The following is a 57671-nucleotide window of genomic DNA, read 5'->3' as shown; positions in this document are numbered from 1 at the left end:
ATGCGACCTTCTCGCTTGACGAAGGCGGCATCTCCGAGCCGGTTGAAACCGCCCTTGGCTGGCACATCATCCGTGTTCCGTCGATCACCCCGGGCAGCACCCAAAGCCTTGATGAAGTCCGCGACATCATTGTTGACGGCCTCAAACAGTTCAAAGCCGAAGACGCCATCTATGATCTGGCGGCCACCTTTGACGAAGAACTCGGTGCCGGCACCCCGATCGAAGACGCCGCACGCGATGTTGGCGCAAAGACCTACAAGCTTGACGGTGTTGTCCGTGGCGAAGGCCTTGCAGGTCAGAACGTTGACGGCGCAGACGAAATCAACGCCAAAATCTTCGAGCTCGAAAACGGCGAGGAAAGCTTCCTTGAAGAAACCGCTTCGGGCACGCGTTATGTCGTTCGTGTTGAAAACGTAACCCCGTCGGCCCTGCGTCCGTTTGACGAAGTCCGCGACGAAGTTGTTGCCGCATGGACCGCCGAAGAACGCCAACGCCTGATGATGGAAAAGGCCGAAGAACTGGCTGGCAACATCAATACGTCCGGTGCTGATCTCGCAACCCTCGCCTCCGAAGATGGCGCAGACGTTCGTGAAACCGGCCTGACCCGCCGTACCGGCCGTGGTCTTGCAGATGACGTCAACCCGGCGGTTGCCGCTGCCCTCTTCACCCTTGAAGACGGCAAGGCCAAAGCCGTCCAGACCGGCGAAGACGTCATGATCGTCAAGCTTGATGAAATTCAGGCCGCCGACATCAACACCGCCGATGCCGCACCGGTAAATGACGAGCTCAAGGAAGCCCTTAACGAAGACATCCTTGCGCAGTATCTCAACTACCTGAACGAGGAAATCTCGGTCAGCGTCAATAACAGCGTGATCAACGAGCTTTATCAGCCGACCGCTGCAAACTGATACGCATCCAGGGGCGACCGGAAAATCCGGTCGCCCTTTTTCTATCTCACAGACGCCATCGCCAAACCGACCAAGCCCAACCATCGGACAGATCATGGAAATCAAACCGGATTTCACCAGTTTCAAGCAAAACTACGACAATGGCATTTCACAGGTTCTCTGGACCTCGTTGACCGCCGATCTTGATACGCCGGTCTCGGCCTTTCTCAAGATCGCCGAAGGCATGCCAAACACCTATTTGCTTGAATCTGTTGAAGGCGGATCGGTCCGCGGACGTTATTCCTTCCTCGGTCTCAAACCCGACCTGATCTGGCGCTGCTTTGGCAACAAGGCCGAACTCAATCGCCGTGTGATGGCCGATGCCGATGCCTTTGTCGCCGAGCCTGACGCCCCGCTTGACAGCCTCAAGAAACTGATCGCCGAAAGCCATATCGAACTGCCTGACAATCTGCCCCCCATGAGTGCCGGTCTGGTCGGCTATATGGGCTATGACACTGTGCGTCTGATGGAAAAGCTGCCTGACAGCAACAAGGACGAGCTTGATGTGCCTGATGGCATTTTCATCCGCCCGACCGTCACGGCAAGTTTTGATACCATCGAAGACACGGTGACCGTCGTAACCCCGGTGCGCCCGGAAAGCGGCATTTCGGCTGATGCGGCCTATGATCTGGCCTGCGCGCGGCTCAATGACGTGGTCCAGCAGTTCCAGCGCAACCTGTTTATCGACCGCCGCTCCAAATCCGTGCCCGATACCCTGCCCGAACCAAAGGTCAGCGTCACCGAGGCCGGATTCCATGACATGGTCGAAAAGGCCAAGGATTATATCCGCGCGGGCGACATCTTTCAGGTGGTCCTGTCGCAGCGCTACACGCTGCCCTATCAGCTCCCGCCCTTTGCCTTTTACCGGGCATTGCGTCGTATCAATCCGTCACCCTTCATGTTCTATCTCGATATCGGCGGATTTCAGGTCGTCGGGGCCAGCCCGGAAATCCTGGTGCGGCTGCGTGATGGCGAAGTCACCATTCGCCCGATTGCCGGAACCCGTCGCCGCGGTAAAACGCCCGACGACGACAAAGTCATGGCGCAAGACCTGCTCGACGATCCTAAGGAACGCTCAGAACATCTGATGCTGCTCGATCTTGGCCGCAATGATGTCGGGCGTGTTTCAAAACCGGGCACCGTGCGCGTCACCGACCGCGAACAGATCGAATACTATTCCCACGTCATGCATATCGTCTCAAACGTCGTCGGCCAGATCGACGAAACCAAATACGACGCCATGGACGCACTCAAGGCCGGCTTCCCCGCCGGAACCGTATCAGGTGCCCCAAAAGTTCGTGCCATGGAAATCATTGATGAACTGGAATCGGTGCGTCGTGGCATCTATGCCGGCTGTATCGGCTATATCTCGGCCGACGGTTCGATGGATACCTGCATTGCGCTCCGCACCGCCGTCATCAAGGACGAGAAAATCCACATTCAGGCCGGTGCCGGTGTCGTCGTCGACAGCAAACCGGAACTTGAACACAAGGAATGCCAGAACAAAGCCGACGCCCTGATGGCAGCCGCCCGCGAAGCCCATCGCTTCGCCTGATCCGGTATCGCACAAACAAAAAGGGCTGCAGTCATCCTGCAGCCCTTTTTTCATGTCCGTCAGCGAAACCTAGCCGGTCACACTTTGCATCGACCGGCGCAGCACATCTGTAATCGGCACAAGCACAAAGCCCTTGGCCTGAATTTCGGGGATCCATTTGTGAAGCGCCCCGATCGTCAGATCGCGCGGATGGCCGATCGCAATCGCAAAGCCCTGTTTGCGGGCGACATTTTCGGTACGGGCCAACATATCGGCGATCTTGGCCGCATCATCGGCATCATCAATAAAGATATCACGCGTAATTGCCGGGACGCCAAAGCTGCTGGCCGTGGAATAACCGACCGAGTCTGCGCTAGTCCGGCTATCAAGGAACATCAGGCCGCGTGACTTCATGACTTCCATGACAACAAGCATACGTTCGGGATCGGCGGTAAACTTGCTGCCCATGTGATTGTTCACACCGACATAGCCATCAAAGCGATCCAGCATCCAGGACATCTCGTTCAGGATGGTCTGGCGGTCATAGCTTGCCAGCAACGCATGCGGCCCCGGATCAACCGATGCAGATGACGGCTCCATCGGCATATGCAACATCACTTCATGACCGGCCTTGCGCGCTGCATTGACCTGCGCCTGCAAATCACGGGCATAGGGCAGATAGGAAATCGTGATCGGCCCCGGCAGATCGACCGTCTTGGCGGTGCGCGGCTGATCAAGGCCGGCATCATCAATCACAATCGCAATCACCGGCTTGTCGCCAGTATCCTGTGTCAGCGCGGCATATTTCTGCCACGGCTGATTTGTCGGGCCAACGGTTGCAACCGGAACATCATTGCCACTATCACCCGGAAGGATCTCCCCGCCCTGGTCCGGTTTGCGTGCGGCCGGTGCCGGCACAAAGTCCGTCAGTCCCTGCCCGCCTTGTCCGGTGGATCGGGTGGTTTCACTGTTTTCACCGACCAGATATCCGGTGCGTCCACGCTCGGAAACATTGGCATTTTCCGAAAGCTTGTAATCCTTGCGAAGCTTCGGGGTCGGTTCCGGCTCGGCCAGGGCATAATTCGGCGCGCTTTGATCCGCTGCGCGGCCAAATTCATCCGACGCACGATCAAGTTCAAGCATGCTGCCAACGGCAATAATGGCCGACAGCGTACCCGCAACAAAGGCCCCGCCCAGCATCAGGCGACCAATGCCACCCGATTTCTTTTTCGGGGCGGTCTTTTTACGAGTGGATTTCTTGGGTGCCGCCTTCTTACGTTTGGCGGTCGGTGCCCGGGTTGCCCGGCGTGCCACGCTGTGGTCTCCAGTATTCGTTTGCTGGGATGCTCGTAGCGGCCAAACACACGGTTCGGCCCCTTCCCATATGGTGATTATATACCGATCAAGTCGGTTTGTGTTTTCACGTTTTTAAAACGCCTCTGGTTAGCACCCGGTTAAAGAACATTAACGACTGAGCACCAACGTGCATTTAGATCGCGAAAAACCCTTGCTCTGCTTCTGCTTGACGTAGCGACAATGGCGTTTATTCTCTGGCAACTTTAATGTGCACAGGCCTTTCCTCCGATGTATCTCCTCATCGACAATTACGACAGTTTCACATTCAATCTGTGGCACTATCTGCGCGAACTCGGCCCCGAGGTCGAAGTGCGGCGCAATGATGAGATTACTGTGGATGCGGCCATGGCGCTCAATCCTGAAGGCATTGTGATTTCACCCGGTCCTTGCGATCCGGAACGCGCCGGTATCTGCCTTGATCTGATCAAGGCCGCCGCGGGCAAGGTCAAGCTGCTTGGCGTCTGTCTTGGTCATCAATCGATCGGTCAGGCCTTTGGCGGCAAGGTGATCCGTGCGCCCGAATGCATGCATGGCAAAACCGATGCGATGAAGCATTCCGGCACCAGCGTTTTTAAAGGCCTTCCCAGCCCGTTTGAGGCCACCCGCTATCACTCGCTGGTGATTGAACGCGAAACTTTGCCCGACAGCCTTGAAATAACGGCCGAAAGCGGAGATGGTCTTATTATGGGCGTGCGTCACAAAACCCATCAAATTCATGGTGTCCAGTTCCACCCCGAAAGCATCGCTTCGGAACATGGCCACGCCCTGCTTAAGAATTTTATCGACTATACCGGTGCGTAATGCGCACCGGACCGCAAACCAAGGAAGACCCGATGTCGACTGATCATGATCTGAAGCCAATTCTGGCCAAAGTCGCGGATGGCGAAAAACTGACCGAAAGCGCGGCCGAGGCGGCCTTTAATGTGCTGATGTCCGGTCAGGCGACACCATCTCAGATGGGGGCTTTCCTGATGGGCTTGCGCATTCGTGGCGAAACCGTTGATGAAATCACCGGTGCCGCCCGTGTCATGCGTGAAAAGGCAACCGGCATCATTGCCCCGGAAAATGCGGTCGATACCTGCGGCACCGGCGGTGATGGCAGCGGCACCTATAACATCTCGACCGGGGCTGCGATTGTTGCGGCCGCCGCGGGTGCCACCGTTGCCAAGCACGGCAACCGTGCGGCTTCGTCCAAATCCGGGTCTGCCGATGTTTTGATGGCGCTTGGTGTTAATCTTGATGCCGATATGAAGCTTCTGGAAAAGGCGCTTCGCGACATCAATCTCTGCTTCATGATGGCAACGCGCCATCATTCGGCGATGCGTCACGTCATGCCGACCCGCGTTGAAATGGGCACGCGCACGATTTTCAACCTGCTCGGTCCTCTGGCCAACCCGGCCAAGACCAAACGTCAGGTTCTGGGTGTCTTTGCCAAACAGTGGGTCGAACCGATTGCCAATGTATTGAACCGTCTGGGATCGGTGCATGCATGGGTTGTTCATGGCCACAGCGGCCTTGATGAAATCTCGACCACCGGCCCGACCTATGTTGCCGAGGTCAAGAACGGCAAGGTCACCACGTTTGAAATCACCCCGGGCGATTTCGGGCTTGAAACCGTAACGCTTGACGACCTCAAGGGTGGTGATGCCGATGTCAATGCCAAGGCGATTACCGACCTTCTGGCCGCCAAGAAAAGCCCGTACCGCGACATCGTCCTGATGAATGCCGGCGCGGCTCTTGTGGTCACCGGCATTGCCAGCGATCTGGCCGACGGCATCAAAAAGGCCGCGGACGCCATTGATAGCGGCAAGGCTGCCGAGACCCTGAAAGGGCTTGTGAAGATCACCAACGAAGGAACCCCGGCGTGAGCGACGTACTAGCCAAAATCTGCAACGACAAACGCGAACATGTCGCGGCCTGCAAGGCGCGCAAGACGCTTGCCACCCTCGAGGCCGAGGCAAAGGCGCAATCAGCCCCGCGTGGTTTTATCAAGGCCCTTGAAACCAGTGTTGCCGATGGCCGTTATGGCCTGATTGCCGAAATCAAGAAGGCATCCCCGTCCAAGGGGCTGATCCGCCCGGACTTCAATCCGCCGGAACTCGCCAAGGCCTATAAGGCTGGCGGGGCAAGCTGCCTGTCGGTTCTGACCGACATCCCCTATTTCCAGGGCGATGACAGCTATCTGGTGGCGGCCCGTGCGGCGGTCGATCTTCCGGCCCTTCGCAAGGACTTCATGGTTGATCCCTATCAGATCACCGAGGCACGTGCGCTTGGTGCGGATTGCATCCTTCTGATCATGGCAGCCCTTGAAGATAGCTTGGCGGCTGAGCTTGAAGATGCCGCACACAGCCTTGGCATGGATGTTTTGATCGAGGTACATAACGCCCCGGAACTCGAACGTGCGCTCAAGCTCAAGTCACGTTTGGTCGGGATCAATAACCGCAACCTCAAGACCATGGAAATCTCGCTCACCACGACCGAGGAACTGGCAAGCATGGTCGGCGATGATCGGTTGCTGGTGGCTGAAAGCGGCCTGTTTACCCCGGACGACCTTGCCCGCATGGCAAAGGTCGGCGCTGAGTGTTTCCTGATCGGCGAAAGCCTGATGCGCCAGGACGACGTCGCAACCGCCACCCGCAACCTGCTCGGCCTTGCGGCCTGATCAATACTGGACAGAACCAATGGCAGACAAGCTTTCCCATATTGATGCCGGTGGCAACGCGGTGATGGTCGATATTTCGGCCAAGGCAGAAACTGCACGCACCGCCATTGCCAAGGCACGGGTTCTGATGTCTTCCGAAACGGCCAAGCTGATTGCGGCGCGCGGCCATAAAAAGGGCGATGTTCTTGGCATCGCCCAGCTTGCCGGGATCATGGGCGCCAAAAAGACCCCCGATCTGATCCCGCTTTGTCACCCCCTGCCCCTGACCTCTGTCACTGTCGATCTCGAACTGGTCGAGGGTGTCGATGCGGTCGATATCACTGCCACCTGCAAGACAACCGGCAAGACCGGTGTCGAGATGGAAGCCCTGACTGCTGCCTCGGTCGCGGCACTCACGGTTTTTGACATGTGCAAGGCGGTTGATAAAAGTATGAGGATTACCGATTTGCGGGTCACCCGAAAAGAAGGTGGCAAATCGGGCACCTTCATCGCGGACTAGCTTCCTGTCCCCACAAACCGCCGACTATTCATATTTTTTGAAGGATCACGGCGATTGTTCGGTTTTTCCGTCAAATCGCACAGAGCTGCTTGACCCGCGAAAAGAACTAAAGTAGAACATCTGTGTATCCTTTTTGTTCTTTTTACAGGTTCGGGAAATAACATGCTGACGCGCAAGCAATATGAGTTGCTGGTCTATATAGACAATTACCTTCGCGATCACGGGATTTCGCCCTCTTTCGATGAAATGAAAGAGGCCCTGAACCTTAAATCCAAATCCGGCATTCACCGCCTGATCACAGGCCTTGAGGAACGCGGCTTTATCCGCCGCCTTGCGCACCGTGCACGCGCGCTTGAGGTCGTCAGACTTCCGGAAAACAGCGATGATGACGCCCCGGAAACGCCAAACAATGTGACCTCGCTTGCCAGTGTGCGAAAGGCCGCGCATCGGCCAACCACGGTGCCAACCGCCTTCTCGGAGGCCGGAGAATCCGTTGGTTTGCCGCTCTATGGCCGGATTGCTGCCGGTACACCGATCGAGGCCCTTCGCGATCAAACGACCATGGTACAGGTCCCGGCCGCCCTGCTTGGTGCCGGTGATCACTATGCCCTTGAAGTATCGGGGGATTCGATGATTGATGCTGGTATTCTTGATGGCGACACCGTCCTGATCCAGCGCTGCGAACAGGCCCATGACGGTACCATCGTGGTGGCACTCGTAGATGACAGCGAAGCCACGCTTAAGCGCCTGAAACGTGGCCGTGGTGAAGTTCTGCTGGAACCGGCCAACGCACGCTATGAAACCCGCGCCCTGTCGCCAGATCGTGTGCGCATTCAGGGCCGTTTGGTCGGGCTGCTGCGTCAGTACTGATTGCTTGCGCGAAGTTATAAACAGAAACGCCCGGTGCACACACCCGGGCGTTTTTGTTTTGTGTGAGATCAGGTTGTTAGCGCCCTGCTCTGCCGCCGATGATGATCCAGGGCCAATTGCCGGTTTCCGCGCGGACGGTGTTGATTTCTGGCTTTTCGCCAGCCTCAGACGGCAGTTTGATCGCAACACCGCCCTGCCACCACAGAACGTCATCATCAATGACAGTGCGCGCGCCAGAGGCCTGGCAGGTGGTTGGTAGATCTGTTTTCAAACTAACAATGATATCAGCGTTGCGGCAGGCATAAAACGGATTGGCAATCCGGCTTGCGACAATGATCCGCGATGGAAGAGTGTTAGCGCTAACACCAAGGGAGCACGGGTCGTTCTGGCAGGCCTGTACGCGGCTTTGTTCGTGTTCGGGGCGGATGCCAAAGCGGCTCATCCAGATGCCTTTCTGAAAGTCATTCAGCCGCGATGAGGTATGCAGGATACCGGCATCGGGATCGTAAACAGCCCAGCTTTCGCGGTCGCCCGATATCAGGATTTCGGGTTCTTTGTGCAGTGCCTGAAAGATGATGGCGGCAACAATCAGCGGAAGGACCGGCACGATCATCACCTTGTCGCGCCAGATAACGATCCAGGCCAATGCAAACAGGCCCAAGGCAACCGCCAGCATATCAAGGCCCGAGACATACCAAAGCCCCCAGTCCTGTGCAGCGACCAGTTCGGCTGTTTCCAACAACACCGTCAAACCGGGCTTCATCGCGGCCAGTGAGAGCCCCGATAACCCAATCGGGATCAACGCCAGCGTCACGACGATCCAGGGCATCACCCAGAATGCCATGACCGGAATGGCGACCAGATTGGCGAGTACGCCCAGCATTGAAATACGGCCAAAATGATAGCCGATGATGGGGGCTGTCACCGCCGTCACGATCAGACTGGTCAGCAGCAACCCGGCAAGATAAAGGCCAGCACGTTCATACCAGGACAGCATCCCCTGCCGATCCAGCCAGCGCCGCCCCGGCCCGTCATAAAACGCAACCAGCGCGCCAACGGCGGCAAAGGAGAGCTGGAAACTGGCCCCAAGTGCGGCATCAGGCCGAAGGATCAATACAATGATCGCGGCAACACCCACAAGGCGCAATGATATCGCACGGCGATCGAGCAGCAAGGCCAGCCAGACCACAAGCAACATGACAAAGGCGCGCTGGGTCGGAATGGTCGCCCCGGATAATCCTAGATAAACCAAGCCTGCCAGCATCGCCGCCATCGCCGCCCATTTCTTGATCGGATAGCGCAAGGCAATTGATGGAATGGCGGCCAACCCGAAGCGGATCAGGAAAAACAACGTCCCGCACAGCAACCCCATATGAAGGCCCGAAATCGCCAGCAAGTGCGCAAGGCCGGATTTGCGAAGATCATCGGCAATATCGGGGGTGACTTCACCGCGTTCGCCAATGATCAGGGCCTTGGCAATGCCGGTTTCGGGGCCGGTCATTTTGTCGCTTATTGTTGCGGACACATACTGACGCGCTGCTTCAATAACATTCCACACATCATTGTTTTTGATATATTTATCGTTTTGAAGAATTTCGAACTGACGGCCAAACACAAAACCGGACGCGCCAATATTGCTGAAATAAAGATTGCGCGCGAAATCCGGATCACCGGGCACAGCGGGCGGGCGCAACGGAAAAAGGCGCGCCTTTGCCCGCACCTGATCGCCAATTGCAAGATCGCTGTCGCCCAGAAAACTGAGCCTGACATTCCAGTCCAAGCGGTCAGCGGAAATCCCGGTAATTTCGGATGGCTGAACTGTTGCACGAATTCGCCCGTTACGCGGCTCCAACCCGATGATGGTACCGGTGACTTCGGTCGCATAAAGCGTTTTTGTCGGGATATTATCCGGGCCAAGTTCGGTATGGATGGCACTTGTCAAAGCCCCGAACGCCAGACTGGCAAGCAATTGAAACGCGAAGGCCAGGGTGGCAAGTCGCCGCGACATCCAGAAACCGCAGCACAGCAGAATCACCGCCAGAGCAATTTGACCAAGCCCGATACGCGCAGGGAGCAAGAAATACCCGGCACAGCCCAACCCAAAGAAGATAACCGAGGACAGAAACCATTTATTTCTTTGGCTTGTTACAACAAAATTAATTTGCGAGAAAACACCCACAAACAATTGTTTTAATTTAACTTTACCTGTCGCCGTACGACGAATGTCCAATAGCCCGCCTGCCGCATAGTTTCTATCTAACATCCGCTGTGGTGCAACAGCGTGTCATTTGTGCTATAGCCTGCACGCCAAAAGTCCTCAGGACAAGCGACAACATCCAAATAACGGATAGATTGAATGACGGTTGTTACCCGTTTTGCCCCGTCTCCGACCGGGTTTCTGCATATCGGCGGAGCACGCACCGCACTTTATAACTGGCTTTATGCCAAACATACCGGTGGCAAGTTCTTGCTCCGGATCGAGGATACCGATCGTGAACGTTCAACGCCCGAGGCCGTAGACGCCATTTTTGACGGCTTGAACTGGCTTGGCCTGACCGCAGACGAAGAGCCGACTTTCCAGTTTGCCCGTCGCGACCGCCATGCAGAAGTCGCCCAACAGCTTCTTGATGCCGGGAAAGCGTATTATTGCTATTGCTCCCCCGAGGAGCTGACGGCCATGCGCGAGAAAGCCCGCGCAGAAGGCCGTCCGATGAAATATGACGGCACCTGGCGTGATCGCGATCCGTCCGAGGCACCGGAAGGTGTCAAACCTGTTGTCCGCGTCAAGGCACCGCAGGAAGGCGATGCCGTGATCAATGATCAAGTGCAGGGCGAAGTTCGCGTCGGAAACGAGCAGCTTGACGATTATGTCATCCTGCGCGGCGACGGAACGCCCACCTACATGCTTTCGGTCGTGGTTGATGACCATGACATGGGTGTTACCAACGTCATTCGTGGTGACGACCACCTGACCAACGCATTCCGTCAGAAAGTCATTTATGATGCCATGGGCTGGGATGTCCCGACCTTTGCGCATATCCCGCTGATCCATGGTCCGGATGGCGCCAAGCTGTCAAAACGCCATGGTGCGCTGGGTGTTGATGCCTATCGCGATGAAATGGGCTTCTTGCCCGAGGCATTGAACAACTATCTTCTGCGTCTTGGCTGGGGCCATGGTGATGATGAGGTCATTTCGACCGAACAGGCGATTGAGTGGTTTGACATCACCGATGTCGGCAAAGGGGCTGCGCGCTTTGATTTTGCAAAGCTGACCAACCTCAATGGCATCTACCTGCGTCAGGCCGATGACAAACGCCTTGCAGACGAGATTTCGCCGCTGATTGCCAAGCAAATTGGCGTCGATGCGCTTGATGCATCGCAAAAAGAAATCTTGATCAACGGCATGGCAGGCCTTAAAGAAAGGGCCAAGACTCTTATCGAGCTCGCCGACTCTTCGGCTTTCTACGTTACCGATGGCATTACGTCCGTTAACGAGAAAGCCCAGTCCCTGATTGATGGTGCACCTGAAGGTCTGTTCAAGGAACTGGCCAACAGTCTTGAAGCGCTTGATAGCTGGACCGAAGAGGACGTTGACGCAAGTGTTCGCGCCATTGCCGATAAGTTTGAGTTAAAGCTTGGCAAAGTTGCGCAGCCCTTGCGGGCGGTGCTTACAGGCTCCAACTCTTCACCAGGCATTTTCGAAGTAATGATTGTGCTTGGCAAAACCCAAACGCTGAAACGCATTCGCCATTTTGATGCATAACAACAGCGAATTAAGAAAAACTAATAACCCGTTTGCGCTTTGTGCGCCGCAGCATTATGCTGCACACAACTTGAAACCGTGTTCGTTCAAACAGGGAAGGAAAAATAGTCATGGCATCTAATCCCAAGACTTCCCACACCGTGACAATGACCGACAATGCCACTGGCAAGTCGTTCGATATGCCGGTGATTGAGGGCAGTGTAGGCCCGTCTGTGATTGACATCCGCAAGCTGTATGCTGAAACCGGATATTTCACCTATGATCCGGGCTTCACTTCGACCGGCTCTTGCCAGTCGGAACTGACCTATATTGATGGCGACGTTGGTATTCTGCGTCACCGCGGTTATGCAATTGATGAACTTGCAGAAAATGCCGACTTCCTCGAAGTCTGCCATCTGCTGCTTTATGGTGAGCTGCCGAATGCCACCGACAAAGCCAAGTTCGAGAATGATATTACCATGCACACCATGGTCCACGAACAGATGCGCAATTTCTATAACGGTTTCCGCCGTGATGCGCATCCGATGGCGATCATGTGTGGCGTTGTTGGCGCATTGTCCGCGTTCTATCATGACAGCACCGACATCAACGATCCGAAGCAGCGGATGATTTCGGCCTATCGCCTGATTGCGAAAATGCCGACCATTGCGGCGATGGCGTATAAATATTCCATCGGTCAGCCGTTCCGTTATCCGAACAACAAGCTCGGTTATGCAGAAAACTTCCTGCAGATGATGTTTGGCAACCCGTGTGAAGACTATGAAGTCAATCCGGTTCTGGCCAAGGCAATGGATCGCATCCTGATCCTGCATGCCGACCACGAACAGAATGCGTCGACCTCGACCGTTCGTCTGGCCGGTTCTTCGGGTGCCAACCCGTTTGCATGTATTGCTGCTGGTATCGCATCCCTTTGGGGTCCGGCACATGGCGGCGCAAACGAAGCCGTTCTGGTCATGCTCAACGAAATCGGCGATGTGAAAAACATCCCGGAATACGTTGCAAAAGCAAAAGACAAGAACGACCCGTTCCGCCTGATGGGCTTTGGTCACCGCGTTTACAAAAACTACGATCCGCGCGCCAAAGTCATGCAGGAAACCTGCCACGAAGTTCTCAAAGAACTCAACATCAGCGACCCGCTGCTTGACGTTGCCCAGGAACTGGAACGTATCGCACGTGAAGACGAGTACTTCATCGAGAAGAAACTCTATCCGAACGTCGACTTCTATTCGGGCATCATCTTCAAGGCGATGGGCATCCCGGTCAGCATGTTCACCGTGCTGTTCGCTGTTGCACGTACCGTTGGCTGGATTTCCCAGTGGAAAGAGATGATCGAAGATCCGTCTCAGAAAATCGGTCGTCCGCGTCAGCTGTTTACCGGTGTTGCAGAACGTCCGTTCGTTCCGGTCGACAAGCGCTAAGCCGCGTCGACATCTACAGATCAAAGAAAAGGCCCGGAATTGTCCGGGCCTTTTTGTATTTGTGAGACAGCTTTAACCTGCCCCACGATATTTTCCGGGCTTACCAGCTGCCGGTGTTTTCCATGCTGGCCCACGGTTCAGCCGGAGCGAGGCTTTCGCCTTTTTGTAGGAACTCGATTGAAATGCCGTCCGGGGAACGAACAAACGCCATGCGGCCATCACGCGGCGGACGGTTGATGATAACACCCGCATCCATCAGTTTCTGGCAAAGCGCATAGATGTCGTCGACTTCATAGGCCAAGTGACCGAAGTTGCGACCGCCCGAATAGCTTTCCGGGTCCCAGTTATAGGTCAGTTCAAGTTCCGGGGCCTTGACGGATTTGGCACTTTCTACATCCGCCGGCGGTGCAAGATAGATCAGGGTGAAACGGCCCTGCTCGCTCTCGATCCGGCGAGTCTCTTTCATGCCAAGAAGGTCGCAATAGAATTTCATCGACTCATCGACATTCTCGACACGTACCATCGTATGCAGGTAGCGCATAACACTGTCTCCGTTTTCAATTAATCAATGCGAAGAAACTAATTGCAATGCGGACTTGATGCCACCCGTAACAGACTATTTTTTGGCGATGATTTTCAAAATCTGCTCGGCAGCCTTTTCGCTGGGCGGTTTGTCACCAAATCCCAGCAAGGTGCAGGCTTTATCAAAGCCGTCGATCTGTGCTGCCCGTTCAGGGCTATCAGCCATCAGGGTATCAAGAACCGGAATGATCTTTTTGGCCTTGCATTTGTCCTGCAGGAACTCGGGGATCAGTTTTTTGCCAAGGACCAAATTAACAATGGTGACGGTATCGATCTTGATCAGGCGTTTGGCAATCCAGCCGGTCACTGCATTGACCTGATAGGCAATGACATGCGGCACACCGGCAATTGCGAGCTCCAGCGAGACGGTACCAGAGGCCGCCAGCGCACAGTCGGCCGCCGAAAACGCGTCATGGCGTTCCTGATCGGTTGCGACAATAATTGGATCGAGTGGCCAGGATTTCATTTCTTCGGTGATGGTATCCACCACCTTGCTGACCGTTGGCACGACGATGCGGGCATCGGGGTATTTCGTGGCAACATCATCAATGACCTTGCGAAATACCGGAAGGAGGCGTTTGACTTCGGAATTACGGCTTCCGGGCAGAACGGCCAGAAGCTTCTGGTCCGGCGTCAGACCATGTTGAGTGCGGAACCGCTCACCATCCCCGTCATGGCGTTCTTCGACCGCTGAGTGGCCGATAAAGGTGGTTGGCAGGCCTTCTTTCTCGAAAGAGGGCGGTTCAAACGGCAAAAGAGCCAGAAGATGATCGAGGAAACCGGCGATTTTCTTTGCCCGGCCTGCGCGCCATGCCCAGACCGAGGGGGCGACATAGTGCACCAACGGGATGCCCTTGCCTTTCAGCTTCTTGCCGACCCGAAAGCTGAAATCCGGGGCATCGATGGTAATCACGACATCGGGTTTCTCAGATTTGGCGAAGTCCGCGGTTTGGGAAATGCGTTTGAGCAGATGTGGAATATGCGGCACGACCTCTGTCAGGCCCATGACCGACATTTCATTCATCGGAAACAGGCTTTTGAGGCCTTCACGCTCCATGCGCGGACCGCCAACACCGATAAAGCGGATATGATCCTGTTTGGCCTTAAGGGCCGCCATCAGGCGTCCACCCAGTTGATCCCCGGATGCCTCGCCAGCCACAAGCATGATTTTCGGGCCAAGCGGCGCGGTTTCATCCGCCATTTTGGCGTTCCTCGTCTGGCAGGGCCAGACCGACGACAAACAGGCCCAGCGCATCAGCGCGCGCAATCACAGCAGCGCGATCAATGATCATGGTCCCACCGGCAAGCAATGCGATGCCACGCAGGCCAGCCTTATGGGCCTCTTCGATGGTTTTCATGCCGATGGCCGGCAGATCAAGGCGTTTGTCCTGTTGCGGCTTGGCGGACTTTACCAGCACCCCGCCAACACCATCACGGCAGTATTTGGCCGAGCGACGGATCATTTCATCGGTGCCTTCAATCGCCTCAAGAGCCAATACCAGCCCCTGTTGCACGACACATCCCTGCCCGACATCGGCTTGCCCCAGTGTTCGGGCGACTGACAGGCCATGGCGAGCATCGGTCATCGCCTGTTCATCGGGATTGACAGCTCCAAGAACGCCTTCCTCGACCGCGAGATCGCCAAGAATTTCATGGGCGCCCAAAAGTCGGAAGCCTTCGCGTTCGAGTTCCTTGCCAACAAGGCGGAGCAATCCGTCATCACCAAGTGCCTTTGTACCGACTTTCATCAGGAGTTTGGCTGCCCGCCAATCCGGGCGGATCGAAGAAAAGCTTGGGCGTGCGACCTTACCTGCCAGAACCACGTCCTGGCAGTTTTCCTTGCGCATGGCATCAAGGATTTTCGATGCTGCACCAAGGCGGGCCGTTACATTCGGGTATTGATCAAGGTCGGTATCATCGGCATAGCCATCAAGCTTGACGATGCAGACATCGCGGCCCATTGAAACAGCCGCAGACGCCAGACGGGCGGGAAGCGCCCCGCCCCCGGCGATAATTCCCAATTTCGGCTGCGGATTATCCTGCGGAGCTGTCATATTTTGGCGTGCATACGGAACGCATGCTTTCCGCTTTGAGGAAATTGATGATTTCCATCACCGGCCCGACGCCCTCAAAATCCTTGGCGACTTCTTCGACACGTTCGGCCAGGGTGCCTTCCTGTGCAAACAGAAGACGATAGGCCTTGCGCAGCGAATGGATGGTTTCACGGTCAAAACCGCGGCGTTTCAGGCCAATGATATTCAGGCCTGAAAGATACGCACGGTTGCCGATGACAGAACCATACGGAATGACGTCGCTTTCAACCCCGGTCATGCCGCCGATCATGGCGTGTTTGCCGATACGGACGAACTGGTGAACCGCCGAAAGGCCCCCGACAATTGCGAAGTCTTCGACCACCACGTGGCCCGCAAGCGTTCCGTTATTGACCAGAATGCAGTGGTTGCCGACATGGCAATCGTGGCCGACATGAGCCCCGGTCATCAGAAGGCAATCATCACCGATGGTGGTTTCCATGCCGCCACCTTCGGTGCCCGGATTAAGGGTTGCACCCTCGCGGATTTTGGTGCGTTTGCCAACGATCAGGCGGCTGTGTTCGCCCTTGAATTTCAGGTCCTGCGGGGCATGACCAACAGAGGCAAAGGGATAAACTTCGCACTGATCGCCAAGGGTGGTGTGACCTGCGACGGCCACGTGGCTGTACAGTTTGACACCATCACCCAAGACAACATTCGGACCGACCACGCTATAGGGTCCGATTTCGACATCCTGACCAATCTGCGCGCCATCTTCGACAACGGCGGTTGGATGTACTTTTGACATTATCAGTTATCCCGGATCATCGCGGCGATGGTTGCCTCGGCAACGACTTGGCCGTCGACCTTGACCTGGCTTTCGAACTTCCAGACCGGGCCGCGGCTTTGTTTTTTGGTCACGTGAATGTGCATGACGTCACCCGGGGTTACCGGCTTGCGGAAACGGGCGTTATCGATGCTCATGAAATAAACCAGCTTGCCTTCGGCATCCGCGCCAAGGGTCTGAACGACCAGGATGGCTGCGGTCTGTGCCATGCTTTCGATGATCAGGACGCCCGGCATGATCGGCTGCTGCGGGAAATGGCCGGTAAATTGCGGCTCGTTCATCGTCACGTTCTTGATGCCGGTGGCACGGACATCGGTTTCGATGTCGATGACCTTGTCAATCAGAAGGAACGGATAGCGATGCGGAATCATTTCCAGAATGCGCTGGATATCGACACTTACCAGTTCGGTCATGTGTGTAGCCCTTATTTCTTTTTTCGTATCAGACGCGACAAGGCGACCGTCTGTTTATGATATTCCATGACCGGAACGGCGGGACTTCCGCCCACAGTTTCCCCCGGCCCCACATTTTTCATGACACCCGACTGGGCTGCGACTTTCGCGCCATCGCCGATTTCGAGGTGTCCTGTAATGCCTGCCTGACCGGCAAGCACGACAAAATTGCCAATCTTGGTCGAGCCGGAGATCCCGACTTGCGAGACAACAACACAGCCCATGCCAAGTTCAACGTTATGGCCGATTTGCACCAGATTGTCGATACGGCAGCCATTGCCGATAACTGTATCCGGCCCTGCCCCGCGATCAATCGTGCTGTTTGACCCGACTTCGACGTCATTGCCAATGACAACCCGGCCCAATTGCGGAACCTTGGCGTGCCCTTGCGGGCCCATGGCAAAGCCAAAGCCGTCCTGCCCGATGCGGGCACCAGGGTAAATCAGGCACAGATTGCCGATCAGGCTGTGGCTGATGGAGGCATTCGCACCCACCTTGCAACCCGCACCGATGACAACCCCGTCACTAATGACAGCATTGGATGCGATAATGGTGCCATCGCCAATTTCGCAATTGGCACCGATGACCGCACCGGCATCTACCTGCACACCCTTGCCAAGCTTGGCAGACGGATCAATGACGGCGCGGTCGGAAATGATGCCGTTGCCGGTTTCGAAGGGATAGAACGCGGTTGCAGCCTTGGCGTAGGCGCGATACGGGTCCTTGGTTACGAACAACACCATACCTTCGGGTGCGCGCTCGACAAATTCGGGGCGCACAAAGCAGGCACCGGCCTTGCTGTTAACAAACGCATCAAGGTATTTGCGATTGTCAAAGAAGCTCAGAATTTCGCCATCTGCGTTTTGCAGTGGCGAGACGTCCTGAAAGACCCGTGTTTCGTCGGGCGCATTGACCGGCGTTGTTTCCGTCAGTGCGGCGATTTCAGCAACACTGAAGGGTCCCTTGCGGCTAAAGAAACGGGCATCCGCCATCAGGAGCCTTCCTTGAATTCAACCGTGATGGTTGGAACCTCGGCATTTGCGCGATCAAAAACTTCCTTGGTCGCATCCATGGTGGTTGCAAACAGAACGGCTTGACCACGATGCAGGACAAGGTTCGCACCGCGTTCCTCAGCAATGCTTCCGATGATTTCATTCAAGGCTTGCGAGAATTTGGACTGGGCTTCAGCCAGGGCTTGATCGAGAACACGGCTGCGGGCCTGGGCAAATTTCTGGAAATCAGCAACTTTTTGCTGAAACTGCTTTTGCTTTTCCTGAAAAACGTCAGCAGCCAGCAGCGTGCGTTGCTGAGCAAGTTGTTTTTCTTCTTCACGCAGTCCCTGTTCGCGGGTTTCGATTTCCTTTTGATAGGCAACCTGTCGATCGCGGATTTGTTTGCGGGCATCCTGCATCGCAGATGCTTCACGCATGATGCCGGCAAAATCGACAATCATGACGGACGCAAAGTTATCCGGGTTCGGTTCTTGCGCCTGCGCAACATTGGCATGCGCAGTGAAACCGATAAGAGCGGAGAGAACCAGAAAATTACGAAGCGATTTGATCATTTTCATTTAGAATCTCGTTCCGAAGTTCAATCGGAACATTTCCTCTTTGTCGTGATCTTCTTTTGTGACGGCCTGAGAGATGTCCACACCAATCGGGCCAAACGGTGATTCCCAACCTACACCGACACCAACAGAGCTTCTTAGAGAGCCTGTATCATATACTTCGCCGGGACGGGCGCCGTCGACGTCCTGCCCAGAGCCGAAATCACTAAACACGCGACCGGTCAAAGCAAACTCGGACGGAAGCCCGAGCGGGAAGTCCAGCTGAACGGTTCCAGTGTAGTACAGTTTGGAACCCAAAGCATCCCCGGTCGCGATGTCACGCGGGCCGACACCGGCAGCTTCGAAACCACGCAGGTTTGACCCACCGACAGAAAAGCGTTGAGAAATACGGGTATCATCGTCGAAGCCGAAAATATACCCTGTGGAGGCACGGGTTGAGAGCACCCACTCATGCTCGCGATCAAGCGGATAGTAATACCCACCCTCAACACGCGACCGCAAATATTGTTCATCACCACCAAGACCGGCCAAATCATTTGACAGACGAGCAAAATAACCCTCTGTCGGCGAAATCGAGCTGTCACGTTCATCATAGGTCAGAGTATGACCAACGGCGGACTCAACAAACTCGGTCTCTTCAGCCAACAGAAGTCGTGAAGCGCTGCTACGATTAATGTTGGAATAGCTGTTTTGCTCCAGAGTATAACGGAAGGAATGCGAAAGTTCCTCGCTGTAGCGGAAGCCAGCACGCAGACGTCCACCTGTCTGCTCTTCGTCATACGAGCTTTCGTCCTGATTATCTTCCTCACGGCGGTAGACATCAAACCCAGCAGCGATTTCGCGATCAAGGAAATACGGCTCGGTGAAGGACAGGTCAATCTGCTGGTCGGTTGAACCAAGCGTGAAGTTCAGGCGCAAATCCTGGCCTTTGCCAAGCAGGTTGCGTTCCCGAATGCCGAGCTGACCAAACGCACCATTATCCGTCCCGTAACCCGCACCAATGGAAAACTCACCGGTCGATTTTTCTTCGACATCGACCTCGATCACGGTCTGATCCGGCGACGCACCCGGCAAGGTTTTTACGTCAACCGATTTGAAGAAGTTGAGGTTTTCGATGCGCTGCTTGGAACGCTGCATCTTGGAACTGCTGAAAGCATCGCCTTCGACCAAGCGGAATTCGCGACGGATCACCTCATCCAACGTCCGGACGTTGCCGACAACGTTGATGCGCTCGACATAGACCTTCGGTCCTTCGGAGATGTTGAAGGTGATGTCAATGGTACCGGTTTCGCGGTTGCGCTGCACATTCGGGCGAATATCAATGAAGGCATAGCCTTGATCCCCGACACTGTCGGTCAAAGCATCAACCGCATCGTCCACGAGGTTGGCGTTATACCATTCACCGCTTTCAATCTCGATCAGCGGCATCAGGGTTTCCGGATCGATCTTGTCGATCTGTGAGACGACATTGATCTCGCCAAACTGATAGCGTTGCCCCTCGCTCACCGTGTAGGTGACAAAGAAGTCCGAGCGATCAGGTGTCAATTCTGCAACCGACGACAAAACCTGAAAATCGGCATAGCCGGCAGAAAGGTAGAAGCGGCGCAGAAGTTCACGGTCAAAAGTCACGCGGTCGGGATCGTAGTTATCGTCGGCCGTCAGGATCTTCCACCACGCACTTTCGGTGGTGCGGATCACGTCAGACAGTTCGCCGTCGTCAAAGGCCTTGTTGCCAACAAAGTTGATTTTGCGGATACCCGTGGCATCCCCCTCATCAATCTCGAACGCCAGATCGACACGGTTCTGGTCAAGCTGGATGACCTTGGGCTCAACCGTTGCGGCGAAACGTCCGCTACGACGATAGAGCTCGAGGATACGCTGAACGTCGGCCTGCACCTTGGTGCGGGTGTAAACAACGCGCGGGCGCAACTGCAATTCAGCACTCAGGGTATCATCATCAAGACGCTGGTTTCCTTCAAACGCAATGCGGTTGATGATCGGGTTTTCAACGACGTTTACCCGCAAAATTCCCTGATTAAAGGAGAAGGACACGTCGGCAAACAGGCCGGTTGAGAAAAGCGCCTTGAGCGAACTGTTGATTTTCTGGATGTCGTAGGAATCGCCAGGTGCAACGGTGAGGTAGGCATTCACCGTCGCAGTTTCGATACGATTATTGCCTTCGACTTCAATGTCGCGAATCAGACCCGATTGGGCATGCACAGCCACAGGAACAATCAATGGCGCCGTTCCGCCAAGCAAGGCCGTAATGACAACGGCCGCTTTTACCTTACGCAGCAAGTTAACCCCCCTGTTGCTGTCATGCATTATCCAGCAAGTCCTTTGAGGAAACTAAAGACACCCAATTGCGTCAAATCGTTCCACGTTGCGAAAATTATTAAGCTGAATACCAAACCCGCGCCGATACGGAAACCATATTCTTGTGCTTTTGCCCCCAATGGCTTACCGCGAATTGCCTCAATCGCGTAGAACACAAGATGACCACCATCCAGGACCGGAACAGGCATCAGGTTGATCAACCCAAGGCTGATGGAAAGATAGCCCATAAAGAACAGGAGCGGTGCGATGCCCCCTTCGGCCACCTGCCCTGACATTTGCGCGATCCGGATCGGCCCGCCCAGTTCAGAGCTATCACGATCTCCACTGATCATTTCACCGAGTGCCGAGAAGGTCTGCGTCGTCAATGAATAGGTGGTCTCGAACGCGCGACCGACCGATTCCACAACCCCGCTGCGGCTCGTCTCAAAGTCACCAGCGGTGATGCCAAGTCGTCCGACGGTCGCGGTCATACCACCCTCTTCGACTTCGACAGCTTCGGGCGTTACGGCAAGATCAACGATTTCGCTGTCGCGTTGGACCGTCACGGAAATCGGTTGCCCGGGATTTGCACGCACAATGTCAGAAAGCTCAGAAAACCATTCAACCGACTGACCGTTGATCGCCGTGATGCGGTCATCAGCCATCAGGCCAGCAACAGATGCCGGGCTGTTTTCAAGAACTTCGCCCACAACCGGCAAGGCACGCTGTTGTCCGACAGCGGCAAACAGGAAGGTAAAGACGATAATGGCGAAGATGAAGTTGGCCAAAGGTCCGGCAAAAACGATGGCCGCGCGCGCGGCAACACCTTTGCGATGGAAGGCGTGTTTTGCTTCTTCGGCGTCAAGGTCATCGCGACCACCGGCACTGGCAGGGTTCATATCGCCAAACATTTTGACGTACCCACCAAGCGGGATCAGGCTGACTTTCCAGCGCGTGCCTTTTTTATCCTGCCAACCGAAAAGTTCGGGGCCAAATCCGATTGAAAAGGCTTCGACCTTCACGCCGTTTTTGATTGCCACCCAGTAGTGACCATATTCGTGAACGAACACGAGTACCGAGAGCACAAAAAGAAAAGCAAGCAAGGTTTCCATCAAGAATTCCCTAAGCCGGCGAAGCCGGCAGTTTCAATCTAAGAAGCCGACACAAGGCACGCCGAAGTTTCCCGGCGCACCATTGCGTCTGTTTCAAATACCTGTTCAAGGCTGGTCAGCGGTTCGCTTCCAAGCCTTGTCATGACCTTTTCGACAGTCGCGGCGATATCAAGGAAGCCGATTCTGTCATTCAGGAACGCTTCGACGGCGACTTCGTTGGCAGCGTTCAGAACAGTAGGCAGCGTGCCACCTTCCTGCAAGGCCTGTCGTGCCAGACGAAGAGCCGGGAAACGATTTGTATCCGGCGCCTCGAAGTTCAAACGCCCGATCGTGGCAAAATCAAGACGCGGTGCGTCCACTTTGATCCGATCCGGCCATGAAAGCGCATAAGCAATTGGCGTCCGCATATCCGGAGACCCCAGCTGTGCGAGCACAGAACCATCAGGATATTCCACCATGCTGTGAACAACTGACTGCGGATGCACAACAATTTCAATCTGTTCCTCGGCCACCGGGAACAGGTGCCAAGCCTCTATCAGCTCAAGGCCTTTGTTCATCATGGTCGCAGAATCGATAGAAATCTTTGCGCCCATTTCCCAGTTCGGGTGTGCCAGGGCCTGCACCCGGGTGACAGATTGCATGTCCTTTAGCGACCATTCCCGGAACGGACCGCCCGACGCGGTTAAAAGGATACGGTCGATGCGCGTTTCTTCGCGATCCTCGAGAACCTGGAAAATCGCGCTATGTTCAGAATCAACCGGGATCAGGGTCGCACCATGCCTGGAAATTTCCGCCGTCATCAAGGCGCCGGCACAGACCAGCGTTTCCTTATTGGCAAGTCCGATGCGCGCACCGCGACGAATGGCCGCCAGCGTCGGTTTCAGGCCAGCTGCCCCAACAATTGCGGCAATGACGATATCAGAGGGACGTTCGGCAGCCTCGATCAGCGCGTCTTCGCCGGCCGCGATTTCAATGCCCTTCCCCGCCAGAGCATCGCGAAGGTCCGCAAAACAGGAAGGATCGCCGATCACGGCGCATTTGGCACCAAGTTCGATAGCGGCCTTGGCCAATGCATCGACATTGCGATGCGCCGTTACAGCTTCGACAACATATTTGTCAGTGTGGGACTTTAAAACATCAACGGTGCTGGCCCCGATGGAACCGGTAACACCAAAGACACTGACGGATTTCTTCAAAGTCATCAAACACCTGTAAAGACAGCAGCCCGAGGATTGGCCGCCTTAACGCAGAGAAAGCCCTGCGAAACAGATAATAGCAAAGGCCACAGGAAACACCGACAACATCCCGTCAGCACGATCAAGCAATCCGCCATGGCCCGGGATCAAGTGACTACTGTCCTTGACCTTGAAACGACGTTTGAGCGCGGATTCACCAAGATCGCCGATTTGGGCAATGATCGCCAAAACCATACTGACAGCGACAATCGCCCAATTGATCGCATCGGAACTGAAATAGGTGACCAATCCGCCGATCAAACCGGCACAGACCATTCCACCAATCAACCCCGCCCACGTTTTCTTCGGGCTGAAGCGTGGTGCGAGTTTTGGTCCGCCGATGGTCTTGCCAAATGCATAACCGCCTGTGTCGGTCGCCCAGACAAGGAAGAACAGCCACATAATGATCAGAAGACCGTCGCCATCCTGAGTGCGCAGCCAAAGCGCTGACAGTGCAGCAACCGAGATGTACAAAACGCCAAACCCGGCAAGCAACCAGTTTGTGCCCGAACGGGCCGCAGCAATAATCACCCCGATGGCAATCGGCATGACGATATATTCTTCCTGGCCAGCAACATACATTATCATCGCAACCGCAAGCGCAACGGCGGTAACAACCGATATGCCGTTATGGTGGTTCGGGGCGCACATGCGCGACCATTCCCACATCATCCCCGCTGAAAACACAAACAGTAATATGTCAAAATAGGGAGATCCGAACCAGACCGCCGCAACAGCCACAGGCGCCATAACCATCGCGGAAAGAACGCGTGGTATCAGGCCGGAATTGGTATCTTTTTGATCTTGTGTCTCAGATGACGGCACCAAAACGCCGCTCCCGCCCGGCAAAATTATCGATAGCTTTTTCAAGGTGGCTGCGATCAAAGTCCGGCCAAAGCACATCTTCAAAGACGAATTCAGTATAGGCCGACTGCCAGAGCAAGAAGTTACTGATCCGCTGTTCGCCGCTGGTTCGGATCAGAAGATCCGGGTCCGGAATACCGGCTGTCGACAAGTTTTGTTCGATCAGGTCTTCGGTAATCTCGTCGGCGGACAGTTCGCCTGCGGCAACCTTGGCGGCAATATCGCGTACAGCCTGCGTGATTTCCGCACGCGCGCCATAGCTCAGTGCGATGGTCAGGTTCAGGCGCGTATTGTCGCGTGTTTGTTCTTCGGCCTTGGCCAGAAGTTCACGGATATCATCAGCAAACCGCGAACGATCACCGATGATGCGAATTTTGATACCATTTTTGTGCAAAGTGGATAATTCGCGCTTCACGAACAGGCGCAGCAGCCCCATCAGATCGCTGACTTCGCTTTCCGGACGCTTCCAGTTCTCGGTCGAGAAGCCATAAAGCGTCAGATACTCGATCCCAAGTTCGCCTGCGGCTTCGATGGTGCGACGGACGGCGTCAACACCGGCACGATGCCCCATCGTCCGCGGTCGGCCACGTCCGCGTGCCCAGCGCCCGTTGCCATCCATGATGATGGCAACATGACGCGGTACACAGGGCGCATCTGAAGGTTGAGTTTGCGAAGAAAGCACAGCCATAATCAGACTTGCATGATTTCCTGTTCTTTGTGGGCGAGTGCTTCGTCGATCTCGCCGATGACCTTGTCGGTCAGCTTCTGGACTTCTTTTTCTTCGTCGTGCATCTCGTCCTTGGAGATGTCACCGTCCTTTTCCCATTTTTTCAGCTGATCCATGCCATCGCGACGGACGTTACGAACCGAAATCTTGGCCTGCTCGGCATATTTGCCGGCAACCTTGGAAAGTTCGGTACGACGTTCTTCGTTAAGTGCCGGGATCGGAACGCGAACAAGCGTGCCATCAGCAGCCGGGTTTAGGCCAAGGCCCGAATCACGGATGGCTTTTTCGACGGCCTTGACCATCGACTTGTCCCAAACCTGAACCGAAAGCATACGGGATTCTGGAACACTGACCGATGCCACCTGATTAAGCGGGGTCGGAACGCCATAGGCTTCAACCATGACCGGTTCCAGAAGGCTCACACTGGCGCGCCCGGTACGCAGACCGGTGAACTCCTTGTGCAATACTTCCACAGCCCCTTCCATACGGCGGGACAGGTCCTTTTTTAGGCCAGCAACGTCAGACACGTTCAGTCTCCATTCGAAATAATCGTAAACGTCCCCTTCGCAGAAACAACGTCTGCGAAGGCACCCGGATTATGCAAAGAAAATACAATAACCGGAATATCATTTTCGCGTGCCAAAGAAATAGCCGATGCGTCCATAACACGCAAATCTTTGGACAGAACTTCCATATAGGTCAGAGAGTCATAGCGTTCTGCCGTCGGGTCGGTTTTAGGATCCGCAGTGTAGACACCGTCAACCTGGGTGCCCTTGAGCAACGCATCACAGCCCATTTCAACCGCGCGCAAGGCAGCAGCAGTATCGGTGGTGAAGAACGGGTTACCGGTGCCCGCAGCAAAGATCACGACACGGCCCTTTTCCATGTGACGGACCGCGCGGCGGCGCACATAAGGCTCACAGACAGAAGACATCGGGATGGCGGATTGTACGCGGGTCTGAACGCCATGACGTTCCAGCGCGTTCTGAACAGCAAGGGCGTTCATGATGGTGGCCAGCATGCCCATATAGTCGGCGGTTGCGCGTTCCATGCCCTGCGAGGCACCTTTGACACCGCGGAAGATGTTCCCGCCGCCGATCACCATGCAGACTTCAGCACCCATGTCATGAACGGCTTTGATTTCGCTGGCAATCCGGTCAACAGTTTCTGGATCGATACCGTATTGCTGTTTACCCAAAAGCCCCTCGCCCGAGAGCTTCAAAAGGACGCGACGAAACTTCAATGGGCCGTTTTCTGCCATGTCGGATTGCCTCTTAAATGCCGATGTAACGCATTGCCCAAACGCGGGAAATGCAGAATTCAGATATAAAAAGACCGGCGAGTAACAGGGCGGATATGCGCTGCCGACCTCGCCGGTCTGGATCATACACGAAATGGTGGCAAACGCACCATTCCGAACAGATGTTTTATTTGTTCAGCTGCTCAGCAACTTCGGCAGCAAAGTCTTTTTCTTCGCGTTCGATGCCTTCACCGAGTTCGAAGCGAACAAAGCCCTTAAGGGTGATCGGCTTGCCAGCTTCTTTGGCAGCGTTCTCAATCACGGTTTTGACTTTGTTTTCACCGTCAATCACGAAGGTCTGCTCAACCAGAACAACCTGCTCGTAATATTTACGGATACGACCTTCGATCATCTTTTCGATGATTTCTGCCGGACGGCCGGATTCTTTGGCCTGTTCGGTCAGAACAGCTTTTTCACGCTCTACCAGTTCCGGATCAAGATCATCGACGGTTGCCGATGCCGGGTTGGTTGCAGCAATGTGCATCGCGATCTGTTTGCCAAGGCCTTCGAGAACGCCAGCGTCTGCTTCGGATTCAAGCGCAACCAGAACACCGATCTTACCCAGATCAGTGGCAACAGCGGAGTGAACGTAGGAAGCAACAACACCTTTGTCGACAGCCAGACCAGCCGAGCGACGCAGCGACATGTTTTCGCCGATGGTGGCGATCATGTGGGTGACCTGCTCTTCGACGTTACGCGAGGTACCCGGGTAAGCAGCAGCTTTGAGGGCATCGATATCGCCGTTAGCAGCAACCGCCTGATTTGCGATTTCGCCAACAAATTTCTGGAAGTCTTCGTTACGCGAAACGAAGTCGGTCTCGGAGTTCAGCTCGACAACTGCACCTTTGGTGCCGTCAACTGCAACAGCAACCAGACCTTCGGCAGCAACACGGCCAGCTTTCTTGGCAGCAGCAGCAAGACCTTTGGTGCGCAGCCAGTCAACAGCTGCTTCAAGGTTACCATCGGTTTCGGACAGCGCTTTTTTGCAATCCATCATGCCAGCGCCGGTGGTTTCGCGAAGCTCTTTAACGAGAGCAGCGGTAATAGCCATTTTTAAAGCCCCTAAGTACGCGATCAGGTTAACACCTAACAAAACGGCGGCATGCTAGCCGCCGTTTCATCAGGTACAAAATGAAACTTATGCGGAAGCTTCTTCTGCAGCTTCGGAAGCAGCAGCTGCCTCGGCCGGAACTTCTTCCGCTTCGCCAAGGTCTGCGCCAGAAGCAGTCATTTCTTCCTGGATGCCGTCCAGAACGGAACCAACGAACAGATCGCAATACAGCTGGATTGCGCGGATCGCATCGTCGTTGCCCGGAACCGGGAACTGAACGTTTGCCGGATCAGAGTTGGAGTCGAGGATCGCAACAACCGGGATGTTCAGGTTTTTGGCATCCTGAATAGCAAGCGATTCTTTGTTGGTGTCGACCACGACGATAATGTCAGGAAGACCACCCATGTCCTTAATACCGCCAAGAGCGCGCTCAAGCTTGTCGCGCGAACGGGTCAGGTTCAGGATTTCTTTTTTGGTCAGACCTTCTGCACCAGCGTTCAGGATTTCGTCCTGTTCTTTGAGGCGCTTGATCGAGTTGGAAACGGTGTTCCAGTTGGTCAGCATGCCGCCGAGCCAGCGATGGTTCACATAGTACTGGCCGCAACGCTTTGCAGCGTCTGCGATGATCGGGGAAGCCTGACGCTTGGTACCGACGAAGAGAACACGACCACCCGAAGCGGTTACGTCACGAACAGCCTGCATCGCGCGATGCAGCATCGGAACGGTTTCCTGCAGGTTCAGGATGTGGATGTCGTTGCGGGCACCAAAGATGTACGGTTTCATCTTCGGGTTCCAACGGCGGGTGTGGTGACCAAAGTGGACACCAGCTTCCATGAGCTGGCGCATGGTAAAGGTTGGCAAAGCCATGATAATTCCTACCTTTTTCCGGTTAATACCTCCGCGGAAGGGAATTCCATACACCATGTATGAAACACCGGATGGACGAGTTGCCATATGACGGCAGTCGCCGCTCTTCCGCGTGCGATGTTCGGGCGGGTTTTAATCCCCTCAGCGAGAGATTGCAACCCCTAAAATGCGCACAAATGTGCGGTTCTCAACAGTTCCGACGGACGATACGCGCCAACCAGATGAAATCATCAGATTTCTTCGGCAAATTCCACACCTGGAATCGCGCCAATTGCACCGATCAACGACGGCCCGACCTTGTAGTTTTCTTCAAGCTCGATCTCGGCCATGCGACCGTCATCACAGACCGTTGACAGGCTGACAAGACCACGACCCCGGCCCGCCTGTTCAAGCAACTGGCGGATTTCCGCGACGGGATCAGGACGGTTCAGACGAATTCGAATGCCTTCGGCTGCACCGGCGACTGCCTGTTCAAGGTCTTCGACGCGCTGGCCCTGAATGCGCAGTTGGCCTTCGCGCATTTCAGCAGAAACGTTTAGCAATACCGGGCGTCCGGCATTGATGATTTCCTTATAAGCCGCCCATGCCTCTGCCCAGAAAGCCACTTCGAAACTGCCGGTCGGGTCCGAGAACATGACAAAGGCGAATTTCGAGCCGTTCTTTTTCGAGATCATTTCACGTGCGTTGATCAGGGTTCCGGCCAGACGGATGGTACCCTTGTTTGATGCACGCATGCGGGCCGGCAATTCCTTGATCGGGGCGATGCCGATGCGCTGGATGCTTTTGCCAAATGTATCAAGCGGATGGGCTGACAAATAGAACCCAATGGCCGAGAACTCCTCGGTCAGTTTTTCCATCGGGACCCAGTCGCGTTCATCAGGCAGACGGATCTGATCCTTGCCAAAGCCACTGCTGTCACCAAACATCGAAATCTGATCGTCGTTGCGCGCATGCATTTCACGCTGTGCAACGGCAATGACCTTATCGACATTTTCAAACATGACCTTGCGGTTGGACGCAAGGCAATCCAGCGCCCCGGCCCGTACAAGGTTTTCAAGCAGGCGTTTATTGACCGCGCGGCTGTCGATGCGCGAGGCGAAATCGGTGATGTCCTTGAACGGTCCGTTGGCTTCGCGTTCGGCCACCAGGCTTTCCATCGCGGCATCGCCGACATTTCGAACCGCGGCCAGCGCATAACGGATCTTACGCACGCCATCGTGGTTTTCAACCGAAAACGCGACTTGGGAATTGTTGACACAAGGCGGCAGGATTTCGATTTCAAGCCGTTCGACTTCCTGTTTGAAAATCGCCAGCTTTTCGGTGTTGTGCATATCAAGCGTCATCAACGCGGCCATAAATTCGACCGGGTAGTTCGCCTTAAGATATGCCGTCTGATAAGCCACCAGCGCATAGGCCGCCGCGTGGGATTTGTTAAAGCCGTAGGATGCGAATTTGGCGACCTGATCAAAGATGTCAGACGCCTGCCCGCGATCAACGCCGTTCTTTTCCGCGCCATCGACAAACAGGCTGCGCTGTTTTTCCATTTCCTCGGCGATTTTCTTACCCATTGCACGGCGCAACAGGTCAGCACCACCAAGCGAATAGCCCGCCATGATCTGGGCAAGTTCCATGACTTGCTCCTGATAGATCATGATGCCATAGGTTTCTTCGAGGATCGGCTGCAACATCGGGTGCATGTAATCAGGTTCCTCCTGACCGTGCTTACGCGCGATGTAATGCGGAATGTTGTCCATCGGACCCGGACGATACAGCGCCACGACAGCGATAATATCTTCGAGCGTATCGGGTTTCAGCCCGCGCAAGACATCCTGCATGCCTTGGGATTCAAGCTGGAACACACCGACGGTTTCGGCTGCTGACAGAAGCTTGAAGGCCGGGCGATCATCAAGGGGAATTGCACTGATATCAAAGTCTTGCGGGACGTCTTTGCGAAGGCGCATCAAATTGACGGCCTCGATAATCACCGTCAGGGTCTTAAGACCCAGGAAGTCAAACTTCACCAGACCGGCATTTTCAACATACTTCATGTTGAACTGGGTGACCGGCATATCCGAACGCGGATCGCGATAGATCGGGACCAGTTCATCAAGGTCACGGTCACCGATCACGACGCCTGCGGCGTGGGTCGATGAGTTACGATAAAGGCCTTCGATCTGCATGGCGATCGACAGCAAGCGATCAATATCCGGGTCTTCGCGCGCGATGCGGCGAAGGTCCGGTTCCATATCAATGGCTTCTTTCAGCGGGATCGGCTTGGCCGGATCGCCCGGGATCATTTTACAGATCTTGTCGACATAGCCATACGGGATCGACAGAACGCGCCCGACGTCACGCACAGCGGCCTTTGCCTGCAACTTACCAAAGGTAATGATCTGTGCGACGCGGTCGTGACCGTACTTTTTCTGAACGTATTCGATCACCTCGCCGCGCCGGTCCTGACAGAAGTCGACGTCAAAGTCAGGCATCGACACACGTTCCGGGTTCAGGAAGCGTTCGAACAGAAGCGAAAACCGCAGCGGATCAAGGTCGGTAATCAAAAGCGCATAAGCCACGAGCGAGCCCGCACCCGACCCACGGCCCGGCCCGACCGGGATTTCATGATCCTTGGCCCACTGGATGAAGTCGGCAACGATCAGGAAGTAACCCGGGAAGCCCATCTGATTGATGATGCCAAGCTCGTAATCAAGGCGTTCCCAATAAGGCTTGGCGATTTCTTCTTTTTCCGCATCCGACATTTCATCGGTGAAGACGTATTTTTCGAGACGGCCTTTAAGGCCTTCTTCGGACATGTGGCGGAGTTCATCGACCTCTGTTCGGCCTTCGCCGCAATCAAATGGCGGCAAGATCGGATCGATCTTTTCCACATGCCATGAGCAACGCTTGGCGATCAAAATCGTATTGTCGCAGGCCTCCGGTATATCGGCGAACAGGTCGCGCATTTCGGTTGCCGACTTGAAACGATGATCCGGGGTCAGTTTCCAGCGATCTTCCTGACCAACAACCGCCCCCTGCCCGACGCAAATAAACACGTCATGGGCTTCGTACATATCGACCGTCGGGAAATAGCAGTTATTGGTCGCGACCAGCGGCACATCATGATCATAGGCCAGCTTGATCAGGCCGGGTTCGACCTGTTCTTCAAGCGGTTCGCCATGGCGCTGCAATTCGATGTAAAGGCGGTTGCCAAAGATGTCCTTGAGCTCGGATAAACAGCTTTCGGCCTTTTCGAGCTGTTCTTCACCCAGCAACCGCGCAAGCGGCCCGGTCGGGCCACCGGTCAGGCAGATGATGTGGTCGGCATATTTGCGGATGTGTTCGTAAAGGGCCTTTGGCTCGCTGCCAGCTTCGGACGTCATGTGTGCGCGCGAAACGATTTTCAGCAGGTTGAAATAGCCTTCCTTGTTCTGAGCAATCAGAACAAGGCGGTCTGGCATCGGTTCGCGGGCGATTTTGCCAACAGCGGGTTTGTCCCCATAACGTTCCACGCCCATCTGCACGCCAAGGATCGGCTGAATGCCCGCACCGCTGAGCGCACCGGCAAAATCAAGTGCGCCGAACATGTTGTCGGTATCGGTCATCGCAACGGCGGGTTGGCCGTCAGCAGCACAGAGTTTGGCAAGCTCCTTGGTCGTGATCGCACCTTCGGCCAGCGAATAGTTGGTGTGTACACGAAGATGGACGAAACCATTTTCCATCGGAGCCAGACCTCTGAAATATAAGAAAAATGCAGGAGTGCCGCGCCCATCACAGGCGCGGCAAAACCAGCTTAAAGAATTTTGATCGCTTAGGGAAGATCAGCCGGATCGAGTTCGATCAAATGACCGTCGCGCAGCGTTACCACCCGATCCATCTGGCGTGCAAGTTCCGGGTTGTGGGTCGCAATCAGCGACGCCAGACCGGTTTCACGCACCAGTGTCATCAACATGCCAAACACCGTTTCGGCGGTTTGCGGATCAAGGTTACCGGTGGGTTCATCGGCAAACAGCACATCAGGCACATTGGCCAGCGCACGGGCAATCGCAACACGCTGTTGCTCACCGCCTGACAGACGCGCGGGGCGATGATCAGCACGTTTTTCAAGGCCAAGACAGCGTAGCAATTCCAGCCCGCGTTCTTCGGCTTCGGCCCGTTTAAGGCCTTTGATCATTTGCGGCATGACGACATTTTCAAGGGCCGAAAATTCCGGCAGCAGATGATGGTACTGATAGACAAAGCCGATGTGGCTGCGGCGCATTTCAGTGCGTGCCAGATCAGACAAATCCGTGCTGCGCTTGCCACCGATGGACACCAGCCCGCCATCGGGCTTTTCCAAAAGACCGGCAATCTGAAGCAGGGTTGATTTACCCGCACCCGACGGCCCGACAAGGGCAACGATTTCGCCCTGATGGATTTCGAGATCAACCGATTTCAGAATTTCAAGCTGATCAGGGCCCTGATTGAAAATACGATCAATCTTTTCAAGGCGCAGTACAACTTTGCGCGCGCGTTGTTCGGCGGTTGTTTTCAACAGATCACTCATAACGCAGGGCCTCTACCGGGTCGAGGCGCGATGCCCGCCATGCCGGATAGACCGTGGCAAGGAAGGACAATGTCAGCGACATGATGCAAACCATAACGACCTCGCCGACATCCATGTCTGCTGGCAGCTGCGACAGGAAGTAAATCTCGGCATTGAAAAGGTCGGTCCCGGTCAGGCTTTGGATAAACTGACGTATATTTTCGATGTTCAGGCAGAACAGAACCCCAATGACCAAGCCCGAAATCGTGCCCAGCACACCAATTGAGGCCCCAGCCAGGAAGAACACCTTCATGATCGATTGGCGGGTCGCGCCCATGGTGCGCAGGATGGCGATATCACGCCCCTTGTCCTTAACCAGCATGACCATGCCCGAAATGATGTTAAAGGCGGCCACAAGGATGATCAGGGTCAGGATCAGGAACATCACATTGCGTTCGACCTGAAGCGCGTTAAAGAACCCGGCATTGGATTGTTGCCAATTGACCAGGCGCAAGGATTGCCCGGACAAGCTTGTCAGCAATTCCTCCATCGTGTCATCAAGTGCGCCGATATCTTCAAGCATCACTTCAAAATGGGTGATTTTTTCCGGAAGTCGGAAATAGACCTGGGCGGCCTCAAGCGGCATGAAGATAAAGCCGCTGTCATATTCATACATGCCAATATCGAACAAACCCGCCACGGTATAGCCCCGCACACGCGGCACGGAACCAAATGCGGTGACATTACCCTTGGGCGAAATCAGGTTGACCGTATCGCCAACGCCGACGCCAAGCTTCATGGCCAATCGCGCGCCCATGATCACGGTGTCTTCGCCCTTGAAGTCATCCAAGGATCCGAAAACGATATTATCGGCGATGGTTTTGCGTTTTTTGACATCTTCGGGGCGCATGCCGCGCACAATGGCACCGGACGCGCGGCCATTTTTCGATGCCATCACCTGCCCTTCGACCACGGGTACGGTCAGAACCACATTGCCGTTTTTGGCAATTTCGTCTTCGATCTTAGTGTAGTCGCCAAGGCCGCCATTGCCCTGTGCATAGACCGAGATATGGCCGTTCAGCCCGAGAATTCGGCCAAGCAGTTCCGCCCGGAAACCATTCATCACCGACATGACGATGATGAGTGTCGCAACACCCAACATGATGCCGAGCAACGAGAAGATGGCGATGACGGAAACAAAGCCTTCCTGCCGACGTGGACGCAGGTAGCGAAAGGCCACCATACGTTCGAACGGACTGAACATGGGCAATCGATCCTTGTGGAAGCGGGTCAGGAAAAAGGTATGAACAAAGAACTTAGCGTTCAAACCGAAAATGGCAACGGGGCAGCACAAGCTGCCCCGTCCGAAAGCATATTTTATCAGGCGCTGAGCTGATTAAGCGCCGCTTCAAAGGTGACTTCGGTTTTCTCACCCGATTTGCGGTTCTTGAGTTCAACAACGCCGTTCTTGAGGCCTTTGGGGCCAATGACGATCTGCCAGGGCAGACCGATCAGATCCATATCGGCAAACTTGCCACCTGCACGGATGTCGCGGTCATCATAAAGGACCTCGATCCCGGCATTGGTCAGCTTGGCATAGGCATCTTCGCAGGCCGCATCGCATTCATCATCACCGGTCCGCAGGTTGATCAGGCCAACCTTGTACGGCGCGACAGATTCCGGCCAGATGATGCCGTTTTCGTCGTGGGATGCCTCGATCAATGCACCGACAAGGCGCGACACGCCAATGCCGTATGAGCCCATCTGAACCGGAACTTCGGTGCCATCCGGACCAAGGACGGTTGCGCCCATCGGTTCGGAATATTTGGTACCAAAGTGGAAGATGTGACCAACTTCGATGCCGCGCGTGGTGACAAGGTCATCACCAAGGGCCGTTACGGCCTCGTTGGCAGCATCGTGCATTTCTTCGGTCGCGGCGTAATCTTCAAGCGTGCCCTGTACCCAGTTTTCAAGGCCGGTACGATCATTGAGATCAACGCCCTTGCCGGTCAGGTCCTTATCGAGCCACTTCTTGTCGCAGAAGACTTCACTTTCGCCGGTGTCAGCCAGAATGATGAATTCGTGGCTAAGATCACCACCGATCGGGCCGGTATCGGCCACCATCGGGATCGCCTTGACGCCCAAACGGGTGAAGGTCCGGCAATAAGCCAGGAAGATCTTGTTATAGGTGTGACGCGCGCTTTCGTAGTCGATATCGAACGAATAAGCGTCTTTCATGTAGAATTCGCGACCCCGCATCACGCCAAAGCGCGGGCGGATTTCATCACGGAATTTCCACTGGATATGATATAGCAGCTGCGGGAGTTGCTTATAAGAGCGTACATCCTTGCGGAAGATGTCGGTGATCGCTTCTTCGTTGGTCGGACCAAACAGCATCTTGCGATCATGACGGTCGGTGATGCGCAGCATCTCAAGACCGTAATCATCATAACGACCACTTTCCTGCCACAGCTCGGCCGGCTGAATGGTTGGCATCAGAAGCTCGTTAAAGCCGATCTTGTCCTGTTCTTCACGAACGATCTGTTCGATCTTTTTAAGAACACGGTGGCCGAGTGGCAGCCAGGAATAGATCCCTGCGGTCAGCTGACGCACCATACCGGCGCGGAGCATCAGACGATGGGACGCAATCTGGGCTTCCGAAGGGGTTTCCTTCAGGGTCGGCAGAAAGAACTGGGAAAGACGCATCAATGCCTCGTGATGATCAGATCTGAATATTTGGGTCTGTAATAACCTTGCCCGGAAAATGCGACAGCAGCGCCCGAAACGCAAGCCGGAACTTGCTTTATATCATCGATGGCTGGTTAAGCGCCAAAGATGGCAAAACGACGACGGCAATCAGCGAAAGCCCGCCTTGCGGCATGCATCAATCAGTTCAGCGTTATTGGCATCATCGCCAAGCGGCTGATCGTTGAAATAAACCCGCCCGTTGCGATAGGTGATCTTGCCGATATTCTGTTCGCCGCTGACCCCGTCCGGAACGGTGATGCCGGAATATTTAAAGAAGTCGATGGTGACCGGGAATTCGATTTCCTTGGGCAGCGAATTCAAGATGTTGCTGCCACCATTCAAATCGGCCGGGGCAACCGCATTCCCGCGCACATCAACACCCGGTTTGTACGCCACATCGTCGTCGGGCACATGCGTGACCAATTCCTTGCAGGCAGCACGCGTAACGATGATCGTTGGTGCCGATGCCTCACTTGTTGCTGCAGCATCATCCGCAGCACCGCCATTCGTTTGTTCTGTTGCAGAGGGGAATGGGGATTCGTCCTGTGCCTTGGCCGTGATGAGTGGAGACACCATCAGCATCGCCGCGGTCACAGGCGCCAATAGTCTGATTTTATGACCAAATCTGGCATTTGAAATAGATTGGACCAATGAAAACTGGGGCATGATTTAGTTTCGTCCTATCTGTGTGCAGTGCAGCAACGATTCATTTGTGAAGTTTGGTCAAAACATCTTGCATAAAAACGAAACATGTGGCTTTTTAGTCGTCCGCTAACGGCGCAAGATCGTTGCGGAAGGCGTATCGCAGCCGCTCATAATATTGCGGGAGGCTTTGTTGCCAATAAGCATACAAGAAGCAGGCGCGACGTCGAAATAAAACCTGTGCATAAGCCCAGGTCTTAGGAGGAAGTATAAAAAGATTACGGGAAAACAGCTATAAAAATAGCGTCTTAGCAAGATCCTTGTGATCTTGCTTTTTTTTTGCCCCTGCACCAATCGACGCGCCAAGCCATGATTTTTCTGCAGGGCTTGCGACGCGCCAAACGACAAAACCCCGCACAAAATGTTGCGGGGTTTTATATTTTACGGATTGGGTCAAACGCCTTATTGCGGCGGTCGGACTTCGATCATGCCGCTGGTGATGACAAACCATGCGACCACCCACAGGATTGCCGAAATCAGACTGGTGGCGAGGATCTTTTTCCACATGTGCGGCTTTTCCGGCGCACCACTGTCATGGCCCGGCTCAACATTTTCGACCCGCTTGACGCCGACCGGCAGCACCATGAACAGAACCAGCCACCAGATAACGATGTAAACAAGAAGTCCGGAAAACCAGTTCATAGGGGTGCCTTCGGGTTGGATGCAGCATCTGAATGTTTAAAAGACGATAGAAACGCCCGACCTGTTTTGCAAGGCCGGACGTTGTGAGGCGGATCTCCTGAGGGGGTAGATCAAACCTGTTCGAGTTCGACCAGGGTTCCGTTGAAATCCTTGGGATGAAGGAACAAGACCGGCTTGCCATGGGCACCGATCTTGGGTTCACCATCACCCAGCACGCGCGCACCACTTGCCTGCAGCTTGTCACGCGCAGCCAGAATGTCATCGACCTCGTAGCAGACATGATGAATGCCGCCCGACGCGTTCTTTTCAAGGAAACCCTTGATCGGGGAATTGTCCCCCAACGGATAGAGCAGTTCGATCTTGGTATTGGGCAATTCGACAAACACAACCGTCACGCCGTGATCGGGTTCGTCTTGCGGCTCCGAGACCTTTGCACCCAGAACATCGCGATATTGCGCAATCCCGGCCTCAAGGTCCGGCACAGCAATCGCAACGTGGTTCAGCCGTCCAATCATGGTGTTCTCCTAACGTCTTTCATCTGCCCGATTGACGACAATCTAGGATAGCTGCGCGTTCAGAGACAACTGCGCTTTTGGTCGAATGCCGCAGCGTGCGTGCTCAATCAGCCCTGCTCTTTCACACGCGCCAGATGCACTTCGATCAGCGGGCGTTTGCCCATGCGTTGACGCACCGGACGGCGCAGGGCCTGACGGACGGCAAGGATCACCGTGGCATCATCCATGACTTCTTCGTCATTGAGCTGATCAATACGATTGCCGATTTCGGCCGCAAATTGATCCAGACGGGTTTCTTCGCCGGGCTCGTCAAACAGGCTGGGTGCTGTGATCATCGGTTCATTGACCATTTCGCCAAACTGGTTGAGCACCACGGTCACGAACATCACGCCGTTCCAGACGATGCGATTGCGGTTACGGAAGGTATCGGCATCGCGTTTGAGCAACCGACCGCCATCAAGGGCAAGAACACCGGCCTCTGCCACGCCGATAACGTGGGCATCACCGGGGGCCAACCGAATAACCGTGCCGTCATGCGGGATCACCTGTTCGGGGATCTGGCATTCCGCACCAAGGGCAGCCTGTTCGCACAGATGGCGGGTTTCGCCATGGACCGGGACCAGAATTTTCGGGCGGGTCAACTGATACATGCGCGTCAGGTCTTCACGGCCCGGATGACCCGATACGTGGATCGGTTCATCGCGCGCGGTGATGACTTTGACGCCACGGCGGATCAGCAAGTTCTGGATATAGCCAATGGACTTTTCATTGCCCGGAATTTCACGCGCCGAGAACACCACCGTATCGCCCGGATCAAGTTGGACGGTGGGATGATCGCCCTTGGCAATGCGCGACAATGCGGCACGGGGTTCGCCCTGTGACCCGGTGCAAAGCAAAAGAACCTGATCCTTAGGCACTTCCATGGCGTCTTCGTCGGTCAGAAGGTTCGGATAGCCTTTGAGGTAGCCCACTTCGCGCGCGGCCTCTGTTACGCGGTTAAGCGACCGGCCGGCAAGCCCGACACAGCGGCCGTTTTCGTGGGCGGCTTCGATAACCGACTGCACGCGGGCAACGTTGGTGGCAAAGCAGGCAACGGCAATGCGCCCCTGCGGATGTTCGGCGAACAGTTTGGACAGGTTCTTGGCAACGTCGCCTTCTGAGCCTGTTTTGCCCTCCGAGAACACATTGGTCGAATCACACACCAGTGCCATGACGCCTTCATCGCCCAGTGCTTCGAGCTTTTTGACATCCGATGCCTCGCCAATCTGGGGATCGGGATCGAACTTCCAGTCGCCGGTATGGACAATCAGGCCTTTTGGCGTGCGGATCGCAAGCGCGTTGGGCTCCAGGATCGAGTGCGTCATGGTGACGAATTCGATGTCAAAGCAACCAAGCTGGAACCGCCCGCCCAGTTCGATCACGTGGATCGGCACCTGATCGGCAAAATCGGTTTCAGACAGCTTTGCCTTAAGGAATTCGGCGGCAAACGGGGTCGCGTAAATCGGGCATTTCAGGCGCGGCCACAGATACGGCACAGCGCCCAAGTGATCTTCGTGCGCGTGGGTCAGGACCAGGCCAAGCAGCTTGTCCTTGCGTTCCTCGATAAAGGTCGGGTCGGGCATAACCACGTCAACACCCGGCAACCCTTCCTCGCCGAACGAAACCCCCATATCGACCATCAACCATTGATCGTCATAGCCATAAAGGTTCAGGTTCATGCCAATTTCGCCGGAACCTCCGAGCGGCACGAACAAAACGTCATCTTTTGGCAAATACAAATCCACGGAAGCTATATCCTTTGTTTTCGGCGCATCAATTACATGCGGGATAATCGTTCCCCTTGCGTCACGCAAGTCTTTATCCTGTAGGGCGTTCGGTCTGCTGGCTGTTGCGGCGATAGATCATCAACAAACCCAGCATGGTCAGATCACCATGCAGATATTCAATTTCATCAACCGCCTTGGTAAAGAGCGGTGCTAGCCCACCGGTTGCCACGACTTTCATCTGGTCGACATTTTGCTGTTGGCGAATACGCGCAAGCAACCCTTCGATCATCGAGACATAGCCCCAATAGACCCCTGACTGCATGGCTTCGACAGTGTTTTTGCCCACCACACTGCGCGGGGCCTCGATCGCGACCATCGGCAACTGGGCCGCGGCCATATGCAGGGCCTTGATCGACAGGTTGACACCCGGCGCAATTACACCGCCAAGGTAATCGCCATTACCATCGACAACGTCAAAGGTTGTGGCCGTCCCGAAATCAAGCACCACCAGCGGCCCGCCAAACAGTTCATGGGCAGCAATCGCGTTAACAAGGCGGTCTGCGCCCACCTCGCTTGGTCGATCCATGATGATTTTCATATCAAGATTGACCGCAGGATCGCCGACAACCATCGGTTCGACATTGAAATAGCGGCGACACAGGGTCTTGAGGCTGAATTCCGCAGCCGGCACCACGGTGGCAATAATCGCCCCCGTAATCGCATCCTTGGGCACGCCAGACAGCGTGAAAAGATGGTGCAACCACACGCCCAACTCGTCCGCGGTGCGTTCGGTGGTGGTGGAACAGCGCCACTGGCCCTTGATGGTATCGCCATCAAAAACGGCAAAGACGATGTTGGTGTTCCCGGCGTCAATCGCAAGCAACATGATGCTTACAAGCCTCCGCTACAAAGCAAGCTATGTGGTTATATCAGGCGGCAAAGAACACTTCGCCAGCCCCGATGCGGTGCTCAAAACCGCTGTCTTCTCTTAGGATAAGTTCGCCACCCTCATCAAGCCCGACGAAAGTTCCCTGAAGTTCGCGTTCGGTCAGGCGGGCGACAACCGGTTTGCCAATGCCATATCCGCGCGCCAGCCAGGCTTCGCGGATCGGTGCAAAACCGTCCTGTTCCCAGATCGGCAACCAGTGTGCAACGCGCGCAACGTAGGTTGATATCAGATCCGTAACCGACACCGGGGAGCCCAACGCCGCCAACGAGGTTGCCGGGCGTTCGGCATCATCGGGGAAAAAGGCGACATTCACCCCTGCCCCGATCACAAGGTAATCGGTTGCGTCCCCCTTATTGGAGGCACTTTCAAGCAGGATACCGCAAATCTTGCGATCATTGACCATCAGGTCATTGGGCCATTTGCAATCCGGACGCACCATACCGCCGGTGACGGTTTCAACCGCCTCGGCCATGGCAACAGCGATCAGGAAGGTCAGACGGGCGGCTTCGGCCAGTGAACAGGTCGGACGCAGCAACAGCGACGAATACAGATTACCCACCGGTGACGACCAGGCACGGCCACGGCGGCCACGGCCAGACGTCTGGGTTCTGGCTATAACAAGGGCGCCACTTTGGGCGCCCTTGTCTGCGAGGCGCTTGGCCTCTTCATTCGTGCTGTCGACCGCTTCCAGTTCGTGAAGGGTGAAACCTTCGGGAAGACGGATCGTTCGCAATGCCATTCTTACATCCCAAACAGCGATGCCGCGGCAACAGCTGCGCTATCCATCAGCGGGTTCGGGAAGAAGACGAAGGCCAGGATGATGATCGTGGCAACCGCCATGATGACATTCATCTCGGTACCATTGCGATCAAAGCCTTCGACTGGCTCGTCGAAATACATGACCTTGATGATACGCAGGTAGTAATAGGCACTGACGACCGAGGTCACCAAGCCAATTACTGCAAGCGTCACAAGACCGGCATCGACGGCTGCCTTGAAGACATAGAACTTGCCAAAGAAGCCAGCCAGCGGCGGGATACCTGCCATCGAGAACATGAAGATCGCAGTGATCGCAGCCATCAGCGGCTTGGTTTTCGCAAGACCGGCAAGATCGGTGATTTCCTCGTTCATGCGGTCGTTACGACGCATGCACAGGATGACGGCAAAGGTGCCAAGGTTCATGACCAGATAGATACCCAGATAAACCAGAACACCGGTGACACCTTCCTGCGTGCCTGCGGCCAGACCAACAAGTGCGAAACCAACGTGACCGATGGACGAATAGGCCATCAGACGTTTGATGTTTTCCTGACGGAGCGCTGCAAAAGAACCAACCGCCATCGACAGGATGGAGATCAGGACAATGATCTGCTGCCAGTCTTCAACAGCACCGCCAAACGGACCAACGGCAACGCGGATGAACAGCGCCAGACCGGCAATCTTCGGGGCAACCGCAAAGAAGGACGTGACCGGGGTCGGCGCACCTTCATAAACGTCCGGGGTCCACATGTGGAACGGAACGGCGGAAACCTTGAAGCACAGACCGGCAAAGATGAAGGCCAGACCAACCAGCGCACCCAGCGGCAGTTCACCACCGACTAGCGTATTGCCCAGAACGGTGAAGTTCGTGGTGCCGGTAAAGCCATAAACCATCGACATGCCATACAGCAGGATGCCCGAGGCGATCGAACCGAGGATGAAGTATTTCAGCCCCGATTCCGTCGAACGCACGGTGTCGCGGCGGATAGCCGCAACAACATAAAGCGCAAGCGACTGCAGTTCGAGACCAAGATACAGCGACAGCATATCGGTTGCCGATACCATCGCCATCATGCCAAGGGTGGCAAGAGAGATCAGGATCGGGAACTCGAAGCGTGCCATGTTTTCACGCTCGGCAAAGTTCATGGCCATGATGATGCCGGTTGCAGAACCGATCAGGATCAGGACCTTGCAGAACTTGGCAAACGGATCAGCACTGAACTGACCAAAGAACGCCGAACCACCATCACCCATCACCACCAGTGCGATGGTAATGACCTGGGCGGCAACTGCCAGCCAGGATACGGTGCGGAAGGATTTGTCCTTGCCGGCGAAAACCCCAAGCATCAACAGCGCCAAGGCAGAAACTGCCATAAACATTTCGGGCAGCGCGGCCCCGAGGTTGAGCATAGAAACTCCCATGTTCATTCCCCTCAATTCGCAGCCAGCTGGGCGGCTTGTGCCGCTGCAGCCTGGGCCGTTTCGACCTGGTTGACGAGGTTCTCAACCGAGACATGCATGATGTCGAGGAAGGAGACCGGATAGACCCCCATCCACAGAACGATGATCACCAGCGGTGCAAAGATAATCCATTCACGCGGGCTCAGATCGAGGATGGTTTTCAGGTTCTCTTTGGTGAGTGCCCCGAAAATAATCCGGCGATAGAGATACAGCGCATAGGCCGCACCAAGGATCAGACCGGTTGCCGCAAAGAATGCGACCCAGGTGTTGGCTTCGAACGCACCCAGAAGTGCGAGGATTTCACCAACGAACCCGCCCGTACCCGGCAGACCAACCGATGCCATGGTGAAGAACATGAAGATCAGTGCGTAGCTCGGCATACGGTGGACAAGACCACCATAAGCGTCGATTTCGCGGGTATGGATACGGTCATAGACCACACCGACACACAGGAAGAGTGCACCGGAAACCACACCGTGGCTGAGCATCTGGAAGATCGAACCTTCGATACCATGCTGGTTAAAGGTGAATGCACCGATGGTAACAATCCCCATATGGGCGACCGACGAATATGCAATCAGCTTTTTCATGTCCTGCTGCGCAAGGGCGACCAGCGACGTATAGATGATTGCAACAATCGACAGCGTGAAGACGAGCGGTGCGAAGGTTTCAGATGCCAGCGGCATCATCGGCAGCGAGAAACGCAGGAAACCGTAACCACCCATTTTCAACAGCACGCCAGCCAGGATCACGGAACCGGCCGTCGGTGCTTCAACGTGGGCATCAGGCAGCCAGGTATGGACCGGCCACATCGGCACCTTGACGGCGAACGATGCAAAGAAGGCCAGCCAGAGCCAGAGCTGCATATTATAATCGAAGCCGTATTCCATCAGGGTCGGGATATCGGTGGTGCCCGCTTCGAAATACATCGCAAGCAGTGCCACCAGCATCAGGACCGAACCAAGAAGGGTATAAAGGAACAGCTTGAATGCCGCATAGACGCGACGCTGACCACCCCAGACGCCGATGATGATGAACATCGGGATCAGGACGCCTTCGAAGAACAGATAGAACAGCAGACCGTCAAGGGCGCTGAACATGCCGACCATCATCGTTTCAAGAACGAGGAAGGCGATCATGTATTCCTTCACGCGCTTCTGGATGGCTTCCCATGCCGACAGGATACAAATCGGTGTCAGGAAGGTCGCCAGCAGGACGAACAGAACGGAAATACCGTCAACGCCCATGTGATAGGAAATGTTCAGACCCGGCATCCAGTCCGCCTGCTCGACGAACTGGAAATCTGCGGTCGTTGCATCGAAGTTCACCCACAGCATCAAGGATACGAGGAACGTGAACCCCGAGGTCCAAAGCGCAACCCAACGGGAATTGCGGGCAACAGTCGCCTCTTCACCATTGATCAGCAGCAGCAGGGCTGCACCGACCAGCGGCAGGAAAGTGACGATCGAAAGAATTGGCCAATCACTCATCGCCCGTTAACCCATCTTCCAAATTGTGTAGGAGACCAGCGCTGCAATGCCGATCAGCATCGCAAATGCATAGTGATAGACGAAACCACTCTGAATGGCGCTGACGCGACGTGCGATGTTACGGCAAGCAGCTGCCACACCATCCGGACCGCAACCATCAATGATGGCACCATCCCCTGATTTCCAGAAGCCATAGCCCAAAGCAAAGGCCGGCTTGACGAAAATCTTGTCATAGAGCTCGTCGAAGTACCATTTGTTCAGCGCGAAGCGGTAAACACCGTTGAAGGTGTTGGCCAGCGTGCGCGGAAGCGACGGTACGAGCTTGTACATGACAATCGCAAGCGACAGACCGGTGATCATGGCAACAAACGGTGCCCATTTCACCCAACCCGGAACATGGTGTGCATTTTCCAGAGCGTTGTGGCCTTCGGCCATGAAGAGTGCGCCATTCCAGAAGGTCAGCATTTCTTCAAAGTCGCCGCCACCGAACCAATCCTTGGCGAACCAGCCGGCAAAGACAGCACCGACGGTCAGGAACAAGAGCGGACCGGTCATGATCGCCGGGCTTTCATGCACGTGCGCCATGGTGCGTTCATCAGCGCGCGGGGCACCGAAGAAGGTCAGGAAGATCAGACGCCAGCTGTAGAACGAGGTCATCAGAGCCGCAAGAATACCCGCCCAGAAGGCATACAGGCCAACGCCGGTATGTGCCCCATAGGCGCTTTCAAGGATCAAGTCCTTGGAATAGTAACCCGCAAAGCCCGGAACACCGGTAATCGCAAGCGTCCCAATCACCATCACAGCAAAGGTCAGCGGAACCATTTTGGCGATTCCGCCCATCTTGCGCATGTCCTGTTCATCAGACATGGCATGGATGACCGAACCGGCACCAAGGAACAGAAGCGCCTTGAAGAAGCCGTGCGTCATCAGGTGGAAGACACCCGCCGAATAAGCCGACACGCCGCAGGCAAAGAACATATAGCCCAGCTGCGAACAGGTCGAATAGGCAATGACGCGTTTGATGTCGTTCTGAACACAGCCGATGGTGGCTGCAAAGAACGCAGTCGAGGCACCAACGATGGTCACGATCATCAGGGTGGTTTCAGCATATTCAAAGATCGGCGACAGACGTGCGACCATGAACACACCGGCCGTCACCATGGTTGCCGCGTGAATAAGGGCGGAAACCGGGGTTGGGCCTTCCATTGCGTCGGGAAGCCAGGTGTGCAGGCCAAGCTGTGCCGATTTACCCATCGCGCCGATGAACAGCAGGAAGCAGGTAATTTCAAGGGCTGAGAACTCATGGCCCAGGAACATCAGCGTGGTTCCCGCGACTTCTTCGGCATTGCCAAAGATGACGTCGAACTGAACGCTGTCGAACAGGACATAGACCGCAAAGATACCAAGGGCAAAGCCGAAGTCACCAACACGGTTGACGATGAAGGCTTTCATCGCAGCCGCCGATGCCGACGGTTTGGAATACCAGAAGCCGATCAGAAGATAGGACGCCAGACCAACGCCCTCCCAGCCGAAGAACAGCTGGATCAGGTTGTCGGCGGTAATCAGCATCAACATCGCAAAGGTGAACAGGCTGAGATACGCCATGAAGCGCGGCTTGTCCGGGTCATGCGACATATAGCCGATGGAATAGATGTGAACCATCGAGGACACACCGGTGACAACGATCAGCATCACACAGGTCAGCGTATCAATACGCAGCGACCAGGACGCATCAAAGCTGCCCGAGGAAATCCAGGTAAACAGTTCAATCACAACCGGGTTGCCACCAAGGGCAACATCGACAAAGGCAAAGATCGAAATCACAAAGGCAATCACGACACCGGCAACGGTGACCAACTGTGCCAGACGATCAGACGAGGACACACCATGATGGTGATGACCATGGCTGTCATGCGGGGCATCCTTTGCGGTCGACATGGCGCCGACCAGCGTGATGGCCCCGGCAAGGATTGCCGCGATCAGGGGCAGGAATACAATCAACGGATACATATCTGCCTTACCCCTTCATCATGTTGATGTCTTCAACCGCGATGGTGCCGCGGTTACGGAAATAGACGACCAGGATCGCCAGACCAATTGCCGCTTCAGCCGCAGCAACCGTCAGAACGAAGATGGTAAATACCTGTCCGACGAGGTCGCCGAGGAACGACGAGAACGCGACCAGATTGATATTGACCGCCAGCAGCATCAGCTCGATCGACATCATGATGATGATGACGTTCTTGCGGTTCATGAAGATGCCGAAGATCCCGAGTGTGAAAAGGATCGCCGCGACGGTCAGATAATGTGCAAGACCGATTTCCATCAGATCCCCCTTCCGACCGGAACTTTTTTGACTTCAAGCGTATCAGCGCGGGTACGCTTGACCTGCTCGGAGATTTTCTGACGACGGACACCTTCACGGTGACGCAGTGTCAGGACAATTGCGCCAATCATCGCAACAAGCAGAACCAGACCAGCCGCCTGGAAGATGTATGCGTAATCGGTGTAGATCAGTTGACCGAGTGCTTCGACGTTGGTCAGCCCTGCCGGTGTCGGCTGCGCGAGAACCGCGACCGCCTCATCCGTCAGGGTCCAGCCAGCGCCAACCAGTGCCAGTTCGACAAACAGAACAACCGCGATCAGAACGCCGATCGGCAGGTAGTTCAAAAAGCCCTGACGCATTTCGACAAAGTTAATGTCGAGCATCATGACGACGAACAGGAACAGGACTGCAACCGCGCCGACATAGACGACGACGAGCAGCATGGCGAGAAACTCGGCACCCAGCAGGACGAAAAGTCCGGCTGCGTTAAAGAATGTCAAGATCAGCAACAGTACCGAATGCACCGGGTTGCGAACGGTCACAACCGCAGTCGCGGACAAAACCGCGACGGTAGCAAACAGGTAAAAAGCCAAAGCCTGTACGACCATAAGGTACCCCCTTGGCGAACCGTTGTTGCCCCTTTGGCAAACAACGGCCCATGAACTCTCTTTCTAACGATCAGACGCGACACTTACCGATAAGGTGCGTCTGCCTCCAATCGTGCAGCAAGCTCGGCTTCCCAACGCTCGCCGTTTGCCAGGAGTTTGTCCTTGTCATAGAACAGCTCCTCGCGGTTTTCGGTTGCGAACTCGAAGTTCGGACCTTCGACGATGGCATCCACCGGGCAGGCTTCCTCGCAGAAGCCACAGTAAATGCATTTCGTCATATCAATGTCGTAACGTGTGGTACGACGCGAACCGTCATTGCGCGGCTCGACCTCAATGGTGATGGCCTGTGCCGGGCAAATGGCTTCGCAAAGTTTGCAAGCGATGCAACGCTCTTCGCCGTTCGGATAACGGCGCAGTGCGTGTTCGCCACGGAAACGCGGGCTCAGCGGACCTTTTTCGTACGGGTAGTTGATCGTCACCTTGGGCTTGAACATGTATTTCAAGGTGAGCGCCATTCCCGAAACGAGTTCCGCGAGCAGGAAGCTCCGGGCCGTCCGATCAATAAATGACATCGTTTACCTCTCTCTTTCCGATGCGCGGCGATCAGGCCGGGACCTTGTCAAAAACAACGAGGAACGTGGCAACCAGCATGACCCATGCAAACGACAGCGGCAGGAAGATTTTCCAGCCCAGACGCATCAGTTGGTCATAACGGTAACGCGGGAAGGTTGCACGGACCCACAGGAAGATGAACAGAACGAAGCAGATCTTGATGATGAACCAGATTGCGCCCGGGATGAATTCGAGGAACGGCAACGGCGCGCTCCAGCCACCCAGGAACAGAATGGCGCACAGGCCACTCATCAGGATCATGTTCGCGTATTCACCCAGGAAGAACAGCGCAAAGGTCATCGCCGAATAGTCGACGTTATAACCCGAGACCAGTTCGGCTTCCGCTTCGGGAAGGTCAAACGGTGCGCGGTTGGTTTCTGCCAGAATGGATACGATGAAGACGATGAACATCGGGAAGTGATAAACGAAGTTCCACTCCCAGATACCACCAACCTGCCCGCGGACAATGTCGCTGAGGTTCAGTGAACCGGTCGTCAGCAGAACCGAGATGATGATCAGGCCAATCGAAATCTCATACGAAACCATCTGGGCGCCGGAACGCAGCGCGCCAAGGAAGGCGTATTTGGAGTTCGATGCCCAACCGGCCATCACGATACCGTACACACCCAGCGAAGAAATCGCGAAGATGTAAAGAATACCGACATTCAGATCGGCCAGAACCATGCCCTCGTCGAACGGAATAACCGCCCAGGCAATGATTGCCAGAATAAAGGTCAGCATCGGGGCGATGATGAACACGCCCTTGTTCGCGCTGCTCGGAATGATTGTTTCTTTCAGAAACAGCTTCAAACCATCGGCAAGCGGCTGCAGAAGGCCAAACGGCCCCACAACGTTCGGGCCCTTACGGAGCTGAATAGCACCGATGACCTTACGCTCGGCGTAGGTCAGATAGGCGACAGCACCCAGCAACGGCAGAACAATCGCCAGAATTTTGGCGACGATCCAGACGAGCGGTTCAATATATCCGTCCCAAAGAAGTTCCATCGGTCAAACCGTATCTTTTGCGTTTCGTCCCAAAATTGGGACACCCCCTTGCGGGATGAGCGACGATCAGATCGTCGCTCCCCTTACTCAGGCAACCTTCTCGGCAGCCGCATCCTTGACAAAGGCCTCAGTACATTTGGCCATCGTCACCGAAGCACGGCTGATCGGGTCGGTCATATAGAAATTGCGAACCGGCGATACAAAGCCATCAGACTTCATGTCACCTGACACACCGAAATCGGTCCATTCCGCCTTGGTCGGAACGTTCAGCGACGCAAAGGTCGGGCTGAGTTCCACCATGCGCGAGCGAACGGCATCGATATTGTTGTATGGCAGGGTCAGATCCAGCGCACCGGAAAGTGCACGGACAATCGCCCAGTCCTCACGCGCGTCACCAACCGGGAAGATCGCACGCCAGCCCTGCTGGGCGCGGCCTTCGGTGTTGACATAGGTGCCATTCTTTTCGGTGTAAGCAGCACCCGGCAGGATCACGTCTGCGGCCTGCGCACCGGCATCGCCCATCGCACCCTGGTAAATGACAAATGCCTTTTCCAGTTTGCTCATGTCGACTTCGTCGGCACCCAGAAGATAGACAACCTCGATATCGCCTTTGGCAGCACCATCGAGAATGTCATTGGTTGCCAGACCGCCCTCACCCGGTACGAAGCCAAGATCAAGACCGCCAACACGCGATGCCGCAGTGTGCAGAACGTTAAAGCCGTTCCATTCGCCGGAAACCATGCCGTATTTCTCGGCAATGGCGCGGGTGGCAGCAAGAACCGCGTCACCGTCTTCACGGTTAAGCGCGCCCATGCCGACAATGATCATCGGCTTTTCAGAAGCCTTGAGAACCTTGGCGAACTCGTTCTTGCCATCCAGTATTTCCTGGAGGGTTTCCGGACCGGCACCAAGGTAATCGTTCTTGTAGGTCGGATCCCACTTTTCACCAATGATGCCGACTTTGAAATCGCCAGCGGTCGTGCGCCAGCGTTTGCGCAGACGGGAATTGATGATCGGTGCTTCGGCACGGACATTGGCACCAACGATCAGGCAGGCATCTGCCTCGTCAATACCGGCAATCGTGCTGTTGAAGATATAGGAGGCGCGCGGGCCACCAATCTTCGATCCGTCCTGACGGCAATCAAGGTTCGGCGAACCAAGTTTACCCATCAGGTCTTTTAGCGCGGTCATCGATTCACAATCGACCGTGTCACCCGCAAGAGCGGCAATTTTCTTGCCATCCAGGCCGGAAACCTTTGCCCTGATCGCAGCAAATGCTTCGTCCCAGCTTGCCGGCTGCAGCTTGCCATCCTTGCGAACATACGGACGGTCAAGGCGCTGACGTTTCAGGCCATCAATGGCGTAACGGGTTTTGTCCGAAATCCATTCTTCGTTGATATCTTCGTTGGTGCGCGGCAGAACGCGCATCACTTCGCCGGTACGGGCATCGATACGAATGTTCGAGCCAACCGCGTCCATGACATCGACGCTATCGGTTTTCTTGAGCTCCCACGGACGCGCGGTAAACGCATACGGCTTGGAGGTCAGAGCACCGACCGGGCACAGGTCAACCAGGTTGCCTGAAAGCTCGGAATTGATGGAGGCTTCGATATACGGTCCGACTTCGGTGTCCTCGCCACGGTAAACAGCACCCATGGTGCCGACACCGGCGACTTCCTCGGAGAAGCGAACGCAACGGGTGCAGTGGATGCAACGGGTCATGATCGTTTTGACGATCGGGCCCAGTTCCTTGTCCTTCACTGCACGTTTTTTCTCGGCGTAACGTGAAGAGTCAAAACCATAGGCCATGGCCTGGTCCTGAAGATCACATTCACCACCCTGGTCACAAATCGGGCAATCCAGCGGATGGTTGATCAGCAGGAATTCCATCACGCCGTTGCGTGCCTTTTTCACAAGGTCGGAATCGGTTTTGATCACCATTCCATCTGCCGCAGGCATGGCGCAGGATGCGACCGGTTTCGGCGCACGTTCCATTTCCACCAGACACATACGGCAGTTGCCGGCGATTGACAGGCGTTCGTGATAGCAGAAACGCGGGATTTCCTTACCGGCCTCTTCACAGGCCTGAAGGACTGTCGCCCCGGCTTCTACTTCAACTTCAATACCGTCAACTGTTAGTTTCGGCATGTCTCAATCCCTCTCAACAGGCCTCTCTCAGGCCGCGATCCGTGCGCGATATTCCTTGATCCGACGTTCCATTTCGGGACGGAAGTGACGGATAAGGCCCTGAATCGGCCATGCAGCAGCATCGCCAAGCGCACAAATGGTGTGGCCTTCGACCTGTTTGGTCACATCCCACAACAGATCAATCTCATCGAGCGTGGCTTCGCCGCGAACCATGCGCGTCATCATGCGCATCATCCAGCCGGTACCTTCACGGCACGGCGTGCACTGACCACAGCTTTCATGCTTGTAGAATTCCGACAGACGCGCGATCGCGTAGACAATGTCAGTTGACTTGTCCATGACGATGACAGCAGCGGTACCAAGACCGGAGCCGACTTCACGCAGGCCGTCAAAGTCCATCAGAACGTCATCACAGACGTCTTTTGGCATCAGCGGAACAGATGAACCGCCCGGAATAACCGCAAGAAGGTTGTCCCAGCCGCCACGAACGCCGCCGCAATGCTTTTCGATCAGTTCCTTGAGCGGAATGCTCATGGCTTCTTCGACAGTGCACGGCTTTTCGACGTGACCAGAGATGGCAAACAGCTTGGTGCCGTGGTTGTTTTCGCGGCCAAAACCGGCGAACCAGGAACCGCCACGACGCAGAATGGTCGGAACAGCCGCAATCGATTCGACGTTGTTGACCGTGGTCGGGCAACCATAAAGGCCTGCGTTCGCCGGGAACGGCGGCTTCAGGCGCGGCTGGCCTTTTTTACCTTCCAGGCTTTCGATCAGGGCGGTTTCTTCGCCACAGATGTAAGCACCGGCACCGAGATGCAGGTAAAGGTCAAAGTCCCAACCCGAACCACAGGCGTTTTTACCGATCAGACCGGCTTCATAAGCCTCGTCAATCGCGCGCTGCAGGTTGGATGCCTCGTGATAGAACTCACCACGGATATAGATATAGGCCGCATGCGCATTCATCGCGAAGCTGGCCAGAAGGCAACCTTCGACCAGGGTGTGCGGATCATTGCGCATGATTTCGCGGTCTTTACAGGTCCCCGGTTCACCTTCGTCGGCGTTCACAACCAGGTAGCTCGGACGACCATCAGATTCCTTGGGCATGAAGGACCATTTGAGGCCGGTCGGGAAGCCAGCGCCCCCACGACCACGCATACCGGATGCTTTCATCTCGTCGATGATCCAGTCGCGGCCTTTTTCGATCAATGCCTTGGTACCATCCCAGTTGCCACGGGACTGCGCGCCTTTAAGGCCGAAATCCTGGAAACCATAAAGGTTGGTAAAGATACGATCCTTATCCTGCAGCATATCAGGCGTCCCCTTCGCTTGCATCAGCATCCTGCGGGGCTGCGCCGCAGCCACAGAATGCCTTCAGAACCTTCGGACCATCGATCGGCTCGCACCCTTTGCGGCCGCTCTGCGGACCGGCTTTCGGCTTCTCGCCCTTTTTGAGGGCATCGAGGATGGCCTTGGTCGTTTCCGGCGTCAGGTCTTCGTAATAATCGTCGTTGATCTGCATCATCGGTGCGTTGACACACGCACCAAGGCATTCGACTTCGATCATGGTGAACTGACCGTCTTCGGTGGTTTCACCAACGCCGATGCCGAGTTCCTTTTTGCAGGTATCGACAACGTCGGCAGATCCGCGAAGCCAGCACGGCGTGGTGGTGCAAACCTGGATGAAGTTCTTACCCACCGGGGCAAGGTTATACATCGTATAGAAGGTTGCGACCTCGTAGACGCGAATGGCCGGCATTTCGAGCATGTCGGCAATGTAATCCATTGCGACGGTCGGAACCCAGTTACCTTCGGTCTGACGCTGTGCCAGATCAAGCAGCGGCATGACCGCGCTCTGCTGGCGGCCTTCCGGATACTTGGCGATGATCTTCTTTGCCTTTTCCTGATTTTCAGGCGTGAAAGCAAAGCTGGTCGGCTGAAGCTCTTTCGGAGCTGGTCTTCTCAAATGGCTCATCGGTCAATCTCACCGAACACGATATCTAGCGACCCGATATTGGCAACGACGTCGGCCAGCATGTGGCCTTTGGACATGAAGTCGATGCCTTGGAGGTGCGGGAACCCCGGGGCGCGGATTTTGCAGCGATACGGACGGTTCGAGCCATCCGAAACAAGATACACACCAAACTCGCCTTTTGGTGCCTCGACCGCGGCATAGCATTCGCCGGCCGGTACGTGGAAACCTTCGGTGAAGAGTTTGAAGTGGTGAATAAGGGCTTCCATCGAACGCTTCATTTCGGCGCGTGACGGCGGTGCCACTTTGTTGTTTTCAACAATGACAGGACCATCCGGCATATTTTTGATGGCCTGCTTGATGATTTTCAGCGACTGCCACATTTCCTCGAAACGGACAAGGAAGCGGTCATAGCAATCGCCGTTCTTGCCGACAGGAATGTCAAAGTCGAATTCTTCGTAAGAGTCATAGGGCTGCGATTTACGCAGATCCCACGCCAAACCCGATGCACGGATGTTCGGACCGGTGAAGCCCCAATCAAGGGCCTCCTCGGCGCTGACGATACCGATATCGACCGTACGCTGTTTGAAGATACGGTTGCCGGTCAGAACGCGGTCGAAGTCTTTCATAAAGATTTCGTACTGGTCTGCCCATGCGTCGATATCATCAAGCAAGCCTGCCGGAAGATCGGCAGCAACGCCCCCCGGACGGAAGTAGTTGGCGTGAAGACGGGCGCCACAGGCGCGCTCATAGAATTCCATGAGCTTTTCACGTTCTTCAAAGCCCCACAGAAGCGGGGTCATCGCACCAACGTCCAGTGCGAACGCGGTCAGGTTCAGAATGTGGTTCAGGATACGACCGATTTCCGCATAAAGAACACGGATATACTGCGCACGCTTGGGCACTTCGACACCCATCAGCTTTTCGATGGCCAGGCAATATGCATGTTCCTGGTTCATCGGTGCGACATAGTCGAGACGGTCGAAATACGGGGTCGCCTGAATATAGGTCTTATATTCGATCAGCTTTTCCGTACCACGGTGCAGAAGACCAATATGCGGGTCGGAACGTTCGACGACTTCGCCGTCCATTTCCAGAACCAAACGCAGAACGCCGTGCGCCGCAGGGTGCTGCGGGCCGAAGTTCATGGTCATGTTTTTGATTCTTTGTTCGGACATCAGGCGTTGCCCTCCGCCTTTTCATCACCCGGAAGAACATGCTGGATGCCTTCCCATGGGCTTTCGAAATCGAAATTACGGAAATCCTGAACCAGTTTGACCGGCTCGTAGACAACACGCTTCTGTTCGTCGTCATAACGCACTTCGACATACCCGGTCAGCGGGAAGTCTTTGCGCAGCGGATGACCTTCAAAACCGTAATCGGTCAGAATACGGCGGGGATCCGGATGACCAGCGAAGAAGATACCGTACATGTCCCACGCTTCGCGCTCGAACCAGTCGGCGGCGCTGAACAGCGAAACACAGCTTGGTACCGGGGTGTCTTCGTCAGTACGGACCTTCACACGAATGCGCAGGTTATGCTTGAGAGACAGCAGGTGATAGACCACGTCGAAACGCTCAATACGTTCCGGGTAGTCTGCACCACAAACATCAATCAGCTGCTTGAACAAGCAGCCGGTATCATCCCGAAGGAAGGTCAGAACTTTAAGGATATCATCGCGCTTGGCGACGATGGTCAGCTCGCCGTAACGAATCTCGCTTTCGAGAATTTCGTTGGCCAGCTGTGACGCCACCAGATCTTTCAGATCTTTCAAAGCAGCGCTGTTATCGCTGAGCAGTTCGCTCATGCAAGCCCCCTATTACGGATCAGCGTGTCAGGACACCGGTACGGCGGATTTTCTTTTGCAGCTGCATCACGCCATAAATCAGCGCTTCGGCTGTCGGCGGGCACCCGGGAACGTATACGTCCACCGGCACAACGCGATCACAACCGCGCACCACCGAATAAGAATAGTGATAGTAACCGCCGCCATTGGCGCACGAGCCCATCGAAATAACCCAGCGCGGCTCTGCCATCTGGTCATAGACCTTACGCAGTGCCGGGGCCATTTTGTTGGTCAGGGTACCAGCAACGATCATCACGTCCGACTGACGCGGGCTTGGGCGGAAAACCAGACCATAACGGTCAAGGTCATAACGCGACGCCGCCGAATGCATCATCTCAACAGCACAGCAGGCCAGACCGAAAGTCATCGGCCACAAGGAACCGGTGCTTGCCCAGCTTGCGAGTTTATCGAGATTGGCAAGGACAAAGCCCTTGTCGTTCATCTCGTCAAACACGCCCTTAAGCATTGCATCCTGATCCGAACCGGGTGCCAGGGGTGCGCCTGATTTGGTGCTCACTCCCATTCCAAAGCTCCCTTCTTCCATTCGTAGATAAAGCCGACCGTCAAAACAGCCAGGAAGATCACCATCGATACAAAGCCGAATGTCCCGATATCACCGAGGGTTACAGCCCACGGGAACAGGAAGGCGACTTCGAGGTCGAAAATAATGAACAAGATTGCGACCAGATAGAACCGAACGTCGAACTTGATGCGCGCGTCTTCGAACGGCGCAAACCCGCATTCGTATGCGGACAGTTTCTCAACATCCGGTGCCTGCTTGGCAAGAACCAGCGACGCGATGACGATTACCGCCGAAAGACCGACGGCGATCCCGATGAACACCAGGATCGGAAGATATTCCGAAAGAAGCTCTTGCATCTCTCTGACCTCTCAAGAACAGGCCTTTTGACCCGACCAGGTCCCCACCTGGCCAATTACGGCGCACCATAACGTATGCACCGCACAAGTTCCAGTCCCCAAGCACGTTGAACATGCTCTAAGACCGGAAACTTTCTAATCTTTTTACCGTTTACTATCGTCCGATATCGGGCTGGACGTCGAGATGATCAAGACCCAATCGTGCGAAGCAGCATTAGCAACACAAGAAAAGGCGACCGCGGAAAAGACAATTCGCCCCAAAAAAGACAACAGATGATGGATCATGGCGCGAGCGACGAGACTTGAACTCGCGGCCTCCGGCGTGACAGGCCGGCGCTCTAACCAACTGAGCTACGCCCGCAAAATGACCATCAATCGGCGCGCCTTTGTTAGACCACCCCCCAAACCAAGTCAAGCAGCTAGCAACGATTTCAACCCATTCGACAATTGCGCCCGCAAACATCACCCGCTGCGGGGTAATTTGGCCCCGAAATTGTACGGCATTAATCAATTCTGTACATTTAGGGGGCTTTATACCTATGGGGCTTTGCAAAGGGGTGTCGGCTTTTATAGAATTGTTGACAAATAACCCCTATCTTACGGTGCGATAGAGGCAGGTTCGGGCGTCAGGTTCCACCCCGAACAGAGTCATTACGACGGAGAAGACCACCCGTGGGGCGCGTAAAAGAAGAATACAGATCACTGGCCGGACCTGAAAAGGCAGCGATTCTCATGCTTGCTCTTGGGGAAGAGCACGCAACCAAGATGTTCAGCATGATGGATGATGAGGAAATCAAAGAGATTTCCCAAACCATGTCGAGCCTGGGTACGATTAACTCTAATATCGTTGAGCGCCTTTTTGTCGAATTCGCTGACCAGCTTTCTTCAACCGGGTCACTGGTCGGTTCGTTTGATACCACCGAACGCCTGCTTTCCAAGGTACTGCCAGAAGACCGTGTGAACGGCATCATGGAAGAGATCCGCGGTCCTGCGGGTCGTACCATGTGGGACAAGCTGAACAACGTGAACGAAGCGGTTCTGGCGAACTACCTTAAAAACGAATATCCGCAGACCGTCGGTGTGGTTCTGTCCAAACTCAAACCCGCACATTCTGCGTCGGTTCTCTCACTTTTGCCGGAAAACTTCTCGATGGAAGTCATCATGCGTATGTTGCGCATGGAAGCCGTTCAGAAAGAAGTCCTCGATAACATTGAAAAGACGCTGCGCACCGAGTTCATGTCGAACCTTGCGCGCGGTTCGCGCGGTGATAACCACGAACTTATGGCGGATATCTTCAACAGCCTTGACCGTCAAAGTCAGGACAGATTCCTTACTGCGCTTGAAGAACGCAACCGTGATTCGGCCGAGAAGATCAAAGCGCTTATGTTCACCTTCGAAGACCTTGCGCGGCTTGACAACAACGGCGTTCAGACGCTGCTGCGTCAGGTCGAAAAGGACAAGCTTGCTCTGGCTCTGAAAGGCTCGACCGATCAGATGCGCGACCTGTTCTTCAAGAACATGTCCGAACGCGCCGGCAAGATGATGAAGGAAGATATGGACGCGCTTGGCCCGGTCCGTTTGTCCGACGTCGAAGAGTCGCAGATGATGATCGTCCAGCTGGCCAAGGAACTGGCCGCACAGGGCCAGATCGTCATTTCCGAAGGCGGTGCCGAAGACGAAATGGTCTTCTAGTCCCCACCAAAATACCGCAACTGCACAAACACCAAAGGGACAGCCAATGCTGTCCCTTTTTTCGTTCGTCAGGCGCGATCAGATGGGGAATATCCCAAGCTAAGCCAAACTACCCTGCCCTAGCCCAGAATGACGTTAGGAACCGGATCAGAGATCGACTGAATTTCCCAGCGCAGGCGGTTCTGACCGTTGATTTCACGGAACTCTGCTGCGTTGTGGCTGCGCACCCCTGCGGTCGTGCGGACCTCGATCTTGCCGGTCATCTGGTAGCCGAGTGCCGTCAGGCGGTCCTGATACTGGTCAGGGACAAAGCCGCCCCGAATTTCAACGGTGTTTCGCTCTGAATTAAAGAACATTTCCAGTATGCGCGATTGCCGGCGGACAAAGACGAAGCTTTTTTCGCGCATGATGTTGCCGCGCTTTTCATAGACCATGTTGAACACGCCGCGCCCGGTATAGGTCAGCTGTCTTACAGCCGAATCGCGCTTGAGATCTGCCAGAACCTTGGCGACCTTTTCCTTTTCACCCTCCGCATCCAGGCTTTTATCCAGAAGGCCTTGGGTAATGTTTGGCTGTACCAGCAAACCACGGTAGCTCAGGCGATAATCGCCATTACGCTCCATGGACAAATCAATGGTGAAGGCCTCGGGCAGATAGCAGCTGGCAAGCATTACGGGCAGACACAGAACGATCAGAACCTGACGGCATATCGACCATGTTTCACGCGCGAAACGCGTTGGCATTGCGACACGGCTGATACGCTCAGGGCCAGACGGATGGCGGGCCGGATTACTGTTCATCTTGAAGGTTCCGATTCTCTTGACCATGGCATCAACAGTGCCTGTCTGCCGACCAAGCGTCAACTTATACAAGCCCCTGTCCGAAGGACGATATGGGGAAGCAAAGCAACTGCTTACCAGGCGTCGGGATACGCAAAATCCGGAAACGAAAAAAGGCAGCCTTTAGGGCTGCCTTTATCATGGTGGGTGATGAGAGATTCGAACTCCCGACCCTCTCGGTGTAAACGAGATGCTCT

The 57671-nt window shown here is 55.1% G+C and carries 53 protein-coding genes and 1 tRNA gene (1 of these 54 running past the window's edge); 10 read left to right on the top strand and 44 right to left on the bottom strand.

Features of this window, described 5'->3' with window-relative positions; genetic code table 11:
• Window positions 1-908, top strand: partial view of a peptidyl-prolyl cis-trans isomerase gene (locus AUQ41_RS16895; protein WP_063089408.1) — the 3' portion only. 988 nt of this gene lie to the left of the window's left edge; 908 of the gene's 1896 nt are visible here — the last part of the coding sequence; its start codon lies beyond the left edge, outside the window; it ends in the stop codon at window positions 906-908.
• Between the two features lie 94 nt (window positions 909-1002).
• Window positions 1003-2502, top strand: a complete 1500-nt coding sequence (gene trpE, locus AUQ41_RS16890) for an anthranilate synthase component I (RefSeq protein ID WP_063089407.1) — start codon at window positions 1003-1005, stop codon at window positions 2500-2502.
• A 69-nt stretch (window positions 2503-2571) separates the two neighbouring features.
• Here the strand turns inward: trpE and AUQ41_RS16885 are convergent, their stop codons facing one another.
• Window positions 2572-3795: a divergent polysaccharide deacetylase family protein gene (locus AUQ41_RS16885; protein WP_063089406.1), complete on the bottom strand. Its 1224-nt coding sequence runs from the start codon at window positions 3793-3795 to the stop codon at window positions 2572-2574.
• 270 nt (window positions 3796-4065) lie between these two features.
• Between AUQ41_RS16885 and AUQ41_RS16880 the strand changes: the two genes are divergently transcribed.
• The 5 genes from AUQ41_RS16880 to lexA all read left to right on the top strand — a co-directional run bounded on the left by AUQ41_RS16880 (window position 4066) and on the right by lexA (window position 7868).
• Complete coding sequence (locus AUQ41_RS16880) at window positions 4066-4638, top strand: aminodeoxychorismate/anthranilate synthase component II (RefSeq protein WP_008891183.1); 573 nt, start codon at window positions 4066-4068, stop codon at window positions 4636-4638.
• A 32-nt stretch (window positions 4639-4670) separates the two neighbouring features.
• On the top strand, window positions 4671-5705 hold the full coding sequence (trpD, locus tag AUQ41_RS16875) for an anthranilate phosphoribosyltransferase (RefSeq protein ID WP_063090096.1): 1035 nt from the start codon (window positions 4671-4673) through the stop codon (window positions 5703-5705).
• The gene (gene trpC / locus AUQ41_RS16870) at window positions 5702-6499 is read left to right on the top strand and encodes an indole-3-glycerol phosphate synthase TrpC (RefSeq protein WP_063089405.1); all 798 of its coding nucleotides are present in this window, start codon (window positions 5702-5704) and stop codon (window positions 6497-6499) included. The genes trpD and trpC overlap by 4 nt, the downstream gene beginning before the upstream one ends.
• Window positions 6500-6518: 19 nt before the next feature.
• Window positions 6519-6998 carry a cyclic pyranopterin monophosphate synthase MoaC gene (moaC, locus tag AUQ41_RS16865; RefSeq protein ID WP_063089404.1) on the top strand — a complete coding sequence of 160 codons (480 nt, stop codon included), beginning with the start codon at window positions 6519-6521 and terminating at the stop codon, window positions 6996-6998.
• A 162-nt stretch (window positions 6999-7160) separates the two neighbouring features.
• Window positions 7161-7868 (top strand): transcriptional repressor LexA, encoded by a 708-nt coding sequence (gene lexA, locus AUQ41_RS16860; protein WP_008891187.1) that lies wholly within the window; start codon window positions 7161-7163, stop codon window positions 7866-7868.
• A 76-nt stretch (window positions 7869-7944) separates the two neighbouring features.
• Here the strand turns inward: lexA and AUQ41_RS16855 are convergent, their stop codons facing one another.
• Window positions 7945-9945, bottom strand: a complete 2001-nt coding sequence (locus AUQ41_RS16855; RefSeq protein WP_232308433.1) for a ComEC/Rec2 family competence protein — start codon at window positions 9943-9945, stop codon at window positions 7945-7947.
• 279 nt (window positions 9946-10224) lie between these two features.
• Here AUQ41_RS16855 and gltX point away from each other — a divergent pair, with 279 nt between their 5' ends.
• Together gltX and AUQ41_RS16845 are read left to right on the top strand one after the other, a co-directional pair.
• Window positions 10225-11631, top strand: coding sequence for a glutamate--tRNA ligase (gene gltX, locus AUQ41_RS16850; protein ID WP_063089402.1), 1407 nt, complete (start codon window positions 10225-10227; stop codon window positions 11629-11631).
• 110 nt (window positions 11632-11741) lie between these two features.
• Window positions 11742-13049 (top strand): citrate synthase, encoded by a 1308-nt coding sequence (locus AUQ41_RS16845; RefSeq protein ID WP_040823987.1) that lies wholly within the window; start codon window positions 11742-11744, stop codon window positions 13047-13049.
• Between the two features lie 100 nt (window positions 13050-13149).
• Here AUQ41_RS16845 and AUQ41_RS16840 read toward each other — a convergent pair whose 3' ends face one another.
• From AUQ41_RS16840 to AUQ41_RS16640, 41 genes are all read right to left on the bottom strand, one after another.
• Window positions 13150-13590 (bottom strand): VOC family protein, encoded by a 441-nt coding sequence (locus AUQ41_RS16840; protein ID WP_063089401.1) that lies wholly within the window; start codon window positions 13588-13590, stop codon window positions 13150-13152.
• Between the two features lie 75 nt (window positions 13591-13665).
• Window positions 13666-14832 (bottom strand): lipid-A-disaccharide synthase, encoded by a 1167-nt coding sequence (gene lpxB, locus AUQ41_RS16835; RefSeq protein WP_063089400.1) that lies wholly within the window; start codon window positions 14830-14832, stop codon window positions 13666-13668.
• Window positions 14822-15685, bottom strand: coding sequence for an LpxI family protein (locus tag AUQ41_RS16830; RefSeq protein ID WP_063089399.1), 864 nt, complete (start codon window positions 15683-15685; stop codon window positions 14822-14824). The genes lpxB and AUQ41_RS16830 overlap by 11 nt, the downstream gene beginning before the upstream one ends.
• On the bottom strand, window positions 15666-16469 hold the full coding sequence (gene lpxA, locus AUQ41_RS16825; RefSeq protein WP_063089398.1) for an acyl-ACP--UDP-N-acetylglucosamine O-acyltransferase: 804 nt from the start codon (window positions 16467-16469) through the stop codon (window positions 15666-15668). Before lpxA ends, AUQ41_RS16830 begins: the two co-directional genes overlap by 20 nt.
• A gap of 2 nt (window positions 16470-16471) precedes the next feature.
• On the bottom strand, window positions 16472-16921 hold the full coding sequence (gene fabZ, locus AUQ41_RS16820; RefSeq protein ID WP_008891195.1) for a 3-hydroxyacyl-ACP dehydratase FabZ: 450 nt from the start codon (window positions 16919-16921) through the stop codon (window positions 16472-16474).
• A gap of 11 nt (window positions 16922-16932) precedes the next feature.
• A complete protein-coding gene (gene lpxD / locus AUQ41_RS16815; RefSeq protein WP_063089397.1) occupies window positions 16933-17952 on the bottom strand; it encodes a UDP-3-O-(3-hydroxymyristoyl)glucosamine N-acyltransferase in 1020 nt (339 codons plus the stop codon).
• Complete coding sequence (locus AUQ41_RS16810) at window positions 17952-18530, bottom strand: OmpH family outer membrane protein (RefSeq protein ID WP_063089396.1); 579 nt, start codon at window positions 18528-18530, stop codon at window positions 17952-17954. Before AUQ41_RS16810 ends, lpxD begins: the two co-directional genes overlap by 1 nt.
• Entirely contained in the window at window positions 18531-20852 is a 2322-nt protein-coding gene (gene bamA, locus AUQ41_RS16805; RefSeq protein ID WP_063089395.1) for an outer membrane protein assembly factor BamA, read from the bottom strand.
• On the bottom strand, window positions 20852-21955 hold the full coding sequence (gene rseP / locus AUQ41_RS16800; protein ID WP_063089394.1) for an RIP metalloprotease RseP: 1104 nt from the start codon (window positions 21953-21955) through the stop codon (window positions 20852-20854). The genes bamA and rseP overlap by 1 nt, the downstream gene beginning before the upstream one ends.
• A 38-nt stretch (window positions 21956-21993) precedes the next feature.
• Complete coding sequence (locus tag AUQ41_RS16795) at window positions 21994-23157, bottom strand: 1-deoxy-D-xylulose-5-phosphate reductoisomerase (protein WP_063089393.1); 1164 nt, start codon at window positions 23155-23157, stop codon at window positions 21994-21996.
• Window positions 23158-23196: 39 nt separating this feature from the next.
• Entirely contained in the window at window positions 23197-23940 is a 744-nt protein-coding gene (locus tag AUQ41_RS16790; RefSeq protein ID WP_232308474.1) for a phosphatidate cytidylyltransferase, read from the bottom strand.
• A 61-nt stretch (window positions 23941-24001) separates the two neighbouring features.
• Window positions 24002-24742 (bottom strand): isoprenyl transferase, encoded by a 741-nt coding sequence (locus AUQ41_RS16785; protein ID WP_063089391.1) that lies wholly within the window; start codon window positions 24740-24742, stop codon window positions 24002-24004.
• A gap of 2 nt (window positions 24743-24744) precedes the next feature.
• Window positions 24745-25266 carry a ribosome recycling factor gene (gene frr, locus AUQ41_RS16780; RefSeq protein WP_215907637.1) on the bottom strand — a complete coding sequence of 174 codons (522 nt, stop codon included), beginning with the start codon at window positions 25264-25266 and terminating at the stop codon, window positions 24745-24747.
• A 44-nt stretch (window positions 25267-25310) separates the two neighbouring features.
• Complete coding sequence (gene pyrH, locus AUQ41_RS16775) at window positions 25311-26042, bottom strand: UMP kinase (protein ID WP_040824079.1); 732 nt, start codon at window positions 26040-26042, stop codon at window positions 25311-25313.
• A 166-nt stretch (window positions 26043-26208) separates the two neighbouring features.
• On the bottom strand, window positions 26209-27132 hold the full coding sequence (tsf, locus tag AUQ41_RS16770; protein WP_008891205.1) for a translation elongation factor Ts: 924 nt from the start codon (window positions 27130-27132) through the stop codon (window positions 26209-26211).
• Window positions 27133-27219: 87 nt separating this feature from the next.
• Window positions 27220-27999, bottom strand: a complete 780-nt coding sequence (gene rpsB / locus AUQ41_RS16765; RefSeq protein WP_008891206.1) for a 30S ribosomal protein S2 — start codon at window positions 27997-27999, stop codon at window positions 27220-27222.
• 230 nt (window positions 28000-28229) lie between these two features.
• The gene (gene dnaE / locus AUQ41_RS16760; RefSeq protein WP_063089390.1) at window positions 28230-31715 is read right to left on the bottom strand and encodes a DNA polymerase III subunit alpha; all 3486 of its coding nucleotides are present in this window, start codon (window positions 31713-31715) and stop codon (window positions 28230-28232) included.
• 89 nt (window positions 31716-31804) lie between these two features.
• Window positions 31805-32539 (bottom strand): ABC transporter ATP-binding protein, encoded by a 735-nt coding sequence (locus AUQ41_RS16755; protein WP_008891210.1) that lies wholly within the window; start codon window positions 32537-32539, stop codon window positions 31805-31807.
• On the bottom strand, window positions 32532-33782 hold the full coding sequence (locus AUQ41_RS16750) for a lipoprotein-releasing ABC transporter permease subunit (RefSeq protein ID WP_063089389.1): 1251 nt from the start codon (window positions 33780-33782) through the stop codon (window positions 32532-32534). The genes AUQ41_RS16755 and AUQ41_RS16750 overlap by 8 nt, the downstream gene beginning before the upstream one ends.
• Before the next feature lie 116 nt (window positions 33783-33898).
• Window positions 33899-35224: a proline--tRNA ligase gene (gene proS, locus AUQ41_RS16745; protein WP_008891212.1), complete on the bottom strand. Its 1326-nt coding sequence runs from the start codon at window positions 35222-35224 to the stop codon at window positions 33899-33901.
• A 150-nt stretch (window positions 35225-35374) separates the two neighbouring features.
• Window positions 35375-35842: a hypothetical protein gene (locus AUQ41_RS16740; RefSeq protein WP_232308432.1), complete on the bottom strand. Its 468-nt coding sequence runs from the start codon at window positions 35840-35842 to the stop codon at window positions 35375-35377.
• Window positions 35843-36370: 528 nt separating this feature from the next.
• On the bottom strand, window positions 36371-36610 hold the full coding sequence (locus AUQ41_RS16735; protein ID WP_008891214.1) for a DUF1467 family protein: 240 nt from the start codon (window positions 36608-36610) through the stop codon (window positions 36371-36373).
• 110 nt (window positions 36611-36720) lie between these two features.
• Window positions 36721-37125, bottom strand: a complete 405-nt coding sequence (gene mce / locus AUQ41_RS16730) for a methylmalonyl-CoA epimerase (RefSeq protein ID WP_008891215.1) — start codon at window positions 37123-37125, stop codon at window positions 36721-36723.
• A gap of 107 nt (window positions 37126-37232) precedes the next feature.
• Window positions 37233-38909: a ribonuclease J gene (locus tag AUQ41_RS16725; RefSeq protein WP_197147393.1), complete on the bottom strand. Its 1677-nt coding sequence runs from the start codon at window positions 38907-38909 to the stop codon at window positions 37233-37235.
• 73 nt (window positions 38910-38982) lie between these two features.
• Window positions 38983-39777 carry a type III pantothenate kinase gene (locus tag AUQ41_RS16720; protein ID WP_008891217.1) on the bottom strand — a complete coding sequence of 265 codons (795 nt, stop codon included), beginning with the start codon at window positions 39775-39777 and terminating at the stop codon, window positions 38983-38985.
• Between the two features lie 43 nt (window positions 39778-39820).
• Window positions 39821-40579 (bottom strand): biotin--[acetyl-CoA-carboxylase] ligase, encoded by a 759-nt coding sequence (locus tag AUQ41_RS16715; protein WP_063089387.1) that lies wholly within the window; start codon window positions 40577-40579, stop codon window positions 39821-39823.
• A gap of 2 nt (window positions 40580-40581) precedes the next feature.
• Window positions 40582-42021 (bottom strand): NADH-quinone oxidoreductase subunit NuoN, encoded by a 1440-nt coding sequence (gene nuoN / locus AUQ41_RS16710; RefSeq protein ID WP_232308431.1) that lies wholly within the window; start codon window positions 42019-42021, stop codon window positions 40582-40584.
• A gap of 11 nt (window positions 42022-42032) precedes the next feature.
• A complete protein-coding gene (locus AUQ41_RS16705; protein ID WP_008891220.1) occupies window positions 42033-43550 on the bottom strand; it encodes an NADH-quinone oxidoreductase subunit M in 1518 nt (505 codons plus the stop codon).
• A gap of 6 nt (window positions 43551-43556) precedes the next feature.
• Window positions 43557-45560 carry an NADH-quinone oxidoreductase subunit L gene (gene nuoL / locus AUQ41_RS16700; protein ID WP_063089385.1) on the bottom strand — a complete coding sequence of 668 codons (2004 nt, stop codon included), beginning with the start codon at window positions 45558-45560 and terminating at the stop codon, window positions 43557-43559.
• A 7-nt stretch (window positions 45561-45567) separates the two neighbouring features.
• Complete coding sequence (gene nuoK, locus AUQ41_RS16695) at window positions 45568-45876, bottom strand: NADH-quinone oxidoreductase subunit NuoK (protein ID WP_007089416.1); 309 nt, start codon at window positions 45874-45876, stop codon at window positions 45568-45570.
• The gene (locus AUQ41_RS16690; protein WP_008891222.1) at window positions 45876-46484 is read right to left on the bottom strand and encodes an NADH-quinone oxidoreductase subunit J; all 609 of its coding nucleotides are present in this window, start codon (window positions 46482-46484) and stop codon (window positions 45876-45878) included. Before AUQ41_RS16690 ends, nuoK begins: the two co-directional genes overlap by 1 nt.
• Window positions 46485-46567: 83 nt before the next feature.
• Window positions 46568-47056: an NADH-quinone oxidoreductase subunit NuoI gene (gene nuoI / locus AUQ41_RS16685; RefSeq protein WP_008891223.1), complete on the bottom strand. Its 489-nt coding sequence runs from the start codon at window positions 47054-47056 to the stop codon at window positions 46568-46570.
• A 31-nt stretch (window positions 47057-47087) separates the two neighbouring features.
• Window positions 47088-48101 carry an NADH-quinone oxidoreductase subunit NuoH gene (gene nuoH / locus AUQ41_RS16680; protein WP_008891224.1) on the bottom strand — a complete coding sequence of 338 codons (1014 nt, stop codon included), beginning with the start codon at window positions 48099-48101 and terminating at the stop codon, window positions 47088-47090.
• A gap of 87 nt (window positions 48102-48188) precedes the next feature.
• Complete coding sequence (nuoG, locus tag AUQ41_RS16675) at window positions 48189-50249, bottom strand: NADH-quinone oxidoreductase subunit NuoG (protein ID WP_063089384.1); 2061 nt, start codon at window positions 50247-50249, stop codon at window positions 48189-48191.
• A 27-nt stretch (window positions 50250-50276) separates the two neighbouring features.
• On the bottom strand, window positions 50277-51557 hold the full coding sequence (gene nuoF, locus AUQ41_RS16670; RefSeq protein WP_008891226.1) for an NADH-quinone oxidoreductase subunit NuoF: 1281 nt from the start codon (window positions 51555-51557) through the stop codon (window positions 50277-50279).
• A 1-nt stretch (window position 51558) separates the two neighbouring features.
• The gene (gene nuoE, locus AUQ41_RS16665; protein WP_063089383.1) at window positions 51559-52221 is read right to left on the bottom strand and encodes an NADH-quinone oxidoreductase subunit NuoE; all 663 of its coding nucleotides are present in this window, start codon (window positions 52219-52221) and stop codon (window positions 51559-51561) included.
• Entirely contained in the window at window positions 52218-53396 is a 1179-nt protein-coding gene (locus AUQ41_RS16660; RefSeq protein WP_063089382.1) for an NADH-quinone oxidoreductase subunit D, read from the bottom strand. The genes nuoE and AUQ41_RS16660 overlap by 4 nt, the downstream gene beginning before the upstream one ends.
• Window positions 53396-54025 (bottom strand): NADH-quinone oxidoreductase subunit C, encoded by a 630-nt coding sequence (locus tag AUQ41_RS16655; RefSeq protein WP_008891229.1) that lies wholly within the window; start codon window positions 54023-54025, stop codon window positions 53396-53398. Before AUQ41_RS16655 ends, AUQ41_RS16660 begins: the two co-directional genes overlap by 1 nt.
• Before the next feature lie 19 nt (window positions 54026-54044).
• Window positions 54045-54587, bottom strand: a complete 543-nt coding sequence (locus AUQ41_RS16650) for an NADH-quinone oxidoreductase subunit B family protein (RefSeq protein WP_063089381.1) — start codon at window positions 54585-54587, stop codon at window positions 54045-54047.
• Entirely contained in the window at window positions 54578-54943 is a 366-nt protein-coding gene (locus AUQ41_RS16645; protein ID WP_008891231.1) for an NADH-quinone oxidoreductase subunit A, read from the bottom strand. Before AUQ41_RS16645 ends, AUQ41_RS16650 begins: the two co-directional genes overlap by 10 nt.
• A gap of 284 nt (window positions 54944-55227) precedes the next feature.
• Window positions 55228-55304: transfer RNA gene (locus AUQ41_RS16640), tRNA-Asp, on the bottom strand.
• A 311-nt stretch (window positions 55305-55615) separates the two neighbouring features.
• Here AUQ41_RS16640 and fliG point away from each other — a divergent pair.
• Complete coding sequence (gene fliG, locus AUQ41_RS16635) at window positions 55616-56635, top strand: flagellar motor switch protein FliG (RefSeq protein ID WP_008891232.1); 1020 nt, start codon at window positions 55616-55618, stop codon at window positions 56633-56635.
• A 119-nt stretch (window positions 56636-56754) separates the two neighbouring features.
• Here fliG and AUQ41_RS16630 read toward each other — a convergent pair whose 3' ends face one another.
• Entirely contained in the window at window positions 56755-57435 is a 681-nt protein-coding gene (locus tag AUQ41_RS16630) for a hypothetical protein (RefSeq protein ID WP_232308430.1), read from the bottom strand.
• Between the last annotated feature and the right edge of the window lie 236 nt (window positions 57436-57671).

The organism is Thalassospira sp. MCCC 1A02898, assembly GCF_001618185.1.
GTDB lineage: Bacteria > Pseudomonadota > Alphaproteobacteria > Rhodospirillales > Thalassospiraceae > Thalassospira > Thalassospira tepidiphila.
This window is presented reverse-complemented; position numbering and strand designations above follow the sequence as displayed.

What these genes read in the sequence shown, in the direction of transcription:
- trpE (WP_063089407.1), top strand. Translation starts at nt 1,003, where the DNA reads ATGGAAATCAAACCGGATTTCACCAGTTTCAAGCAAAACTACGACAAT.
- AUQ41_RS16880 (WP_008891183.1), top strand. Translation starts at nt 4,066, where the DNA reads ATGTATCTCCTCATCGACAATTACGACAGTTTCACATTCAATCTGTGG.
- trpD (WP_063090096.1), top strand. Translation starts at nt 4,671, where the DNA reads ATGTCGACTGATCATGATCTGAAGCCAATTCTGGCCAAAGTCGCGGAT.
- moaC (WP_063089404.1), top strand. Translation starts at nt 6,519, where the DNA reads ATGGCAGACAAGCTTTCCCATATTGATGCCGGTGGCAACGCGGTGATG.
- lexA (WP_008891187.1), top strand. Translation starts at nt 7,161, where the DNA reads ATGCTGACGCGCAAGCAATATGAGTTGCTGGTCTATATAGACAATTAC.
- gltX (WP_063089402.1), top strand. Translation starts at nt 10,225, where the DNA reads ATGACGGTTGTTACCCGTTTTGCCCCGTCTCCGACCGGGTTTCTGCAT.
- AUQ41_RS16845 (WP_040823987.1), top strand. Translation starts at nt 11,742, where the DNA reads ATGGCATCTAATCCCAAGACTTCCCACACCGTGACAATGACCGACAAT.
- AUQ41_RS16840 (WP_063089401.1), bottom strand. Translation starts at nt 13,590, where the DNA reads ATGCGCTACCTGCATACGATGGTACGTGTCGAGAATGTCGATGAGTCG.
- lpxB (WP_063089400.1), bottom strand. Translation starts at nt 14,832, where the DNA reads ATGGCGGATGAAACCGCGCCGCTTGGCCCGAAAATCATGCTTGTGGCT.
- AUQ41_RS16830 (WP_063089399.1), bottom strand. Translation starts at nt 15,685, where the DNA reads ATGACAGCTCCGCAGGATAATCCGCAGCCGAAATTGGGAATTATCGCC.
- lpxA (WP_063089398.1), bottom strand. Translation starts at nt 16,469, where the DNA reads ATGTCAAAAGTACATCCAACCGCCGTTGTCGAAGATGGCGCGCAGATT.
- fabZ (WP_008891195.1), bottom strand. Translation starts at nt 16,921, where the DNA reads ATGACCGAACTGGTAAGTGTCGATATCCAGCGCATTCTGGAAATGATT.
- lpxD (WP_063089397.1), bottom strand. Translation starts at nt 17,952, where the DNA reads ATGGCGGATGCCCGTTTCTTTAGCCGCAAGGGACCCTTCAGTGTTGCT.
- AUQ41_RS16810 (WP_063089396.1), bottom strand. Translation starts at nt 18,530, where the DNA reads ATGAAAATGATCAAATCGCTTCGTAATTTTCTGGTTCTCTCCGCTCTT.
- bamA (WP_063089395.1), bottom strand. Translation starts at nt 20,852, where the DNA reads ATGCATGACAGCAACAGGGGGGTTAACTTGCTGCGTAAGGTAAAAGCG.
- rseP (WP_063089394.1), bottom strand. Translation starts at nt 21,955, where the DNA reads ATGGAAACCTTGCTTGCTTTTCTTTTTGTGCTCTCGGTACTCGTGTTC.
- AUQ41_RS16795 (WP_063089393.1), bottom strand. Translation starts at nt 23,157, where the DNA reads ATGACTTTGAAGAAATCCGTCAGTGTCTTTGGTGTTACCGGTTCCATC.
- AUQ41_RS16790 (WP_232308474.1), bottom strand. Translation starts at nt 23,940, where the DNA reads ATGGCGCCTGTGGCTGTTGCGGCGGTCTGGTTCGGATCTCCCTATTTT.
- AUQ41_RS16785 (WP_063089391.1), bottom strand. Translation starts at nt 24,742, where the DNA reads ATGGCTGTGCTTTCTTCGCAAACTCAACCTTCAGATGCGCCCTGTGTA.
- frr (WP_215907637.1), bottom strand. Translation starts at nt 25,266, where the DNA reads ATGGAAGGGGCTGTGGAAGTATTGCACAAGGAGTTCACCGGTCTGCGT.
- pyrH (WP_040824079.1), bottom strand. Translation starts at nt 26,042, where the DNA reads ATGGCAGAAAACGGCCCATTGAAGTTTCGTCGCGTCCTTTTGAAGCTC.
- tsf (WP_008891205.1), bottom strand. Translation starts at nt 27,132, where the DNA reads ATGGCTATTACCGCTGCTCTCGTTAAAGAGCTTCGCGAAACCACCGGC.
- rpsB (WP_008891206.1), bottom strand. Translation starts at nt 27,999, where the DNA reads ATGGCTTTGCCAACCTTTACCATGCGCCAGCTCATGGAAGCTGGTGTC.
- dnaE (WP_063089390.1), bottom strand. Translation starts at nt 31,715, where the DNA reads ATGGAAAATGGTTTCGTCCATCTTCGTGTACACACCAACTATTCGCTG.
- AUQ41_RS16755 (WP_008891210.1), bottom strand. Translation starts at nt 32,539, where the DNA reads ATGAGTGATCTGTTGAAAACAACCGCCGAACAACGCGCGCGCAAAGTT.
- AUQ41_RS16750 (WP_063089389.1), bottom strand. Translation starts at nt 33,782, where the DNA reads ATGTTCAGTCCGTTCGAACGTATGGTGGCCTTTCGCTACCTGCGTCCA.
- proS (WP_008891212.1), bottom strand. Translation starts at nt 35,224, where the DNA reads ATGCGTCTTTCCCAGTTCTTTCTGCCGACCCTGAAGGAAACCCCTTCG.
- AUQ41_RS16740 (WP_232308432.1), bottom strand. Translation starts at nt 35,842, where the DNA reads ATGGTGTCTCCACTCATCACGGCCAAGGCACAGGACGAATCCCCATTC.
- AUQ41_RS16735 (WP_008891214.1), bottom strand. Translation starts at nt 36,610, where the DNA reads ATGAACTGGTTTTCCGGACTTCTTGTTTACATCGTTATCTGGTGGCTG.
- mce (WP_008891215.1), bottom strand. Translation starts at nt 37,125, where the DNA reads ATGATTGGACGGCTGAACCACGTTGCGATTGCTGTGCCGGACCTTGAG.
- AUQ41_RS16720 (WP_008891217.1), bottom strand. Translation starts at nt 39,777, where the DNA reads ATGTTGCTTGCGATTGACGCCGGGAACACCAACATCGTCTTTGCCGTT.
- AUQ41_RS16715 (WP_063089387.1), bottom strand. Translation starts at nt 40,579, where the DNA reads ATGGCATTGCGAACGATCCGTCTTCCCGAAGGTTTCACCCTTCACGAA.
- nuoN (WP_232308431.1), bottom strand. Translation starts at nt 42,021, where the DNA reads ATGGGAGTTTCTATGCTCAACCTCGGGGCCGCGCTGCCCGAAATGTTT.
- AUQ41_RS16705 (WP_008891220.1), bottom strand. Translation starts at nt 43,550, where the DNA reads ATGAGTGATTGGCCAATTCTTTCGATCGTCACTTTCCTGCCGCTGGTC.
- nuoL (WP_063089385.1), bottom strand. Translation starts at nt 45,560, where the DNA reads ATGTATCCGTTGATTGTATTCCTGCCCCTGATCGCGGCAATCCTTGCC.
- nuoK (WP_007089416.1), bottom strand. Translation starts at nt 45,876, where the DNA reads ATGGAAATCGGTCTTGCACATTATCTGACCGTCGCGGCGATCCTTTTC.
- AUQ41_RS16690 (WP_008891222.1), bottom strand. Translation starts at nt 46,484, where the DNA reads ATGGTCGTACAGGCTTTGGCTTTTTACCTGTTTGCTACCGTCGCGGTT.
- nuoI (WP_008891223.1), bottom strand. Translation starts at nt 47,056, where the DNA reads ATGTCATTTATTGATCGGACGGCCCGGAGCTTCCTGCTCGCGGAACTC.
- nuoH (WP_008891224.1), bottom strand. Translation starts at nt 48,101, where the DNA reads ATGGAACTTCTTTGGGACGGATATATTGAACCGCTCGTCTGGATCGTC.
- nuoG (WP_063089384.1), bottom strand. Translation starts at nt 50,249, where the DNA reads ATGCCGAAACTAACAGTTGACGGTATTGAAGTTGAAGTAGAAGCCGGG.
- nuoF (WP_008891226.1), bottom strand. Translation starts at nt 51,557, where the DNA reads ATGCTGCAGGATAAGGATCGTATCTTTACCAACCTTTATGGTTTCCAG.
- nuoE (WP_063089383.1), bottom strand. Translation starts at nt 52,221, where the DNA reads ATGAGCCATTTGAGAAGACCAGCTCCGAAAGAGCTTCAGCCGACCAGC.
- AUQ41_RS16660 (WP_063089382.1), bottom strand. Translation starts at nt 53,396, where the DNA reads ATGTCCGAACAAAGAATCAAAAACATGACCATGAACTTCGGCCCGCAG.
- AUQ41_RS16655 (WP_008891229.1), bottom strand. Translation starts at nt 54,025, where the DNA reads ATGAGCGAACTGCTCAGCGATAACAGCGCTGCTTTGAAAGATCTGAAA.
- AUQ41_RS16650 (WP_063089381.1), bottom strand. Translation starts at nt 54,587, where the DNA reads ATGGGAGTGAGCACCAAATCAGGCGCACCCCTGGCACCCGGTTCGGAT.
- AUQ41_RS16645 (WP_008891231.1), bottom strand. Translation starts at nt 54,943, where the DNA reads ATGCAAGAGCTTCTTTCGGAATATCTTCCGATCCTGGTGTTCATCGGG.
- AUQ41_RS16630 (WP_232308430.1), bottom strand. Translation starts at nt 57,435, where the DNA reads ATGAACAGTAATCCGGCCCGCCATCCGTCTGGCCCTGAGCGTATCAGC.